Origin of the sequence: Marivita sp., assembly GCF_051859345.1 — a bacterium.
Lineage (GTDB): Bacteria > Pseudomonadota > Alphaproteobacteria > Rhodobacterales > Rhodobacteraceae > Marivita.
Window position 1 is genome coordinate 1 of record NZ_JBHYFV010000023.1, and the last position, 56,417, is coordinate 56,417.

Annotated in this window: 58 protein-coding genes and 2 riboswitches (1 of these 60 running past the window's edge); of the genes, 41 read left to right on the forward strand and 17 right to left on the reverse strand. The window is 60.0% G+C overall.

All coding sequences use genetic code 11. From position 1 onward, the window contains the following. The 7 genes from ACTIEN_RS14475 to ACTIEN_RS14505 form a co-directional block, all read right to left on the reverse strand. A partial coding sequence (locus ACTIEN_RS14475; protein ID WP_439523856.1) for an acyl-CoA dehydrogenase family protein occupies positions 1-292 on the reverse strand: 292 nt, incomplete at its 3' end. Continuing rightward, complete coding sequence (locus ACTIEN_RS14480; protein ID WP_439523857.1) at positions 285-1,676, reverse strand: FAD-dependent oxidoreductase; 1,392 nt, start codon at positions 1,674-1,676, stop codon at positions 285-287. The genes ACTIEN_RS14475 and ACTIEN_RS14480, both read right to left, overlap by 8 nt. 3 nt (positions 1,677-1,679) lie before the next feature. Beyond that, the gene (locus ACTIEN_RS14485) at positions 1,680-2,549 is read right to left on the reverse strand and encodes an isocitrate lyase/PEP mutase family protein (protein WP_439523858.1); all 870 of its coding nucleotides are present in this window, start codon (positions 2,547-2,549) and stop codon (positions 1,680-1,682) included. Next, positions 2,546-3,151 carry a cysteine hydrolase family protein gene (locus tag ACTIEN_RS14490; protein WP_439523859.1) on the reverse strand — a complete coding sequence of 202 codons (606 nt, stop codon included), beginning with the start codon at positions 3,149-3,151 and terminating at the stop codon, positions 2,546-2,548. Before ACTIEN_RS14490 ends, ACTIEN_RS14485 begins: the two co-directional genes overlap by 4 nt. 3 nt (positions 3,152-3,154) lie before the next feature. Continuing rightward, positions 3,155-5,212 carry a hydantoinase/oxoprolinase family protein gene (locus ACTIEN_RS14495; protein WP_439523860.1) on the reverse strand — a complete coding sequence of 686 codons (2,058 nt, stop codon included), beginning with the start codon at positions 5,210-5,212 and terminating at the stop codon, positions 3,155-3,157. Next, the gene (locus ACTIEN_RS14500; protein WP_439523861.1) at positions 5,209-6,903 is read right to left on the reverse strand and encodes a hydantoinase B/oxoprolinase family protein; all 1,695 of its coding nucleotides are present in this window, start codon (positions 6,901-6,903) and stop codon (positions 5,209-5,211) included. The genes ACTIEN_RS14495 and ACTIEN_RS14500 overlap by 4 nt, the downstream gene beginning before the upstream one ends. Then, entirely contained in the window at positions 6,900-7,460 is a 561-nt protein-coding gene (locus tag ACTIEN_RS14505; protein WP_439523862.1) for a tautomerase family protein, read from the reverse strand. Before ACTIEN_RS14505 ends, ACTIEN_RS14500 begins: the two co-directional genes overlap by 4 nt. Before the next feature lie 130 nt (positions 7,461-7,590). Between ACTIEN_RS14505 and ACTIEN_RS14510 the strand changes: the two genes are divergently transcribed. The 12 genes from ACTIEN_RS14510 (at position 7,591) to ACTIEN_RS14565 (ending at position 18,641) form a co-directional block, all read left to right on the forward strand. Continuing rightward, positions 7,591-8,385, forward strand: a complete 795-nt coding sequence (locus ACTIEN_RS14510) for a GntR family transcriptional regulator (protein WP_439523863.1) — start codon at positions 7,591-7,593, stop codon at positions 8,383-8,385. Continuing rightward, positions 8,382-9,782, forward strand: coding sequence for a 3-isopropylmalate dehydratase large subunit (gene leuC, locus ACTIEN_RS14515; RefSeq protein ID WP_439523864.1), 1,401 nt, complete (start codon positions 8,382-8,384; stop codon positions 9,780-9,782). The genes ACTIEN_RS14510 and leuC overlap by 4 nt, the downstream gene beginning before the upstream one ends. Then, the gene (gene leuD / locus ACTIEN_RS14520; RefSeq protein WP_439523865.1) at positions 9,779-10,426 is read left to right on the forward strand and encodes a 3-isopropylmalate dehydratase small subunit; all 648 of its coding nucleotides are present in this window, start codon (positions 9,779-9,781) and stop codon (positions 10,424-10,426) included. The genes leuC and leuD overlap by 4 nt, the downstream gene beginning before the upstream one ends. Before the next feature lie 43 nt (positions 10,427-10,469). Continuing rightward, positions 10,470-11,483 (forward strand): TRAP transporter substrate-binding protein DctP, encoded by a 1,014-nt coding sequence (dctP, locus tag ACTIEN_RS14525; protein ID WP_439523866.1) that lies wholly within the window; start codon positions 10,470-10,472, stop codon positions 11,481-11,483. A 55-nt stretch (positions 11,484-11,538) separates the two neighbouring features. Beyond that, on the forward strand, positions 11,539-12,045 hold the full coding sequence (locus tag ACTIEN_RS14530; protein WP_439523918.1) for a TRAP transporter small permease: 507 nt from the start codon (positions 11,539-11,541) through the stop codon (positions 12,043-12,045). Beyond that, entirely contained in the window at positions 12,045-13,355 is a 1,311-nt protein-coding gene (locus ACTIEN_RS14535; RefSeq protein WP_439523867.1) for a TRAP transporter large permease, read from the forward strand. Before ACTIEN_RS14530 ends, ACTIEN_RS14535 begins: the two co-directional genes overlap by 1 nt. Before the next feature lie 228 nt (positions 13,356-13,583). Further along, on the forward strand, positions 13,584-15,008 hold the full coding sequence (locus ACTIEN_RS14540; protein WP_439523868.1) for a circularly permuted type 2 ATP-grasp protein: 1,425 nt from the start codon (positions 13,584-13,586) through the stop codon (positions 15,006-15,008). Between the two features lie 4 nt (positions 15,009-15,012). Then, entirely contained in the window at positions 15,013-15,954 is a 942-nt protein-coding gene (locus tag ACTIEN_RS14545) for an alpha-E domain-containing protein (protein WP_439523869.1), read from the forward strand. Between the two features lie 21 nt (positions 15,955-15,975). Next, entirely contained in the window at positions 15,976-16,773 is a 798-nt protein-coding gene (locus tag ACTIEN_RS14550; RefSeq protein ID WP_439523870.1) for a transglutaminase family protein, read from the forward strand. Between the two features lie 51 nt (positions 16,774-16,824). Then, positions 16,825-17,004, forward strand: coding sequence for a hypothetical protein (locus ACTIEN_RS14555; RefSeq protein ID WP_439523871.1), 180 nt, complete (start codon positions 16,825-16,827; stop codon positions 17,002-17,004). A 16-nt stretch (positions 17,005-17,020) separates the two neighbouring features. Further along, entirely contained in the window at positions 17,021-17,974 is a 954-nt protein-coding gene (locus ACTIEN_RS14560) for a carbohydrate kinase family protein (RefSeq protein WP_439523872.1), read from the forward strand. A gap of 4 nt (positions 17,975-17,978) precedes the next feature. Next, the gene (locus ACTIEN_RS14565) at positions 17,979-18,641 is read left to right on the forward strand and encodes a transaldolase family protein (RefSeq protein WP_439523873.1); all 663 of its coding nucleotides are present in this window, start codon (positions 17,979-17,981) and stop codon (positions 18,639-18,641) included. Here the strand turns inward: ACTIEN_RS14565 and ACTIEN_RS14570 are convergent. The 4 genes from ACTIEN_RS14570 to ACTIEN_RS14585 all read right to left on the reverse strand — a co-directional run bounded on the left by ACTIEN_RS14570 (position 18,633) and on the right by ACTIEN_RS14585 (position 25,175). Beyond that, positions 18,633-18,935, reverse strand: coding sequence for a hypothetical protein (locus ACTIEN_RS14570; RefSeq protein WP_439523874.1), 303 nt, complete (start codon positions 18,933-18,935; stop codon positions 18,633-18,635). The two genes, ACTIEN_RS14565 and ACTIEN_RS14570, sit on opposite strands and share 9 nt — an antisense overlap. A gap of 99 nt (positions 18,936-19,034) precedes the next feature. Further along, positions 19,035-19,228: riboswitch (cobalamin riboswitch) on the reverse strand. Positions 19,229-19,472: 244 nt separating this feature from the next. Further along, positions 19,473-23,087 (reverse strand): DUF4214 domain-containing protein, encoded by a 3,615-nt coding sequence (locus ACTIEN_RS14575; protein ID WP_439523875.1) that lies wholly within the window; start codon positions 23,085-23,087, stop codon positions 19,473-19,475. Between the two features lie 241 nt (positions 23,088-23,328). After that, positions 23,329-23,697: a DMT family transporter gene (locus tag ACTIEN_RS14580; protein ID WP_439523876.1), complete on the reverse strand. Its 369-nt coding sequence runs from the start codon at positions 23,695-23,697 to the stop codon at positions 23,329-23,331. Further along, entirely contained in the window at positions 23,694-25,175 is a 1,482-nt protein-coding gene (locus ACTIEN_RS14585) for a UbiA family prenyltransferase (RefSeq protein WP_439523877.1), read from the reverse strand. Before ACTIEN_RS14585 ends, ACTIEN_RS14580 begins: the two co-directional genes overlap by 4 nt. Before the next feature lie 202 nt (positions 25,176-25,377). Between ACTIEN_RS14585 and ACTIEN_RS14590 the strand changes: the two genes are divergently transcribed. Further along, positions 25,378-27,039 (forward strand): hypothetical protein, encoded by a 1,662-nt coding sequence (locus ACTIEN_RS14590; RefSeq protein ID WP_439523878.1) that lies wholly within the window; start codon positions 25,378-25,380, stop codon positions 27,037-27,039. 12 nt (positions 27,040-27,051) lie between these two features. Here the strand turns inward: ACTIEN_RS14590 and irrA are convergent, their stop codons facing one another. Next, a complete protein-coding gene (irrA, locus tag ACTIEN_RS14595) occupies positions 27,052-27,468 on the reverse strand; it encodes an iron response transcriptional regulator IrrA (protein WP_439523879.1) in 417 nt (138 codons plus the stop codon). Between the two features lie 172 nt (positions 27,469-27,640). On the opposite strand from irrA, the gene fabA reads away from it, so the two are divergent. From fabA to ACTIEN_RS14620, 5 genes are all read left to right on the forward strand, one after another. Further along, positions 27,641-28,150, forward strand: coding sequence for a bifunctional 3-hydroxydecanoyl-ACP dehydratase/trans-2-decenoyl-ACP isomerase (gene fabA / locus ACTIEN_RS14600; RefSeq protein ID WP_439523880.1), 510 nt, complete (start codon positions 27,641-27,643; stop codon positions 28,148-28,150). Between the two features lie 171 nt (positions 28,151-28,321). Continuing rightward, the gene (locus ACTIEN_RS14605) at positions 28,322-29,551 is read left to right on the forward strand and encodes a beta-ketoacyl synthase N-terminal-like domain-containing protein (RefSeq protein ID WP_439523881.1); all 1,230 of its coding nucleotides are present in this window, start codon (positions 28,322-28,324) and stop codon (positions 29,549-29,551) included. A 2-nt stretch (positions 29,552-29,553) separates the two neighbouring features. Beyond that, positions 29,554-30,345: an enoyl-ACP reductase FabI gene (locus tag ACTIEN_RS14610; protein WP_439523882.1), complete on the forward strand. Its 792-nt coding sequence runs from the start codon at positions 29,554-29,556 to the stop codon at positions 30,343-30,345. A gap of 58 nt (positions 30,346-30,403) precedes the next feature. Then, the gene (locus tag ACTIEN_RS14615; protein ID WP_439523883.1) at positions 30,404-31,078 is read left to right on the forward strand and encodes an FAD-binding oxidoreductase; all 675 of its coding nucleotides are present in this window, start codon (positions 30,404-30,406) and stop codon (positions 31,076-31,078) included. 129 nt (positions 31,079-31,207) lie between these two features. Next, positions 31,208-32,230 carry a PAS domain-containing protein gene (locus ACTIEN_RS14620; RefSeq protein ID WP_439523884.1) on the forward strand — a complete coding sequence of 341 codons (1,023 nt, stop codon included), beginning with the start codon at positions 31,208-31,210 and terminating at the stop codon, positions 32,228-32,230. Positions 32,231-32,243: 13 nt separating this feature from the next. Here the strand turns inward: ACTIEN_RS14620 and ACTIEN_RS14625 are convergent, their stop codons facing one another. Next, entirely contained in the window at positions 32,244-33,110 is an 867-nt protein-coding gene (locus tag ACTIEN_RS14625; RefSeq protein ID WP_439523885.1) for a hypothetical protein, read from the reverse strand. A 112-nt stretch (positions 33,111-33,222) separates the two neighbouring features. On the opposite strand from ACTIEN_RS14625, the gene miaB reads away from it, so the two are divergent. From miaB to rpsA, 14 genes are all read left to right on the forward strand, one after another. Next, complete coding sequence (gene miaB, locus ACTIEN_RS14630; protein ID WP_439523886.1) at positions 33,223-34,545, forward strand: tRNA (N6-isopentenyl adenosine(37)-C2)-methylthiotransferase MiaB; 1,323 nt, start codon at positions 33,223-33,225, stop codon at positions 34,543-34,545. 132 nt (positions 34,546-34,677) lie between these two features. Continuing rightward, complete coding sequence (locus ACTIEN_RS14635) at positions 34,678-35,208, forward strand: OmpA family protein (RefSeq protein WP_439523887.1); 531 nt, start codon at positions 34,678-34,680, stop codon at positions 35,206-35,208. An 11-nt stretch (positions 35,209-35,219) separates the two neighbouring features. Further along, positions 35,220-35,522 (forward strand): hypothetical protein, encoded by a 303-nt coding sequence (locus tag ACTIEN_RS14640; protein ID WP_439523888.1) that lies wholly within the window; start codon positions 35,220-35,222, stop codon positions 35,520-35,522. 75 nt (positions 35,523-35,597) lie between these two features. Further along, positions 35,598-36,575, forward strand: a complete 978-nt coding sequence (locus tag ACTIEN_RS14645) for a PhoH family protein (protein ID WP_439523889.1) — start codon at positions 35,598-35,600, stop codon at positions 36,573-36,575. 59 nt (positions 36,576-36,634) lie between these two features. After that, the gene (gene ybeY, locus ACTIEN_RS14650) at positions 36,635-37,144 is read left to right on the forward strand and encodes an rRNA maturation RNase YbeY (RefSeq protein WP_439523890.1); all 510 of its coding nucleotides are present in this window, start codon (positions 36,635-36,637) and stop codon (positions 37,142-37,144) included. 191 nt (positions 37,145-37,335) lie between these two features. Then, on the forward strand, positions 37,336-38,115 hold the full coding sequence (locus tag ACTIEN_RS14655; RefSeq protein ID WP_439523891.1) for a hemolysin family protein: 780 nt from the start codon (positions 37,336-37,338) through the stop codon (positions 38,113-38,115). Between the two features lie 4 nt (positions 38,116-38,119). Then, entirely contained in the window at positions 38,120-39,604 is a 1,485-nt protein-coding gene (lnt, locus tag ACTIEN_RS14660; RefSeq protein WP_439523892.1) for an apolipoprotein N-acyltransferase, read from the forward strand. Between the two features lie 12 nt (positions 39,605-39,616). Further along, a riboswitch (SAM-SAH riboswitch) is annotated at positions 39,617-39,664 on the forward strand. A gap of 3 nt (positions 39,665-39,667) precedes the next feature. Beyond that, positions 39,668-40,849: a methionine adenosyltransferase gene (metK, locus tag ACTIEN_RS14665; RefSeq protein WP_439523893.1), complete on the forward strand. Its 1,182-nt coding sequence runs from the start codon at positions 39,668-39,670 to the stop codon at positions 40,847-40,849. 184 nt (positions 40,850-41,033) lie between these two features. Next, positions 41,034-41,624 (forward strand): rhodanese-like domain-containing protein, encoded by a 591-nt coding sequence (locus ACTIEN_RS14670; protein ID WP_439523894.1) that lies wholly within the window; start codon positions 41,034-41,036, stop codon positions 41,622-41,624. Between the two features lie 119 nt (positions 41,625-41,743). Further along, positions 41,744-42,286, forward strand: a complete 543-nt coding sequence (locus tag ACTIEN_RS14675; RefSeq protein ID WP_439523895.1) for a histidine phosphatase family protein — start codon at positions 41,744-41,746, stop codon at positions 42,284-42,286. A gap of 70 nt (positions 42,287-42,356) precedes the next feature. Beyond that, positions 42,357-43,073 carry a tRNA (guanine(46)-N(7))-methyltransferase TrmB gene (gene trmB / locus ACTIEN_RS14680; protein ID WP_439523896.1) on the forward strand — a complete coding sequence of 239 codons (717 nt, stop codon included), beginning with the start codon at positions 42,357-42,359 and terminating at the stop codon, positions 43,071-43,073. Beyond that, entirely contained in the window at positions 43,070-43,684 is a 615-nt protein-coding gene (gene cmk / locus ACTIEN_RS14685) for a (d)CMP kinase (RefSeq protein WP_439523897.1), read from the forward strand. The genes trmB and cmk overlap by 4 nt, the downstream gene beginning before the upstream one ends. 117 nt (positions 43,685-43,801) lie before the next feature. After that, positions 43,802-44,863: a Hint domain-containing protein gene (locus tag ACTIEN_RS14690; RefSeq protein ID WP_439523898.1), complete on the forward strand. Its 1,062-nt coding sequence runs from the start codon at positions 43,802-43,804 to the stop codon at positions 44,861-44,863. Between the two features lie 221 nt (positions 44,864-45,084). Further along, positions 45,085-46,797: a 30S ribosomal protein S1 gene (rpsA, locus tag ACTIEN_RS14695; RefSeq protein ID WP_439523899.1), complete on the forward strand. Its 1,713-nt coding sequence runs from the start codon at positions 45,085-45,087 to the stop codon at positions 46,795-46,797. A gap of 187 nt (positions 46,798-46,984) precedes the next feature. On the opposite strand, the gene ACTIEN_RS14700 is transcribed toward rpsA, so the two are convergent. From ACTIEN_RS14700 to ACTIEN_RS14710, 3 genes are all read right to left on the reverse strand, one after another. After that, on the reverse strand, positions 46,985-47,827 hold the full coding sequence (locus tag ACTIEN_RS14700; RefSeq protein WP_439523900.1) for a 3-keto-5-aminohexanoate cleavage protein: 843 nt from the start codon (positions 47,825-47,827) through the stop codon (positions 46,985-46,987). A 68-nt stretch (positions 47,828-47,895) separates the two neighbouring features. Continuing rightward, the gene (locus ACTIEN_RS14705) at positions 47,896-48,738 is read right to left on the reverse strand and encodes a sugar phosphate isomerase/epimerase family protein (RefSeq protein ID WP_439523901.1); all 843 of its coding nucleotides are present in this window, start codon (positions 48,736-48,738) and stop codon (positions 47,896-47,898) included. Beyond that, positions 48,735-49,718 (reverse strand): fatty acid desaturase, encoded by a 984-nt coding sequence (locus ACTIEN_RS14710; RefSeq protein WP_439523902.1) that lies wholly within the window; start codon positions 49,716-49,718, stop codon positions 48,735-48,737. Before ACTIEN_RS14710 ends, ACTIEN_RS14705 begins: the two co-directional genes overlap by 4 nt. 216 nt (positions 49,719-49,934) lie before the next feature. Between ACTIEN_RS14710 and ACTIEN_RS14715 the strand changes: the two genes are divergently transcribed. From ACTIEN_RS14715 to ureC, 7 genes are all read left to right on the forward strand, one after another. Continuing rightward, positions 49,935-51,065: a lytic murein transglycosylase gene (locus ACTIEN_RS14715; RefSeq protein WP_439523903.1), complete on the forward strand. Its 1,131-nt coding sequence runs from the start codon at positions 49,935-49,937 to the stop codon at positions 51,063-51,065. 4 nt (positions 51,066-51,069) lie between these two features. Beyond that, complete coding sequence (locus ACTIEN_RS14720) at positions 51,070-51,546, forward strand: hypothetical protein (RefSeq protein WP_439523904.1); 477 nt, start codon at positions 51,070-51,072, stop codon at positions 51,544-51,546. Positions 51,547-51,691: 145 nt separating this feature from the next. Beyond that, positions 51,692-52,516, forward strand: a complete 825-nt coding sequence (locus ACTIEN_RS14725) for an urease accessory protein UreD (protein WP_439523905.1) — start codon at positions 51,692-51,694, stop codon at positions 52,514-52,516. A 3-nt stretch (positions 52,517-52,519) separates the two neighbouring features. Next, positions 52,520-52,822: an urease subunit gamma gene (locus tag ACTIEN_RS14730; RefSeq protein WP_439523906.1), complete on the forward strand. Its 303-nt coding sequence runs from the start codon at positions 52,520-52,522 to the stop codon at positions 52,820-52,822. Positions 52,823-52,863: 41 nt separating this feature from the next. Then, positions 52,864-53,043 (forward strand): hypothetical protein, encoded by a 180-nt coding sequence (locus ACTIEN_RS14735; RefSeq protein ID WP_439523907.1) that lies wholly within the window; start codon positions 52,864-52,866, stop codon positions 53,041-53,043. After that, entirely contained in the window at positions 53,040-53,345 is a 306-nt protein-coding gene (locus ACTIEN_RS14740; RefSeq protein WP_439523908.1) for an urease subunit beta, read from the forward strand. The genes ACTIEN_RS14735 and ACTIEN_RS14740 overlap by 4 nt, the downstream gene beginning before the upstream one ends. Positions 53,346-53,399: 54 nt before the next feature. Beyond that, positions 53,400-55,160: an urease subunit alpha gene (ureC, locus tag ACTIEN_RS14745; protein ID WP_439523909.1), complete on the forward strand. Its 1,761-nt coding sequence runs from the start codon at positions 53,400-53,402 to the stop codon at positions 55,158-55,160. A 9-nt stretch (positions 55,161-55,169) separates the two neighbouring features. On the opposite strand, the gene ACTIEN_RS14750 is transcribed toward ureC, so the two are convergent. Then, a complete protein-coding gene (locus ACTIEN_RS14750; protein WP_439523910.1) occupies positions 55,170-55,532 on the reverse strand; it encodes a hypothetical protein in 363 nt (120 codons plus the stop codon). A gap of 33 nt (positions 55,533-55,565) precedes the next feature. Here ACTIEN_RS14750 and ACTIEN_RS14755 point away from each other — a divergent pair, with 33 nt between their 5' ends. Beyond that, entirely contained in the window at positions 55,566-56,006 is a 441-nt protein-coding gene (locus ACTIEN_RS14755) for an urease accessory protein UreE (RefSeq protein WP_439523911.1), read from the forward strand. After that, positions 55,990-56,417, forward strand: partial view of an urease accessory protein UreF gene (locus ACTIEN_RS14760; protein ID WP_439523912.1) — the 5' portion only. It continues 211 nt past the right edge of the window; only the first 428 of its 639 coding nucleotides appear in the window; its start codon is at positions 55,990-55,992; its stop codon lies off the right edge, out of view. The genes ACTIEN_RS14755 and ACTIEN_RS14760 overlap by 17 nt, the downstream gene beginning before the upstream one ends.

Below are 56,417 nucleotides of genomic sequence, written 5' to 3' on the forward strand. Positions count from 1 at the left end.
CGCGGGCGACAAGGCCGTAGCTGACATAGCCCGCGCCCAGACCGCCGAACTCTTCGGGGATGGTCACACCCAACAGGCCCATCTCGCCCATCTCGGCGAAAATCTCGGGCGCGACACCTTCGTTCAGATACATGTCCGACACGCGCGGCAGCAGTTTGTCCGACGCATAGGCGGCGGCGCTGTCAGCGATCATGCGCTCTTCTTCGGATAAAGCCGCACTCAGGCCAAGGGGATCTTGCCAATCGAACTTGGCGAGTGAGGGTCCGTGACCCGCGTGTGACGCATCAAGCATGTCCATGCTCCTTTTTCATGTCATTGGCCGCAGCCGATCCGGCGATATGCCCCAGAACTGTCGCCGCCATCAGCCCGTTACCGGATAGATAACCACTATCGCCGGAACCTGAAACACCCACCGCAGCACCACCTGCCGCAAAAAGGTTGGGAAAGACATTCCCACCTTTGCCGACAACACGCGCGTTTTGATCGATCTTCAGCCCGCCTTGCGTATGGAACAAGGCTCCGGTGACTTTTACCGCACAGTAAGGCGGTTTGAGCGGTTCGCCAAGGAAGCTGCGTCCAAAGGCGTCAGGCTTGTCGGTCGGAATGTTGGTCGTCGTGCGGGTCAGCGCGTCTTTCGGCAACCCTGTGACTTCGGCCAACTCGGCCAAACTGTCGGCGGTACGGATCGCGCCAATGGCTTCGGCATCTTTGAAGTCCTGGAACTGTCGCGCGATGCCCGCGATGCGACTGTCAAAGATTGTCCACGCCACGCCCCCGGCTTGGGAAAGCACAGCACGCGCTGCCTCGGAATAGCCCTGGCTTTCGTCCCAGAACCGTTCTCCGTTCAGGTTCACCTGCACGCCACCTTGGGTGATCACCGCCCAAGTGATCAGGATACCCTGCGGGTGCGCGACATTGCCGTGGCCTTGATATGCGCCCAGATGCAAAGTGTCCGCGCCCAAGGCTTCGCCCCAAGTCACTGCGTCGCCCTGATTGTAGTCATGCCCGAACCAGACCGCGTTTTCGATCTCGGGCATGAATTGGCGCACCATGTCGCGGTTGCCGCCATAGCCGTTGCAGGCCAGGATCAGCGCGCCACAGCCGACGTCCTCCGTACCGTTCGGACCTTCCAAGCGTACGCCCCGCACATGATCGCCCTCCACAAAAAGAGATGTCGCCCGGCGGTTGCAGATGATGTCGATGCCCTGCGTTTCGCAAGCTGACCGCAGTCGGTCGATCAATTCCCGCCCCGCGCGGGTCGGCAACCCGTGCATCCGGCGGCGGGAATGGCCGGGGTAATCGAAATCGGTGACGACCGAGAAGGGCAGATCGAACCGGTCCGCCAGCCATTCGATCACCTTGCCCGAATGCTCTGCCAGCCGATCAACAAGCTCCTGCGGGTTCTCGCCCTTGGCCTTTTTCTGAATGTCCCGCGCGAACAGATCAGCGGTGTCTTCGATCCCCGCATCCCGCTGAAAGCGCGTTCCCGCCGCGGGGATCAGACCCGCTGACAAAGCGGTGGACCCGGAAGGCGCAGCGTCGGCTTCGACCACCAAAACCTCGGCCCCGGCATCGGTTGCGGCCAAGGCAGCCACCAAGCCACAGGCCCCGGCACCGACAATCAGGATCGGCACGTCCAGATCAAAGCCAGTGGCGGGGAGCGGCAGGATCGACATGGCTCAATCCTGTCCGCCTGCTTCGTACCGCTTGCCCCGTGCGAGCATCTCATCTGTGCCCAGCCGGTCATTCAAGCCGTTGAAATCGAACATCCTCTCGGCAAAGGCGCGGTTGCTGCCCGTACCCATCAGACTGGCATAGTAATCCTCGGCGGTGCGGGCGAGGGCGCGCACGATTCCGCCGGGGAAGATCACGATGGAAAAGCCCATCGCTTCGAGGTCAGAGGCGTTCTGGATCGGCGTCGCTCCGCCTTCGACCATGTTGGCCAAGAGCGGCACGCGACCTTTGAAGCGTGCCGCCACGGTTTTCAATTCCTCAACCGATCGCAATGCCTCGATAAACAGAGCATCGGCTCCCGCTTCGACATAGGCCTCGGCCCGGTCGATGGCGGCGTCGAACCCATCGACTGCCACTGCGTCGGTGCGGGCGATGATCAGCGTGTCGGCGCTGGCCCGCGCATCGGCCATTGCAGTAATCTTGCCCACCATTTCGGGCGTGGCGATAATGGATTTCTCGGCCAGATGTCCGCACCTCTTGGGGTAGGTCTGATCCTCGATCTGCAAGGCATTGGCCCCCGCGCGTTCGTAAAGCCGCATCGTGCGCTGTGCGTTCAGCGCGTTGCCAAAGCCGGTATCGGCGTCGATGATCACCGGCAGGTCCACGCGGTCGCGGATCAGCGCCATCGTATCGGCCATTTCGCTGACCGAGGTCAGGCCGATATCCGGCCGGCCCAATCGCGTATAGGCCACAGCCGCCCCGCTGAGATACAGCGCCTCGAACCCGGCTTGTGCGGCAAGGGTGGCCGTCAGGGCATCATACACACCCGGAGCGACAAGAATGTCATCGGCGGCAAGGCGGGTTTTGAGGGTCATGTCAGTCTGTCCACCATCTCTGCGCAGGTCACGTTCGGGCAAACCGACGCAAGCGACAGCAATGTTGCGTCATGCACCTCTTGCTTGAACGCGGCGCAGCCATCGGAGAGCAGGATCGTGTGCAGGTTGCGCAGATGCGCGTCGCGCACGGTGCTGGCCACGCCGCCATTGGTGACGATCCCGCCGATGATCAGCGTGTCGATATCCAGCGCACGAAGGATGTATTCCAACCGCGTCTGGTAGAGCGCGGAATAGGCCACCTTTTCAATGGTGTAATCCGCAGGGGCGAGTACATCGACCAAGCTATGGCCGAATTTGCCGGGGGCGAAATCGCCTTTGCCAAGAAAGGGGCGCAACTCTTTCAGGTGTGGCGCGATCAGCGGTTCATCATTCGGCCCCGGCACCAGTGTGAACTGCGCGCTGATATAGGTGCCACCCTTGGCGCGCAGGGCGTCCACGACGGGTTTGATCCGGGCGGGCAGGGCGGTAATCGCCTCGGCTGTCTGGCCCGCACGGCCATAGGCGCCTTCGGGGTGCAGAAAGTCGTTCTGCAGGTCGATGGTCAGAAGGGCGGTGCGCTTTGGGTCGATGGTGTGGGCCATGTCTCAGTCCTCGTCCCGTGTGATGATGGTGTTGCCGCAGGTGTCGACCTTGGCGGTCAGGCCGGGGTCCACCAGCACGGTTGTGTCCGGTTGGACAAGGATTGCGGGGCCTTTGATCTTGGCTCCGACGGGCAGGGCAAGACGGTTGAAGATCGTGGTCTCGAACCACGCGTCGCCGAAATGCACCTTGCGGCTGCCTGTATGCGCTGCCTCGACCGTGCCGCCTTTGGGGGCCAGGGTGGTGAGGTCGAACTTGGGGCGGCGTCCAATCACAGCGGTGCGCAGGTTCATCACTCGGCGTGTGCCGTTCTTGAGCAAGCGCCCGTAGGTGGCTTGGTAGGCTGCGTCGAAGGCTGCTTCGACTTCTTTGACAGTCGGTGCGGTGACGGTCGTGCCCTGCACCGTGATCGCCAGCGGCACCGCAACAGTGTGGGTCTGGCCGACATAGGCCATGTCCAGCTCGACCACGATATCCCGCGCCTCGAACCGGGATTGCGCGGCATCAAGCAGGCTCATGCCGTCGTCGATATGCCGTTGCATCACGCTCTGCAGTGCGTCGGTGTCCAGAGTCGCCGTCAGCGTGTTGATCGTCTGCACAAAATCCTGCCGCATATCGGCGATCACACAGCCCATCGCGCTGGTCACGCCGGGATAGCGCGGGACAATCGCGCTGCCGATGCCGACCTCCTTGAGGATCGCGCCGGTGTGCAACGCACCGCCACCGCCAAAGGGCATGAAGGCAAAGCGTTTCGGATCGAACCCGCGTTCGATGCTGACCAGGCGGATTGCGCCTGCCATCCGCGAATTGGCGACGCGGAGGATCGCTTCGGCGGCTTCAAGCGTGCTCAGACCAAGCTTTGATCCAACATGATTGTCGATGGCCTTGGCCGCCGCGTCGACATCCAGACGGTCCAGCTTGCCGCCGATGGGGTTGTCGGGGTCGATGCGCCCCAGCGCGACATTGGCATCGGTCACGGTCGGGCGGTCATTCCCCTGACCATAGGCCACCGGGCCGGGGGTCGATCCGGCGCTTTCGGGACCGATATTCAAAAGCCCGCCCTTGTCGACCCACGCGATAGAGCCGCCACCTGCGCCAATCGTCGTGATCTCGATCATCGGGTTGCGCACGACCATCCCAAAGTCGATGGAGGTCTGCGGCGACAGCATGGACTGCCCCTTGGCAATGAGCGCCACGTCAAAACTGGTGCCGCCCATGTCGCCGGTGATGACGTTCTCAAAACCCGCCGTCGTGGCGATATGCCCGGCGGCGATTACGCCAGCAGCGGGGCCGGACAAAGCGGTGCGGACGGGCAAACGGCAGGCGGTGTCGGTGCCCATGACGCCGCCATTGGACTGCACGATCATGAACTCTCCACCGAAGCCGCTTTTGGTCAGCGCTTGGTCCAGACGATTGATATAGCCCGACACTTCGGGTTGCAGATAGGCGTTGAGGGCCGTGGTCGAGAAGCGTTCGAATTCGCGGATCTCTGGCAGGATTTCCGAGGAACAGCTCACATGGTCGTTCGGCCACATGGCGCGGACGGTTTCGACCGCCTTGGCCTCGTTCTCGGCATTGGCATAGGCGTTGGCAAACAGGATTGCGACGGCAAGGCAGCCTTCGTCGATCAACTGCTGTGCTGCCGCCTTGACCGCGTCCAGATCGACAGGCGTGCGGATCGTGCCATCGGCAAGTGTACGTTCCGGCACCTCCAAACGTAGGTTTCGTGGCACAACCGGCTCAAAATCGCCGCGCAGGCCCCAGGTGCGGGGCCTGTCACGGCGGCGCATTTCAAGAACGTCGCGGAGTCCGTGAGTGGTGATCACGCCGATCTTTGCGCCTTTGCGCTCGAGCAGAGCATTGGTTCCGGCGGTCGTGCCATGCACAACAGCCGCGACGGTGGAGAGGTCATCGACCTGCTGGCCGATCCCATCCAGAAATCCGCCCGACTGGTCGGGCCGGGTTGTCGGCACTTTGGCCACCTGCGCGGTGCCGGTGGTCTCGTCCAGCACGAACACATCGGTAAAGGTGCCACCAACATCGACGCCGATCATCTTGGTCATGCTGCGACCTCTTTCCATGCGGGGCCATATAGGTCGGTCGCTTTCTCGGAAGTCAGGTATCCCAGCGCCACGTCGCGGGCGACATCCGCCGCATCGCGGCTGGTCGCAGGGCCGTAGCCACCGCCACCGGGGGTGTCGAGGCGCACAGCCTGTCCCTTGGTCAGCTTGATCCCAAGCATCTTTGAGGCCAGCGGCGGGGTCTTCCAGCCGTCCGCCTGTTCATAGTGAAACACGTTCACCGCAGCTTCGCCGCCGCCCTGCACACCCTGCGGCGCAAAGCGACCGCGCTCGCCAAAAAGAAACGCCTCCGCGTTTTCTTCTAGCACTTCGATCTCGTAGGTCGCACCCAAGCCACCGCGATGCTGGCCTGCGCCCGCGCTATCGGGGCGCAGCGCCCATTGACGGAACATCACCGGGTAGGCCGCCTCCAAGATCTCCATTGGCGGGATTGTCGCGGTCGAAATCGGCGCGTTGCCGTGGTTGAGGCCATCGCTCTCAACGCTGCCGCCATGCCCGCCGCCGTAGAAGCTGAACATCACCCAGCGCTGGCCGTTCGCGCGCTTCCCTGCAATCGAAAGCGCGTTGATCGTGCCGTAGGCATTGGCGACGACCCGTTCGGGCGCGGCTTGCGACGCGGCGCTGAAGATCACGTCGATCATGCGCAGGATGGTTTCGGTGTATCCGCCGACCGGGGCGGGAAATTCGGCTGACAGAAGCGAACCATCCGGCACGCGCACGTCGATGGGACGCATCACACCCGCATTGGCGGGCAGGTCGGGGAAGATGTGCTTGATCGCGACATACGCGGTTGCCACAGCGGTCGGGTAGGCGATGTTCACCGGGCCAGCGGTGACGGGCGCTGTGCCTTCAAAATCCAGCACCATCCGGTCGCCGGTGATTTCCAGCGCGACCTTGATCGGCAGGGCGACATCGGTGATTCCGTCATTATCGAGGTAATCGACGGCCTCCCAGCGCCCGTCCGGCAGGCCGGACAGTTCGGAGCGCATCAAGGTTTCTGCGCGGTTCCCAAGTGCATCGAGCGCGGCTGACACGGTTTCGGCCCCGTATTCGTCCAGCAACTCGTCCAGACGTTTCACGCCCAGATCCAAAGCGCCCAATTGTCCGTTCAGATCCCCCATCGCCGATTGCGGCAGGCGCGTGTTGCGCATCAGGATGTCGATGATGTCCTGCTGGATCACCCCTTCGCGGGCCAGCTTGACGGGCGGCAGGATAAACGCCTCTTGAAACGCCTCGGTGGCGGAGGGGTTGTAATTGCCGGGCACCGCGCCGCCCACGTCATGCCAATGACCGACGCTGGCGAGGTAGCAGAACAGCTCTCCATCGCGGTAATAGGGCCGCACCAGCCGCATGTCGGACAGATGCGTGCCGCCCATATGCGCGTCGTTGAAGATGTAGATATCGCCATCGGCCAGATCACCCGCCTCGGCTGCCTTGTCGATCACGGCTTTGACGGCAAAGGCCATGACACCGACAAAGATCGGCAAGCCGGATTTGCCCTGTACCAGCGTGTCTCCGCTGTCTGCGTGGTAGAAGCCATGGGACGCGTCATGCGCCTCGGCGATGATCGGGTTGAAGGCGGCGCGGAACAGGGTCGCGTCCATTTCGTCGGCAATCTGTTCCATCCGGCCAGCCAGAACTGCCAGGGTGATCGGGTCGATGGCGGCACTCATTGCGTGCGCACCTCGGCCATGTCGTTCCAGACATCCTGTCGCACAATCTTGCCTCCGGTGATTTCGAAACGGTCGATAAAGCGGATACCCTCAAACGGTGTGCTGTCCATCCATTCGCCGTAAAGCGTGCCGCGCGCGTAGACGACTGCAACACCGCCGCTGTGCATTGCGTCGAACCCGTCATAGGTTTTCTTGACGAACCGGTATCGTCCTTTGGACCAGTCGATCAATTCGGAAAGCTGCGTCATTTGTTGGGTGCCGGGAAACACCATCTGGAAGCCGTCGCCCAGCATCTTCTGTGCCGCGTCCAGATCACGCGCTTCCATCGCCGCGAGATAATCGCGCACGATCTGGGCGGGATCGGGCAGGGCCGGGGCAGGTTTGCGGTGCTGTCCGCCGCGGGCATAGGCCTCGGACGGGTATTCGTGCAGCATCACGGTGATCGCTTCATCCGGTGCCGGGACGACAAATCGAATCGCGTCAGTCAGGGCCGAGGTGAGGCGGGATTTCTCGGTGGGGCTGTATCCTTCAAGGATGTGCGCTTCCACGATTGGCATGTGATCCTCCCCAAAATCTGCACTTTTCATATAACAGGTTTTGGTATATTGAAAGACCAACAAATGAAGAATCTTCGCTGGATCATCCAACTGGCCACGAGGATCGCCAACCAACAGGGGCCGCGCTGTCGTGACGATAAACGCGCATTCCGGACTTCCAGAAGGCGGTAAGGCCCGCAGGGTTTACCTGTTGCTGCGCGACGAAATTTCCAACGGTGTTTTCAAGGACGGCGCTCGGCTTCCCGGTGAGCACAAGCTGGCCGAGCAGTTCGATGTGTCGCGCATCACCATCCGCCGCGCGCTGGAGGCGTTGGCCGCAGATGGCTGGATCGAGAAAAAGACAGGCGCCGGGTCGGTTGTGCGCGCGCAGGAGCAGGCGGGACATAGGCTGTCCGCCGATTTCGCCACCCTGATCCCGCATCTGGTGGAAATGGACCGCAAGACAACCGCGCGGCTGTTGTCCTTTTCCTATGACAGTGCGCCTGCGGCGGTGGCCGAAGCGCTGGGCATCCCCGAGGGTGCAGATGTGCAAAAGGCCGTGCGTGTGCGGTCTTCGGGTGGGCAGCCATTCTCGCACCTTACAACTCATGTGCCGAAAGAGATCGCCGTCAGCTATGATGAGGCTGATCTTGCGACGCAGCCTTTGTTTCGCCTGTTGGAGCGTAGCGGCGTGAGCGTTGCCAGCGCTCACCAGACTGTGACCGCAGCCTTGGCTACGCCCGATGTAGCCGAAGCATTGGAGGTGTCTGTCGGATCGCCGCTCTTGTTCGTGCAACGCATCGTGCGTGACGCAAACGGGCAGGGGGTCGAGCATCTGTCGGCGCTCTATAGGCCCGACCTCTTCCGCTTGGAAATGGGCCTTGCGCGGGTCGGTGCAGGCGAAGCGCGGCATTGGGAACCGGTGATCGGGGGCGCATCGTCATGAGTGGTCGCCGTCTTCTCGACAAGCTTTGGGATGCACACGAGATCCTGCGCCGTGAAGACGGGACAAGCCTGTTGTGGGTGGACCGGCATCTGGTTCACGAAGGGTCGCATCATGCCTTTGCCAAGATCGCCGAGCGCGGCGTTGCGGTGGCTGAACCCGGCCTGACCTTCGGCGTGGCGGACCACTACGCGCCGACGCGTGGTGCTCCCGCGACCGACGCGATTGCGCGGATGATCGACACGCTGGCGGCGAACACGGAAAAATACGGTATCACCTGTTTCGGTCTTGATGACCCACGACAAGGCATCGTGCATGTGATCGGGCCGGAGCAGGGGCTGACGCTGCCGGGGCTGCTGATCAATTGCGGTGACAGCCACACTTCGACCCATGGCGCGTTCGGTGCGTTGGCCTTTGGCATTGGCGCGACCGAAGTGGCGCATGTTCTGGCAACACAGACGGTTTGGCAGACAAAACCCAAGGCGATGCGGATCAACGTGACGGGTACGCTTGGGCCGGGCGTCGGGGCCAAGGATTTGGCGCTGGCATGGATCGCCAAGCTTGGGGCCGATGGCGCCCGTGGGCACGCCATCGAATATACCGGCGCTGCAGTGCAGGCACTGTCGATGGAAGGGCGGATGACGCTGTGCAACCTCTCCATCGAAGGCGGTGCCCGGTTCGGGATGATCGCGCCGGATGAGACCACGTTTGACTATGTCAAAGGGCGGCCGTTCGCGCCGAGCGGGGCGGACTGGGAACGTGCAGTCGATCAGTGGTCGTCGCTGCCATCAGACCCCGATGCGGAGTACGAAAGCACAGTCTCGCTGGACGCATCCGAGATCGCGCCCATCGTGACATGGGGCACAACGCCTGAAGATGCTTTGCCTGTGACAGCCACCATTCCCGACCCCAGTCACATGGAGGGTAGCGCGGCGGAGCGCGCACGCAATGCGCTGGACTACATGGGTTTGACCGCCGGTCGCGCGCTGACCGACATCGCGGTGGATCAGGTGTTCATCGGCTCCTGCACCAATGCCCGCATAGAAGACCTGCGCGCGGCGGCTGCCGTTCTGGCCGGTCGGCGCGCCAAGGTTCCGGGGATCGTTTCGCCGGGATCGCAACTGGTGAAGGCGCAGGCCGAAGCGGAGGGGCTGCACCGCATCTTTATCGACGCAGGGCTCGATTGGGTCGGATCGGGCTGTTCGATGTGTGTGGCGATGAACGGCGACCATGTGGAGCCGGGCAAGCGCTGTGCCTCGACCACCAACCGCAACTTCCGGGGCCGTCAGGGACGCGGGGCGCGGACGCATCTGATGTCGCCTGCGATGGTGGCGGCTGCGGCTGTAACCGGGCATCTGACCGATGTGCGCGACCTGCTGCGGGATCGGGAGGTCGCATGAGCGGGTGGAGCACACATACCGGCCTTGCCGTGGCTTTGGACCGCGAGAATGTGGACACGGACCAGTTGATCCCGGCGCGGTTCATGTCGACGCCACGGTCCGAAGGGTATGGCGATTTCCTTCTGCATGATCTGCGGAAAGACAGCGACGGCAATCCCGTGCCTGACTTCCCTTTGTACAAAGTGCCCAATGCCAGCATCCTGATCTCGCGCCGGAATTTCGGCAGCGGATCGTCCCGAGAGGCGGCCGTTTATGCGTTGGTCGATTTTGGCATCCGCGTTGTGATCGCGCCCAGCTTTGGCGATATTTTTGCCAGCAATTCGGTGAACAACGGCCTGTTGCCCGCACGGGTGTCAGAGGCCGATGTTGACGCGGTCATCGCAAAGCTCGCCGATGGCCCTCAAGAGGTGAGTGTTGACCTGACCGACCGGACCATTCGGCTGGGCAACACCACGCTGGACTTCACGCTGGACGATGTCTGGCAGCAGAAACTGATCAATGGTTGGGACGATATCGACCTGACCCAAAACCACAAACAGGCCATCGCGGCATTCCGTGCGCAGCATGTGCAGGGCACGCCGTGGGCCATACCAGTCCAACAGACCAACTTCAGGAGCGCGGGGCGGGAGACCGGTTCGCAGTAGCACAGGCCATGATTGGCCGAAGGGTATAAGGAGGAACTTACCAATGAATATGAACCTGTTCAAAGGCTGCCTTGCGGGCGGTGTCATGCTTGGGTCCGTGGCCCAGGCGCAAGAGACCCTCACGGCGGTCCACGCGTTTCCCGAAACGCTGATCTATACGCAGAGCTTTTTGTCCTTCGTCGATAAGGTCAACGAGGCGGGCGACGGCGTGATTCAGATCGACGTGCGTGGCGGACCCGAAGCCATCGGCATGTTCCAGCAAGCCGATGCGGTGCGCGACGGGATTGTTGACATGGTCTACACGCCGGGGTCGTTCTATGGCGGTGCGATGCCCGAGAAAGACGCGCTTGTCGCATCCAACCTGACGGCGGTCGAAACCCGCGAAAACGGCGGGATCGAGATGATCGACCAGATCCACCAGGAGCGCATGGGCCTCAAGTATCTGGGCTGGTTCGACAGCGGTGTGTGCTACAACCTCTGGACCCGCGATGAGCCGTCCTTTGATGCGGCGGGCAACCTTGAAGTAGACGGTCTGCGCCTGCGTGGTAACGCGGTGTATAACGCGTTCTTCACCAATTATCTTCAGGCCCAGGTGATCGACCTGCCGACCGGTGAGGTCTATTCTGGGCTCCAGAACGGTGTTGTGGATGCAACGGGCTGGACCCAGATCGGTCTGATCGACCTTAAATGGAACGAATTCCTGAACTACCGGATCGAACCCTGCTTCTTCTCGACCGATCTTGGCGTGATCGTGAACATGGACACCTGGAACGGGCTGAGTGACGAGGCCAAGACGATCCTTCAGGACACCGCGATCCAGCACGAGATCGACAGCGTGAACGCCCTGCGCACCAAGCGGGACGAAGACTTTGCCGCACTGGACGCCGCAGGCATGCAGGTGGTCGAACTCGAAGGTGAGGCGAAAGCCAATTACCTTGCCGCTGCCCGTGAAACCACCTGGGCGCGGATGAAAGAGTTGATGGAAGCGACTCCGACATCGGTTGCGGGTTACGACGAACTGATCGCAAAGTTCTACGATCCGGCTGCCGACAATTGAGACATCAGGGCCGGGGCGGATGTCCCGGCCCACCTTCATGAAGACGGAACATCCCATGCGCGCCGTGATCCGGGCCTATGACGCCCTTTTGTATACGATGGCTTTCATCGCAGCTGTGACGCTGGTCTGGCTGATGGTGTCGGTGGTCGTGTCTGTCCTGATGCGCAACCTCGGGCTTCAGCCGTTTGCCTGGCTGTTCACATCTGCCGAATACGGAATTCTTTACATGACCATGCTTGGCGCGCCCTGGCTCGTGCGTGAAAAGGGCCATGTGCATATCGAACTGGTGACGGCAGCCCTGCCATCTGCGCTGCGGCGGTTCGTCAGTCGCTTTGTGGCCCTGCTCTGTGTGTTCGTCTGTTTGATCCTTGCATGGTACGGGCTGCAACTGTTCCTGACCAATATCGAGCGCAACAACTACGATGTGCGCGCCTATTACTACCCCCGTTGGCTGCTGACCGTGACCTTTCCCATCGCGTTTTCGGTGATGGCGGTCGAGTTTTCCCGCTTCGTGTTCGGGCCTGAATTGATGCACTCGGGTGAAGCGGGGATTCACGAATAATGGAATGGTTCGAAGCCCTTGGTCTGCTGGTCGGCAGCATCATGTTGCTCATGGCGATCGGTATGCCCGTCGCCCTCGCGTTTCTTGCCGCCAACATCATCGGCGCGTGGGTGTTCATGGGTGGCGATCGCGGGGTTGTCGCGCTTCTGAACAACGGCTGGGGCGCGCTGACGATCTTTGCGCTGGTTCCGATCCCGCTGTTCCTGCTGATGGGCGAGATTTTCTTCCAGACCGGGCTGGGCAGTCGCATGTTCTCGGCCATAGACAAGCTGCTGGGGCGGCTGCCGGGACGCCTGAGTTATGTGACGGTTCTGGGCGGCACCGGGTTTTCCACGCTGTCGGGATCTTCGATGGGATCAACCGCGCTTTTGGGGTCGCTGATGGTGCCCGAGATGAACCGGCGCGGGTACAAGAGCCATATGTCCATCGGTCCGATCCTTGGCACGGGTGGATTGGCGATCATCATTCCGCCGTCTGCGCTGGCGGTTCTCTTGGCGACCTTGGCCAAGATTGACGTGGGTGCGTTGCTCATCGCGGGTGTGATCCCCGGTCTGATCCTTGCCGCGTTCTACGTTGCTACAATTTACATCCAGACGCGCATCGACCCGGAGGCCGCCCCGGCCTATGATGTCGAACCGATGACCACAGCGGAAAAGCTGGGAATCCTGATGCGCGACGTGGTTCCGATGATCGGTCTGATGGTCGCCATCGTCATCATGATGATCAACGGCATCGTCACCCCGTCCGAAGCCGCCGCATTCGGCGCGCTGGGCGTGCTGATCCTTGCCGCGTTCTACCGCTGCCTGACCTGGGACTCGGTCAAGAAATCAGTGCGTGGCGCGCTGCGCGTGACATTGATGGCCTATCTGATCGTGTTCGGTTCCGCGACCTTCAGCCAGCTTCTGGCCTTTTCCGGTGCCTCCCGTGGCCTGATCAACTGGGCCACCGGGTTCGATCTGGACCCGACACTGATGCTGCTGGTGATGTTCGCGGTGCTGCTTATCCTCGGCATGTTCATGGAGCAGATTTCGATCATGCTATTGACCGTCCCGATCTTCTTTCCCCTTGCCGCAACGCTTGGCTTTGATCCGATCTGGTTTGGATTGATCATGCTCCTGGCGTTGGAGATCAGCTTTACCACACCGCCGTTTGGCCTGCTCTTGTTCGTGATGAAGGGCGTGGCCCCGCCGGATACCACCATGCGCGAGATTTACCGGGCGGCGTTCCCGTTTATCCTGTGTTCGCTTTGCGTGGTCGGATTGTTGATCCTTTTCCCTGTGCTTGCGACGTGGTTGCCAGGGGCAGGGTGACGGGCTGACCGGCGGGAACACCCATATCGGGCGTGACCTCCAGCCAAGTTCCCTGAGTCGCAATCATGTGGATGTTGTCTTTCAAAACAACGGCTTCCGATCAGTCGAAGGCCGTCAATGCAGAGCTATATGCCTAAAAAACGGGCACAGAGCGACATCTTTGGGCGCTAACTTCAGGCCAAGCCACCACCATCTTGCGCAACTTCGCAGATTAGGCGACGCTGAGACATGTCTGAACACTCTGTCTTTGATGAAATGTGGGGCCGTGACGAGCAATTGCGCGCGCCTTACCAGAATTTTCACAACTGGTTTGACCAGGAAGACCCAAAGCGATTGCGGGCCAAGAACCGGGAAGCGGAAGATCTCTTTCGCCTGACGGGGATCACGTTCAATGTCTATGGCCGGTCCGAAGCGGAAGAACGGTTGATCCCGTTCGATATCATTCCCCGGATCATCTCCGGACCCGAATGGACCAAGCTGTCGCGCGGAATCGAACAGCGTGTGCGCGCGATCAATGCGTTTCTGCATGACATCTATCACACGCAGGAAATCGTGAAGGCCGGGCGTATCCCGAAAGAGATGATTTCCCAGAACGAAGCCTTCCTGCCCCAGATGATCGGCGTCGATGTGCCCGGTGGCGTCTATACGCATATCGTTGGCATCGACCTTGTCTGTACCGGGCCGGGCGAGTTTTTCGTGCTGGAAGACAATGCACGGACTCCGTCGGGTGTGAGCTATATGCTCGAAAATCGCGAGACCATGCTTCAGATGTTCCCAGAGCTGTTCTCGAAAAATCGGGTCCAGTCAGTGCAGCAATATCCGCTTGATTTGCGCCGGTCACTTGCGTCCTGTGCGCCAAGGGTCACGGAAGGCAACCCGACCGTCGCGGTTCTGACGCCCGGTATCTACAACTCTGCCTATTTCGAACACGCTTTCCTTGCCGATCAGATGGGTGTCGAACTTGTCGAAGGGCACGACCTGCGGGTTGTTGATGGACGCGTCGCGATGCGGACGACCCATGGGTATAAACCGATCGACGTGCTGTACCGCCGTGTCGATGATGATTTCCTTGATCCATTGAACTTCAATCCCGAAAGCCAACTGGGCGTTCCGGGGATAATGGATGTCTATCGCGCAGGCGGTATCACCATCGCCAATGCGCCGGGGACCGGAATTTCGGATGACAAGGCGGTCTATTCCTACATGCCCGAGATCGTTGAGTTTTATACCGGCGAACGCCCCCTGTTGCAGAACGTGCCGACATGGCGCTGCTCTGATCCAGAGTCGCTGGCCTATGTGCTCGACAATCTTGAAGACCTTGTCGTGAAAGAGGTTCACGGGTCCGGTGGATACGGAATGCTGATTGGTCCGACCGCCACCAAGAAAGACATCGCCGCATTCCGCAAGAAGCTGAAGGCGCGGCCCAAGAATTACATTGCCCAGCCAACGCTGAGCCTCTCCACGGTGCCGATATTCACGAAAGCGGGCCTTACGCCACGCCATGTGGACCTGCGGCCGTATGTGCTTGTCAGCCCGGATGGGATCAAGATCACGCCCGGTGGTCTGACGCGTGTTGCTCTCAAGAAGGGGTCTCTGGTGGTGAACTCGTCGCAAGGTGGCGGGACGAAAGACACCTGGGTTCTGGAGGAGTAGGGGCATGCTGGGAAAAACCGCAAATGGCCTTTACTGGATGTACCGCTACATGGAGCGGGCCGAGAACGCAGCGCGTCTGATCGAAACCGGACAGCGCATCGCCTTGACGCGGCTCAATCAGACGGATGAAGAATGGGTTTCCGTGCTTCAGTCGGCAGATTGTCTGGCTGGCTTCAACAAACACCATGATGAGATCACCCGCGATCTGGCCGTAGACTGGATGCTGCGCAGCAAGGACAATCCGTCCTCTGTTGTCTCGAGCGTCAACTCGGCCCGCCAAAATGCCCGTTTGGTCCGGACCGCCATCACGGGCGAGGTCTGGGAAGCCGTGAATTCGGCTTACATGTCGTTGAAAAAGGTGCTGGCGCGCAAGGTCTCTGAACGGGACTTGCCGACGGTGCTGCGTTTGATCCGGCACCACGCGGCACTGGTCCGGGGCGTGACACATGGCACGATGCTGCGAAACGATATCTACGATTTCGCGCGTCTTGGCACATTTCTCGAACGCGCTGACAACACGGCGCGCATTCTGGATGTCAAATACTACGTCTTGCTTCCGTCAGCCAGGTCGGTCGGGACGTCGCTGGACAACGTGCAGTGGGAATCCATCCTGCGCTCGGTTTCCGCGCGCGGTGGATTTCGGATGGAATACGGCGCCGGCGGGGGACCGCGCGAAATTGCGGATTTCCTCATTCTGGACAAGCGCATGCCACGCTCTCTGGCGTTCTGCGTCAGCAAGATATGCGACAATCTTGGATATCTGGCGGAAGACGAAAATATCGGTGCCGCCTCACGGGAAAAAGTGGGAGCTCTTGAAAATGGTCTCTTGTCCAAAAGCATTGACGATATCTTCGACTATGGTTTGCACGAGTTCCTTCAGAGGACACTGGAAGAAATCACAGGAATTTCGCTCCAGATCGAACAGGATTTTCGGTTCTATGTCTAAGTTTCAAAAGGATCGCCGCCTATGCGTCTGAGCATAGAACACACCACGATCTATCGCTTTGACACACCGGTCGTGTACGGTTTGCAACAATTGCGCAAGACGCCAAAAAGTTCCTACAATCAGTCTATTGTCCACTGGGATACAAAGATTGACGGGGGCCGCAAGGAAGTCACGTTCGAGGATCATCACCACAACACCACAGAACTGATCAGCTTTGACCCCCAAACCACGGAACTGTCGGTTTCAAGCGCAGGCGAGGTCGAGATCACCGACAACGCCGGGATCCTGGGACCGCATTACGGCAGCACGCCCTTGTGGCTGTATGACATGACCACGCCGCGCACAGAACCGGGACCGGGCATTCGTGCATTGGTCAGGGACATGGAACGCACGCCCAGCATTTCTGAATTGCACGACCTGTCAGAGCGCATTCGCACCGCCGTGCCATACACGCTGGATGGGTCGGAATCGGACTGGACCGCAGAAGACGCGCTGACCGCCGCCAAGGGGGTGTGTCAGGACCATGCGCATATTTTCATTGCCTGTGCCCGCGCCATGAAAATACCGGCCCGCTATGTCAGCGGATATCTGATGCTGAATGACACAACCACGCAGGATGCCATGCACGCGTGGGCCGAAGCACATGTCGATGGGTTGGGTTGGGTTGGTTTTGATGTGTCCAACGGTGTGTCTCCGGACACACGGTACGTCCGTGTTGCCACAGGGCTGGACTATTCAGACGCCGCGCCGATTTCCGGAACCCGGATCGGAGGTGCCCGCGAGGAATTGCAGGTCGTCATCAACGTGATACAGCAATAACCGCACCCACGGGACGTTGTGCGTTGGATGGTTCACGGTGGGCAGATCAAAATGTCAGACGCCCGAGCCGTTGCTTGCCTGCTCTGTCTCGACCTGAAAGGCACACCTGTCGGTCGTGGCAAGGCAGGCATCAAGGAAATCCAGACGATCTCGACTCAAAGGGGGAATGCGCTTAAGCAGGCGCTGGCTGCGTTGCCGGACGTGACCTTGATTTCAGACCAACCCAGTTAAGCCGGAAAGACATCCCATGAAAGCAAGCCCCGTTATCTGTGTCGGTGGTGAAAACCTGATTGACCACGTCACCCGTGATGGAGAGGTGTCGGCTCTTCCCGGTGGATCACCCTTCAATGTCGCGATGGCATTGGGGCGGCAGGACGCCGATGTGTATTATGTAACACCAGTTTCGACAGACAGTTGGGGCGACATGCTGGCCGACACGCTGATGGCATCCGGCGTTACGCTGAGTGGCGGTCGCGTGGGTGCGCCCAGTACGATTGCGCGGGTCACCGTCACCGACGGCATTCCGTCCTATGTCTTTGAACGCGACGGGACTGCGGAACGGTGGGTGACCGCCGCGTCGCTGGCGGCAGCAATGCCTGCGGATATGGCTGCCCTGCACACCGGGTCGCTGGCCCTTACCGATGGAGAAGACGCCGCCGCCTGGGAACAGACCTGCACATCCGCGTATGCCGCCGGAACATTGGTGTCGCTGGACCCGAACGTGCGCTTGTCCGTCATCACCGACAGCGAAGGCTATCGCGCCCGGATTTTCCGGATGATGCAAACCGCCCATGTGCTGAAGCTCAGCGATGAAGATCTGCAAGGGCTCTGTCCGGACATGTCGCAAGCAGATGCGCTTGATTTTGTGCGCGCCCAAAGTTCGGCCAGTCTCTTGGTCCTGACCAAGGGGCCGGACGGCGCGTCGGCTTGGGCCGGAGACATCAGCGTCGACATTCCGGCGCCACCGGTTCCCGGACTCGTGGATACCGTGGGTGCAGGTGATACCTTCATGGCAACGCTTCTTGCCGGTCTTGCCCGCATCGACGCACTTGCGCCTGACGCGCTGACCCGGCTTGATCGGGCAGATGTGCAAGGTTTGATCCGTCGCGCGGGCATGGCTGCGGCCATCAATTGCAGCCGTTCCGGATGTAATCCGCCAACCCTGCAAGAGCTTGATACCGCGCTGGTCAACGAGGCCTGAGACCGTGGACCTTTACCTCGACAGTGCGGACGAGCCCGCGTGGGCGGAACTGATGCCGACCGGCCTGTTTCGCGGGATCACCACCAACCCGTTGCTGGCGCAGAGGGCAGGACTGTCGTATCCGGATATTGACTGGACCGCCATAGCGGCGCGCGCGCGGGAACTGGGTGCGCAGGAACTTCATGCCCAGGTCTATGGCCCTGTCGAAAGTTACCTGAATTGGGCGACCGCCCTTTACGAATCCGGGGCCAAGGCGGGTCTTGCAACCGTTGTGAAAATCCCCTTGACCCCAGAAGCCATTCGCGCGGTTCCCGCGATCAAGGCCTTGGGTGGGCCAATCCTGTTGACGGCGGCATATCATCCCAAACAGGTTTTTGTCGCCAAGGCGCTTGGGGTGGACTTCATCGCTCCCTATTTTGGCCGCATGTCAGAAGCCGGGTTACCCGCGCTTGAGATGATTGAGCAAATGCAGACAATCGCTGCGGGGCAGCCGCGTGTGCTTGTCGCGTCATTGCGCAACGCAGATCAGATGGTCGCGCTTGCGGATCGTGGTCTGGATTGCTTTACCCTGTCGCCCGACATCGCGCGCAGTCTTTTGTCCGATCCGTTGACCGATGGGGCCGCTGCCGCGTTCGATGCTGCGGCAGCGGGCCAGCGCCTAAAGTGACAAACGCCGCTCTTTTGCCCCACCGCGTCTGCGGGGTTTGGGCAAGGCCAGATCAAGCGGACTGAGAGGCGCATCAAGCGACGCTTTCAGAAGGCCGCAAAACTCGGCCACAGCCGGATCGGTCTCGCGAAACGGCGCGGCGGACATATAGGCCAACGTCGCTTCGGTCAGATAACACGCCTCGGCAGGAAGCCCGCCAAGCCATTGCATATAGCCCAACTGGCCAATCTCGCGCGCCCGCTCTGGCGTGGATGGATTGACCTGAAGTTGGGTCAGGGTTCGTTCAATAGTCATAAAGCGCCCTCCGCGCTAAGGCGGGTTGCCGGAAGGTCGCGTGCGTGCATTGCGCCAATTTGCGCCAGGCAGATCGACCTCCGGTGCACCCCGCCCGGGTTCAGTTCTCATCTGATGGCAGGTCTCCTGACTCGCGGGTCATCGTGCGTGTCGCACCTTCCCAGGCTGTCTGGCCCAGTGGTTTTGCGCGAAGCACTTGCCGCTTACAGTTGCGGGGGCAGTCACGGAATCACACCGTATTCCCTAATCGATCGACGCAACACACGCCGATCACCATCATGGTAAACTGTCACAGAAGCTGTGAGTCCACGCAATCGGTATTGTGAAGATGCGTCTAATTCGACGCATCTCCTGGTGCGGGAAAAGCTTTGTTAAGACCTCGGTGCCAAAAGTGGGCGGCAGTTGGGCGCACAGCCCAGATCACCTGAAAAGGCACGCCATATCATGCCCGCATTGTTGTCGATCCTTCAGCTTTATCATTTCTTGTGTCGCCTCTGCGGCGCCGCAAATGATCGTTTGGCGACCCCGATCAATTCTTCAAAACGAAAACGGATTGTCCGTGATCCCGACCAGCTGCATCAGGAAACCATCTTCTATGCCGTCAAGAATGTCAGCATAAAGCGCGTCGCTTCGGACCATTCCGACCTGAAGGCTTGTATCCGAGCCGTCAAATCCCTGCATGATCATGTTGGCATCATTCCCGTCGGACATGCCGCGCGTGATTGCGAAATGCCCGCCAAGCAACACCTTGTTGGCCAGGTACGCCGCATCCGCCGGACCCCCGGTTTCGGCTTTCGCCCCGTCAAGAATGGCTTGAATGAACGTCGGGGGCGTGACCGCACCATCGCTTTCCAACAGGTTCAGCCAATAGGTCATGCCATCAGCGTCCGGCGCGCGGCCCAACACATTTTGATACACCGACGTGACGAAGGCCGGCAGATCATCAAGGTTCCCGTACAAGGCGCGGGTCTCTGGTTGGTCGAAGAAGTATTCGGCGATCCGATCAAGTCCAAGTCCACCCGCCATCTGATCCCCCCAATAGAACAATCCAACGGCATCCGGTGCCCGGTTGAAATACGCGATGTAAAGTTCCGTCAAAGCGGCCATCGACGCACCATCCAGAGTGGCCATGCCATCGAACATCTCAACCGACAGACCCTCTTGGCCAAACGGGGCAACTTCGCTGTCGAAATCAACCCATTCGATGTTGCGAAGGGTGATCGGAACCGCATCGCTTGCGCGGTTTTCGACAATGATAGTATCGGCCGAGAACCGAACAGAGTAAGACGCCTGATCGCCACCAAGGACCAAAGTGTCAGACCCGCCTCTGCCATCAATCACTCCATTGGCACCATTGACCAAAAGGCGATCATCCCCATCGGTGCTACCTGCGGCGTCGCGCGCGGTTTGCACAGTGTCGGGGCCCCCTGATGGTGGTGGCGTGTCGGATTGTTCGCTGAACGGATTGACAATCGGGTCAGGCAGGCCGCCGCTTTGCCCATCCGAAAGCCAATTCGCGATCGCGTCGATATTGTTGGCCACGTCCGGATGAATGCTGCCTGGCAGGGACAGATCGCTTGGGGGTGTGTCGCCGAACACCGTGGAGTAGTGAACCATGGCCGCCAAAAAGTAGAGCGTTGCCGTACCATGCGGTCCGTCATCGACAAACAGATCGCTTGGATCCAACGAACCAAGACCCAAGGACGGCGTATCCAGCATGGCGGCGATCTGGGGACCAACGCTGATCAAACGCACGTCAAGGTCGGGACGCGCATTTCTGATGATCTCGGTCAGGGAGACCCACCAATCGTGCCATTCTCCGGTCATGTAGGATCGCCATGCGGCAAACTCTGCCTCCGAAGGGGGGAAAGTCGAAATGAACCCCTCCATTTCCGGCCATGTCTCGTAAAGGTTGATCGCAGCACCGGGCGCACGCGCCTCTGCCCATTCGATGACCCGCAACGCCGATGCCGCAGGTGACGTGTTCGGGTCTATCCAGTAGGCGCTGTCAGGAGATTGATCCTGGACGAAATTGACCGCCGAAATGGTGATCTGGTTGAAACGGGCCTCGGCAAAGCTTTGCCCGCTCTCGGGATCCCACGCCTCATCAACCGTTTCGAGGCTGACATGCGGATTTGGCGGCAGATCATCATGCTGCGTCAGCATCCCTGTCTGCATGCCGACAGAATATGAATTCCCGGCCGCATGTGCCATGGCGTTCATCCAGTGGGCCACAGACAATTCGGGATCACCGATGGCCCAGACGTAAAGACTGTTGCCGAAGACATATTCGCGAACATCGTCAGTTGGTGTTGTCGGAGTTGGGTTTGGCGATGGTGACGGCGTTGGTTCGGGATCGGGCGCCGGAGCCGGATCAGGTCGCGGAACCGGGTCGGGATCCGGATCGCGAGACGGATCCGGCGCAGGTGCCGGGCCGAAATCAGACGGTTCAGACGCCCATGTGCCATCTTTCATATGGTCCGGGGCGGGATGGCTTTGCATGAAATCCACAACCGCATCGTGGCGCGCAGTCGAATCCTCCAAGTGACGCAGAGATCCCCAACTCCCCCATTGCGTCGGCTCTGATACATCGACGAAAGCGTTGAACAATGTTCCGCCCGCCGCCTCCCAGCCGGCCAGAAGTTCGTTGTAGAGCTGGCCCATGCCGTCGGAATAATTGAGGTGGGTGAAGAACTCTGTCAGAAGATCGTTGTTGACCCATTGCCCGATCCCGACGACATGTGTTCCGCCTTCATACATGACAAGGTCAAGCCCATGCGCATCCGCGGCCGCCTTGTGATAGCGAAAAAGCTCGAACAGACCCTGAAGAGAATCCTCGGCATTTCCGGTGATCGACCCGTCGCGCAATTCCCGCACCGCAAGATCTTCGGCCAGATCGAACCGGTGGTTGGCAAAATAGGCATTCGCCGCCGCGCCGGTTAATCCCTGCGAAGCCGCTTCCTGCCGGGCCTGAGCCTCGCTTTGCGCAATCCACCCAAGTACAGCGCCCGCTTTTGCATCTGTTCCCAGGCTGTTTCCGAAATACCCGGTGATCGCGTAGGTGTCGAACGACAGGTAGGGTGCCGCGTTTGCCGCACTTTGCGCCTGCCAGGCCGGGGCATCGAAAATCGCGTCTTCAAGACCGGGCCAATAGGTGTGGGTTGCGATCACCTTGACCAACTGGTCTTCGGACCCCGCGTAGACTTGATCCAGTACGCGCGCCATTTCGGCCGAGCGGGCACCATATTCCTGTACCCATCCATCCCCAAGGTCTTGCCCGAACCGTATCTGCGCAGCCTGGGCGGCATCCTGCGCCTGTTCGAACATCCAGTTCCAGACCTCGTTGGACAGTTCGATATGCGCCCGCAGATCGGGGTTGAGATTGTCCCGCACATAGGTCGCGAATTCGCGGATATACGCAGCGTCGGCATGCCACGGAATGCTGAACCACGGTTCGGTTCCGGTGGCGTTGGCCAGATTGACCATCACTTCCAGCGGGACACCGCCGTGATAGGTGTAGTGGCCGTCCTGCGGTCGCTCTGACCAGGTTCGGATCGTTGAATCGTTGGTTTCCTGCCAATCCATGAACCGCAGGGCATGCGCATCGTCGATGATGTCGAGCCAGAGAGGATTGAACAATTGCCCGGCCTCGTGGGCGGGAATGTGTTCCTGTTTCACCACCTCGATGTTGCGCAGGTAATTCCCGTTGTCTTGCGGATCAGTGGAACTGATCGAGATGGTGACCATCCCGTCGCCGGTCGGGCGGTAGTTGAACCAGATTTCACCATCCCCGCGCGACACGATCTCGGCGCCAAAGACAGTGATTTCGCCTGCGCCGTCAAAACTCAGCCGATACAGCCCTCCGGTATAGCTTGCCTCGGCGGGCATTTCCGTGAGGATGAAAGCCTCGATACGTTCCACCCCTGACGGGAAGTCGGTGATCCAGCCGTTGCTGTCCATTACCCCCATTCGAGCAAGGCCATCCGCGCCATAAGCCCCCCATTGCCCATCGGTATGGGCATGCCAGGGCCGCGCTGTCTTGAATACATCAAGGAAGGGTTGCTGCACGCTCCAGTCCACAACCCCCCGAAGCCCAAATGCCATCGCCGCCGCAGACGTCTGCGTTCCGAACACGTCGGTCAAGGGTTCCATGCCCCACTCCACTCATCAAAACCCCCACGACGAGTGATGGTCGGCAGAGTGTGAACGCGGGTTTAAAGGTGGGCTTTGTCGAAAATTCTACCGGTGCCAAGGTTGGGCAGGGCGGCGGTGATCATCACGCAAGCGCCGCGATTTTCTCTAGCCAGGTGAGTGGGTTGGGTCCGGCGGCCCGAATTTTCGGGAGTATCGACAGGTGGTTCTTGCAGCCCGATTGAAGTGCGTGCGATTTGAATCAACCGCCACGCGCCATGACCAGCAGGCCAACGATGATGAGACCAAGCCCGACAAGGCGCGTCGGTTGAACCGGTTCTCCGAGGAACAGCATGCCCGACCCGGCCACCATGATAAAGCTCATCGCGACAAAAGGGTAAGCAAGCGACAGATCCATCTGCCGCAGCGCAAATAGCCAGAACACCGTGCCGACGCCATAAAGCGCCAGTCCAAGCAGGACCATCGGCGAAAAGACCATGGTCGCCGCTCTGATCCACACGCTCGCATCGGGTGTCGCCGGGGCTTGCCCGACGCCGACCTTGAAGGCGGTTTGCCCAAGCGCAGAAAGGGACACGCTGGTGAATATCAGCGCGAAGGCGCCCCACGTCATATGACACCCCAATGGACATTGATGGCCCGCGCCGTGATGATGATCAACAGGATTGTGACCACGCAAATGCGGCTGATCTGGTCTTTCAGCGCAAACACAACCGGATCATCGCCGATTTTGCCCCGGCTGGCCCAGGTCCAGCTGCGATAGGTCCAGAACATCATGATCGGGACGATCAGCCAAAGCAGGAAAGGCGTTGCATAATTGGCCTTCACGGCGGCCGAGTTGACGTATTGCGCCAATGTCAGGATGGAAAGTGCGCCATTCGAGATTCCGAATGTCAGCACGAGTTGAAGTTCGGACGCGTAATAATTTCGTGATGGCAGCCTCGCGTCCTCTTTCGTGGCACTCATCCCGTCGAGTTCAATGTAGCGCTTCATGTAGGCAAGGCTGAGAAAGAAGAACAGAGAATAGCTCAGAAGCCAAGGACTTGGCGTCAGTCCCGTTGCGGCGGACCCGGCCAAGATGCGCACGGTATAGAGGAGCGACAGCGCGACCACGTCGATGGTGGAAAACCGTTTGAGCCAGAAGGTATAGGCCGTCGTCAGGATTGCGTAGCCCATCAAGACAAACCCGAAAAGCATGTTCACGAGCAGGAATGCGAACAGGAGCGCAGCGCCCAGCAAGAGCGTCGCGGCCAAAATGCCCTGCCTGATGGAAAGGTGACCCGCCGCGAAAGGTCGTTTGTATTTTGTTGGGTGTCTGCGATCGGCCTGAATGTCGGCCATATCGTTGATCAGATACACACCCGAGGCACACAGGCTGAAACAGAAGAAGGCCAAAAGACCGTCCGTCAAGACTTCCAGATAGACATACTCATGCGCAAAAAGGATCGGCACGAACACCAGGATGTTCTTGGCCCATTGATGTGGCCGCATGGCCTTGATCAAGGCGGCGAAGGGCGACATGTCCTGTTCAATATGCAGGGACACCGACCCGGAGGACCGCGCCATTTCACGTTTTGCACCCTGACTTGGGCTGACAAAGCCCGCCTTTTCAGCGGCTTGCCACACAGGAACGTCAGCATCGCTGTCGCCGAGATATTCAAACGGCCCCTGCGCCATTTCGCGGATGGCGTTGAGTTTGGCGTCTGCTTTCAGGTTCAAACCGGGTTCCGTCCCGATCACATCATCGAACAGCCCAAGATGGTCTGACACCTGCCGTGCAATGGTGATGTCCGTCGCTGTCGCAAGCACAACGCGCCGTCCTGCCGCCCGCGCGGCACGGATATAGTTCAGCACCTCTTCGCGGTAAGGCAGGGTGGTGACATCGGGAGCCGCCGTTTGTGCAAGAGACCGCTTCAAACCCGCCAAGCCACCAGAGAAATAGGCTTGGATCGCCGCGATAAGCGGTCGCCAGTGCCTTGCAGCATGTGCCAGCGATTCTTGGGCAATGTCACCGGCGATCAGCGTTCCATCCAGATCGACAAACAGGTCGAGCGCTTCAGTCTGCGAAGATTGGGAAACGATCTTGGACATAGCGCTCATTTTATCTGACTTTCGCAACAAAACGGCAATAAATGTGGGAATTGCAGGGAAGATCCCGTTTTCTGCGGCGGAAATGTTAATTCTCTGTCACTCATTACGATCTGGCTACGACGTTTCATCCGGGAGTGTTTAAGCGCTAATGGTTAATTCCGACCAAAAAGCGGCAAATTTTGCAATTTGCTTGGGCTTGTTCATGGCCGCTGTGTTTTTCCGTGCGTCTGGCGCTGATTTCGGATTCTTCAACGGAGATGAACGCGTCAATGATTCTGCACGCTTTCTGACGGGTCAATTGATCCCGACACAGCACTTTTACCCACCCTTTTTCAATTACCTGAACGGAATCGCATTTGCGGGGCTTTTTGTCTTTGGTTTGCTGAGCGACATGTGGTCGAACACGGGCGAATTCCGGCAAGCCTATTTTGACGACCCGACCCCGTTCTATGTGACAGCGCGGTATGTGACTGCCGTCATAGGGGCTTTGTGCGCGCCGCTTTTCTTCTCATGTGCGCACCGTGTCGGGCTGTCATTGGGTCATGCAACCGCTGTCGGCGCCTTTGCCGCGATCTTGCCCATCGCTGTGTTCATGGCGCATATCGCGAAAGGTGATACCGGGCTGGCGACGGCATGTCTTGCTGTTGTCTGGGCGTTTCTGATGCGGATCGATGCGGTCAGGAAACAACGCTGGGACATCGTGATCGGCATCACTGTCGCGCTGGCCTTTGGATTCAAACAATCCGCAATTTTGGTTCTGGGGCCATTGGCGATCGGGATGATCTTTGTTCTGGCGCGTCGCGAAGGGCTGGGAAATGCGCTGAGATCGTTTGGTTTTTCAGTGTTGTTGCTCGTGCTCCTGTGGCCGGTCATGAATATCGGGATCTTGCTGGACATCGAAGGCTTCCTTGCGTTCCAGCGTATTCAGACCGTCATGTCGGTGCGCGAAGAAGATCCGTTTGGTGTGGGCCTTCCGATCACCCTCGGGATTTTTGGCGATGCGGTGACGGGGCTTAATCCGGTTGTCTTTGCATTTGCCGCAGTTGCGCCGATTTGGCTGTTGGCAAAATCGTGTCGTCTGGCTCTGCGCGATGCGCTGATGGCGGTTTGGCTGGCCAACGCCATCTCGATCATAACGATCTCTCTGACTGTCGGCACGCGCCAGCCCGAACATCTCTTCCTGCCGAACCTCTATATCGCGCTGCTGCTGGCGACGCTGGTTCTTATGGACATGCTGCGGGTCTATGTGCGGTTGCCAAGATACATCATTCTGGTCAGTGCAATTGCCGGGTTTGTCATCATGGCTGCCAGCGCAGCAAACGTGGTCCAGCAGGCGCGCGTGACCCCGAACGCTGTGCATCTGGCCGAATTTCTGGCCGAGACATATCCAAATGCGCAGGTACATTCCGGTCTGGTCCTGCCGGTGCCACAGACATTGGACGCGCAAAAGATGGAACTTGATCGGCTGGATCGCCTGGGGGCCAGGTACAATGTGGAAATGCCCGAGATTGCAGAGGAACGCATCCTGACAACGGACGCTGAGAATGCGATGTTCTGGGTCAATGCGCCGTTTGCAATGTCAGGCCTCGAAGACGACGCCACGCAGGACAAGGATTTCCCGATTCAACCGCATGCCTGGCCGATCCAGCCGGAAGAATGGGTTCTCGACAATTGGCTGGATGCGGGTTTCGACATCTTCGTGGTGAATGATTTCGAACATCTGGTCGCGGAAAGCCGATCCAGCGACATCCGCAGTTTTCATGCTGATTTGCGGGGCCGGTGCGATCGCGTTCGCGACTATACGGCGCGAAAACCGCTTTTTCTGGAATTTGATATCACCGTCTTCGACTGCTCGACACTTTGACGGAGTGCCGATTCAGGTCCGGCGCAGTTTGATCACCACGTTGACGCTTGAAATCTCGGCACCTTCCGGCGGGCCAGGAATACGCGCAATTTCAAGTTCGTCTGCGGGCGCATCGGTCAGGCGGCCTTCGTCTTCCCAGAAGAAATGCGGATGATCATGGGTGTTGGTGTCAAAATAGCTGCGCGCACCGTCAACCGTGACTTCCTGCATCAGACCCGCATCACAAAAGGCACGCAAGGTGTTGTAAACGGTCGCAAGAGAAACCTGTTCGCCGGTATCTTGCACGGCAGCAAAAAGGCTCTCGGCCGTGACATGACGGTTTTTTCCATCACCCACCAATAGGGATGCAAGGGCCACACGTTGCCGCGTCGGGCGCACGCCTCCCTTGGAAAGCCAATCTGTTCCGCGCTCGATAGATAGTGAAGACATGCCAATCCCGCTCCTGTATCTACCTGTATATAGGGTGCGAACGCCTCGCAGTTCAAATAAATTTCTTGCAACATCTTGTCTCACGCGCCTTGGCGGCGTGGGCTTGCGCGGGCGATGGGCGCGATGCTAGAGGGGGCGGGATTTGCCATTCCTTCCGGGAGCCATGCCGAACATGACCGATTTTCCAAGCAGCTTTGATCGCGACGACCTTCTGAGATGCGCGCGCGGAGAGCTGTTTGGCCCCGGCAATGCGCAACTTCCCGAGCCGCCGATGCTGATGATGGACCGGATCACCGATATTTCCGGCGATGGCGGGGAACACGGGAAAGGCCATGTCGTGGCCGAGTTCGATATCAAACCGGACCTGTGGTTTTTCGAATGCCATTTTCCGGGAAACCCTATCATGCCGGGATGTCTCGGGCTTGACGGTCTGTGGCAGTTGACGGGCTTCAACCTTGGCTGGCGTGGCTGGCAGGGGCGCGGCTATGCCTTGGGTGTCGGTGAGGTCAAGTTGACCGGCATGGTGCGGCCTGACCGCAAGATGCTCACCTATTACGTTGACTTCACCAAGGCGATCCAGACTCGCCGCCTGACCATGGGCGTCGCAGATGGCCGCGTCGAGGCGGATGGAGAGACGATCTATCTGGTCAAGGACATGAAGGTCGCACTGTCGGAAAGCTAAGCCTTGAGGCGCGGGTAGGTCCATCAAAGCGGTGCCTGATCTGACGATCTTTTCGGCATCGCGGGTGTGGCGGATCGTCAAAAACGCTGTGAAGAACGAACCCACCCAATCTGCTTGCCCCGTCCCCCCGGCTTGCCCTACACACATTTGCAACAATTGTAAGGAGCCGTGATGCGCCGAGTTGTCGTGACAGGATTGGGAATTGTTTCCTCTATCGGGAACAATATCGACGAGGTGACCGCGAGCCTGAAGGCGGGCCGGTCGGGGATCACCGCAAATGCGGATATGGCCGAACACGGGTTTCGCTCGCAGGTGGCGGGTGCGCTTGATCTGGATGTGGCCGACCATGTGGACAAGCGGACCCTGCGCTTTATGGGGCCGGGATCGGCCTACGCCCATATCGCGATGGGGCAGGCCATTGCAGATGCCGGGCTGACGCCTGACGAGGTGGTGAACCCGATGACCGGTCTGATCGCCGGATCGGGCGGGCCATCCACCAGTGCGATGCTGACGGCGCACCAGACCGTGCTCAAGACCGGCGGAACCAAGCGGATCGGTCCGTTTGCGGTTCCCAAGACCATGTCCTCCACGGTCAGCGCGAATCTTGCCACAGCTTACCAGATCAAAGGCATGAATTTTTCGATCACCAGTGCCTGTTCCACGTCTTTGCATTGCATCGGCATGGCGGCGCAACAGGTGGCGTTGGGTCTTCAGGACGTGATGTTTGCAGGTGGTGGTGAAGAACTTGACTGGACGCTGTCGTGCCTCTTTGACGCGATGGGCGCGATGTCGTCCAAGTACAACGATACACCCGAGAAGGCGTCGCGCGCCTTTGACGAGGGCCGCGACGGGTTCGTGATCTCGGGTGGTGGCGCGATTGTGGTTCTGGAACCGTTGGAACGGGCCTTGGCACGCGGGGCAACGATCTATGCCGAAGTGACCGGCTTTTCGGCCACCTCCGACGGGGCCGACATGGTCGCTCCGTCTGGCGAAGGTGGCGAACGCGCGATGCGCGGCGCGCTGAAAACGCTGCCGGAGGGGCGTAAGGTCAGCTATATCAACGCGCACGGCACCTCGACCCCGGTGGGCGATGTCGGCGAGATCGAAGCGGTTCGCCGCGTGTTCGGCGATGGCAGCACACCGCCGGTGAGTTCCACCAAGTCGATGACCGGGCACAGCCAGGGCGCCACGGGTGCGCAAGAGGCGATTTATTGCCTGCTGGCGCTGCGCGACGATTTCATCATCCCGTCGATCAACGTGGAAACGCTGGACCCGGCGCTGAAACCGGAAGAGATCGCAACCGAACTGGTGGAAAATGCCGGGCTGGACACGGTCATGACCAACTCTTTCGGGTTTGGTGGCACGAACGGGTCGATGTTGATGTCGAAGGTCATGGATTGAGTATGGCAGGACAGTTGCAGGGCAAGCGTGGCCTGATCATGGGCGTTGCCAACGAGCGGTCGATTGCCTGGGGGATCGCCAAGGCGATGGCAAAGGCCGGGGCAGAGCTTGCCTTCACCTATCAGGGTGAAGCGTTTGGCAAGCGTCTTGAACCGCTGGCGACCAGCGTCGGGTCGGATTTCATGGTCGATGTCGATGTGACCGACGATGCCTCGCTGGATGCGGCGTTCGAACAACTGGGCGCGCGCTGGCCGACGATTGACTTTGTGGTCCACGCGATTGCCTTTTCCGACAAGACGGAATTGCAGGGTCGATTCCTCAACACCAGCCGATCGAACTTCAAGAACTCGCTGGATATTTCGGCCTACAGCTTTGTCGACGTGGCCCGCCGTGCCCATCCCCTCATGGTCGAAAACGGCGGCACATTGCTGACACTGACCTATATGGGCTCGACCCGCGTGACACCGAATTACAACGTGATGGGTGTCGCCAAAGCCGCGTTGGAAGCCTCGGTGCGCTATCTGGCGAACGATCTTGGACCCGAAGGCATCCGCGTGAATGCGATCAGCCCCGGACCGATGAAAACCCTTGCCGGGGCGGCCATTGGTGGTGCGCGCAAGACGTACAAGCACACAGACCAGAACGCGCCACTTCGCTCCAACGCCACGCTCGAAGCGGTGGGCGGCACGGCTGTCTATCTGGCGTCGGATGCCGGAGCCTTCACAACTGGCGAAATCCTGCGCGTGGATGGCGGGTTTCATGTGCTTGGCATGCCGCAATACGATCATCTTTGATCAATCTCGGAACTCCGCTTTGAGTTGACCGTTGTCTTCCGTAAAGGAGACACGTCACATGACATTCACGCTGACGCTGCAAAGCATCGAACCTGTCACCCACGACACCCATCATCTGGTGTTCAAGAAACCGGACGGGTACGAATATACCCCCGGTCAGGCCTGCGATTTTGCACTTGCCAAGGACGGCTGGCGGAATGAGCAGCGTCCGTTCACCTTTACCGGTCTGCCAACCGACGCGACGTTGGAGTTTGTGATCAAATCCTATCCCGACCATGATGGCGTGACCGAACAGATCGCCGGAATGCAGATGACCGATCAGGTCGAAATCAGCGAACCCTGGGGGGCCATCGAAGACAAGGGGCCGGGTGTCTTTATCGCCGGCGGTGCGGGTATCACTCCCTTCATCGCCATTCTGAAGCGACGTTTGCAGACCCATGGCACGCTTGAAGGGTGCCATCTGGTGTTTTCGAACAAGACCGAAGCCGACATCATCCTGCGTGAAACGTTTACATCCATGCCAGGACTGGTCTGCCATTTCGTCGTGACCGACGAGGCAGACAGCGACTTTGCAGCGGACCGGATCAATGCGGAATTTCTACAGGGTATCGTGTCAGAGACGAATGGCCCGATTTATGTCTGCGGCCCCGAGCCGATGATTGATGACGTCTTGAAGGCGCTTGGAACACTGGATGTGCCTGACGACAGGATCATCACCGAGGATCTGGATTAATCCCGCTCGACCGTGCGAAAAGGCGACTTCGAAAAATGGACACGAAGATGCGATTGTGGGAAATGACTGGGATTCAACCCAATCATCGACCGACCATCACGGGTTGAAGTAAAGACAGGGCACAGCGCGATGGACAGAAAAGTCTCATTCCAGGCGGGCGATATCAGTGAGGAAGATGCGACCGCGATTTTCAGTTCTTCCACCGTTGCAATGGTGTTGACCAATCCACGCCTGCTGGACAATCCGCTTGTCTACGTCAACCGCGCCTTCGAGACCCTGACAGGATACACATCCGCAATGGCGCTGGGCCGCAACTGCCGGTTTTTGCAGGGTGAACAAACCTCGTCCGCCACGATCCAGGAACTGCGCGCAGCGATCGACAACCGGGAAGAGGTGTCCACCGTCCTGACCAATGTGCGCGCGAATGGTGAACCCTTCCTGAACGCGCTTCTCATTTCACCCGTATTCGACGAAAGCGGCGAACTTGTGTATTTCGTCGGCCTGCAAAGCGAAATTGCCAGCGACAAACAGGCGGAACGCTTGCAGCAGTTCGAAACCGTGATGGCCGAGATCCAGCATCGGGTCAAAAACCATCTGGCCATGATCCTTGGCCTGATCCGCATGAAGGCGCGCAACAGTGACGTTCCCGAAGAATACAAAGACCTGTCGCGGCGCATCGAAAGCCTGCAACTGCTCTACGAAGAAATGTCGGCCGCAACGCTTGAACGCAATGACGGCAAGATCAAACTTGGCGCGTATCTCGGTCGTGTCGCCAATGCGATTGCATATCTCGATGGTCGACCGGGGATACGGATGAATGTGCATGTCGAACCACTGATGGTGGATACGGAAACGGCTGTGCGTATCGGTCTGATCCTGTCCGAGGTTTTGACCAACGCGATGCAACATGCGTTTCGGGATCAGAAGTCCGGACTGGTCGAATTGCGTGTCATGCGCACCGACAATGGCGGTATGCGTGCGATGGTGACAGATGACGGCGTCGGCTTGCCGGAAGACGTGACATGGCCGAACGCCGACGGGCTTGGCGGGCGGATCGTGCAGGGTCTGTGCGACGGGCTTCAGGCCACGTTACAGGTCACGCGCGGCGCTGTGGGGACGATTGTCACGTTGGATGTCCCCGTGGCGGATTGATCTTGCCGTTTACCTAGAACCACTGCCCCGATTCCATCAGGCCCAGATCCAGCAATTGCCGCGAGTGCCATTCGAACGGCACGGAATTGTGCCAGCGAAACGTCTCGATCTCGAACGCTGACCCCGGATTACGCTTGAGCGCTTTTGCCGTGCGGAACGTGGCAATTGCTGCGGTCAGATTGTTGTGCCAGGGACAGGCATAGGTGTTGTATTCTTCGTCATTGAAGGTGTGATCTTCGTTAATCGCCAACCCCGGTTTGGCGCGAAACAGCGCGATGCGGTCAATCTTGCGCCGCTCCGGCGGCACATGTTCTTCGTACCGCCAGCGCAAGCCACCAAAGAAATCAAGCTGCCGTTCCTTGGGATGGTTTGTTACCGGATCGGGCCGACCCAAGGCATAGTAGCCGGATCGGTCGATATAAGCGTCCTCGATGCTGACGGCGATGGGGTGGGTTTCCAGATCCCCCGCGTAAAGGTCGACCGTGTAGCACAGCATTGCATCGCGACGTTCTTCGGTGTGAAAGGCCAGCAATTCGCCGATCGTGCGCGTCTCGCAAAAGGGAAAGAACAGGTATTCGGCGTTGTAACAGACATACATCCAGACACCCGGTGCCCTGGCGATGATCCTGTTGACGATCTCGTCGCGATTGCCGTCGCGCGCGATATTCGCGTCCACGCGCAGCACGCGGCCCTTGATATCGGCGGCCAGATCAAATTCCGGCAACATGAAGACAATGACCGATTTGAACCCAAGGTGCAGGTTGTGCCGCACGGTGGTGTCAATTTCGACGTTGTCCTCGACAAAGACCAATGCGATTGGCCCCTTGGCGATCGCGCCCGGGTTCTGGGAAAGAAGTTCGTTGATGCCTGCGTAACGCATGAGGGGGCCTCTGCGGGGGTTTTACACAGACTCGGTGAAAAAAGCGTGCATTGCAAGACAGGGGTGACATGCGGTATCGGCACGCCTTGAAACCCAGCCGGAGGATTGGCCCGTGTCTCAGCCGAAGAAGCTTTTTATCAAGACCTATGGCTGTCAGATGAACGTCTACGACAGTGAGCGCATGGCAGAAGCTTTGGGCGGGCAGGGATATGTGGAAACGTCAACGCCGGATGACGCGGACATGATCCTGATGAACACCTGCCACATTCGTGAAAAGGCCGCCGAAAAGGTCTATTCCGAATTGGGCCGATTCAAACATCTGAAAGCCGCCAAGCCTGATCTGAAAATCGGCGTTGCCGGTTGTGTCGCACAGGCCGAGGGCCCCGAAATCATGCGCCGTCAGCCGATGGTCGATCTGGTGGTTGGCCCTCAAAGCTATCACCGCCTGCCCGAGCTCGAGGCGAAGACACGCAACGGGGAAAAGGCGCTGGATACGGACTTTCCCGAAGAAGACAAGTTCGAGGTCCTGAAGAACCGCCCAAAAGCCAAGCGCGGACCAACGGCGTTCCTGACCGTGCAGGAAGGCTGCGACAAGTTCTGTGCTTTCTGCGTGGTCCCCTACACACGCGGGGCCGAGGTGTCGCGCCCGGCAGACCGTATCCTGACAGAAGCGCGCGATCTTGTCGAACGCGGTGTGCGCGAGATCACCCTGCTGGGGCAGAACGTGAATGCCTATCACGGCGCTGGAGACGGCGGTGACTGGTCTCTGGCGCGGCTGATCTGGGCGCTGAACGATATCGACGGGCTGCAACGCATCCGCTTCACCACCAGCCATCCCAATGACATGACGGATGAGTTGATCGAGGCCCATGCGACCTGTCCCAAGCTGATGCCGTATCTGCATCTTCCGGTGCAGTCCGGATCGGACCGCATTCTCAAGAGGATGAACAGGCAACATACCGCGGAAAGCTATCTGAAGATCATCGAAAAACTGCGCGCGGCGCGGCCGGATCTTTTGCTGTCGGGTGATTTTATTGTCGGCTTCCCGGAAGAGACCGAAGCGGATTTCCTGGCGACATTGGATATCATCCGTGCTGCCAAATATGGCTATGCCTATAGCTTCAAGTATTCCACACGTCCCGGCACACCTGCAGCGGAACGCGATCAGGTGGCCGAGGATATCAAAGACGAACGGTTGCAACGGTTGCAGGCTCTGATCACCAAACAACAAAAGGCTTTGCAGGACGCCATGATCGGCCAAGAGGTCGGCGTGCTGTTCGAAAAGCCCGGACGTGATCCGGGTCAGATGGTGGGCAAATCGGATCACCTTCACGCGGTGCATGTGCTGGCCGATGACGTGGCGCCGGGCGACCTGCGGCGCGTGCGGATCACCGATAGCGGGCGCAATTCGCTGGGCGGGGTGTTGGTCGATTGACCACAATCCAGCGGTTCGACGCGATATGTTGCGGTTGCCCCTTTCCTGAACCGCAATCTTTGGTAGTATGAAACGGAATCGGGCGCTCTGGCCACACTGTCGGGGCGCCATACCAAATCGGGGGATGCGGTGATGGTAGGGCGGTTGTCCGCATGGAGTCTCAGTCTTGCATTGGCGCTGCCGCAATTCGCGGTTGCACAGCAGGGCGAGCAGTACATTCCCGGTATCTGGATTGATCCCGACGGGTGTGAACATTGGGTCATGGATGACGGTGTCGAAGGCTTCATGAGCCCGCACCTGCGCCGGAACGGAACACCTGTCTGCCATCAGGTCAGCCGTTGCGCAGTCGTGCCGACGGACACGATGTTTGCCACGGGAAGCGACACGCTTGCGCCCGGTGGGGCCAACAGCCTGCAAAGCTTCTTTACCGCCAACCCGGCAAATGGCTTCGTGATCGAAGGCCACACCGACAGCCGCGCGTCGGACGCGTCCAACATGGCGCTGAGCGAACGGCGTGCCCGCGCGGTGGCGCAAGTGGCGCAACAGGCCGGCGCGCGTATCTATTCGGTGCGCGGCTTCGGAGAGAGCCGCCCGGTTGCCAGCAACTCAAGCACCGCCGGAATGGCCAAGAATCGCCGGGTGGAAATTCTGTGCCTGCGCTAAGGAGAACGCCCATGGTCCGCTGCGTTACCGTTATGTGCCTCTGTGCCGCGCTGGCCGGGTGCGAATCCGTCGGTGCTGACAAAAGTTATGATCGTGGGTTTGACAAGAAACCGTTAAGCCAGTTGCAGGCAGGTATCTGGATTGATCCCAACGGCTGTGACCACTGGATCATCGACGATGGTGTCGAAGGTTATCTTTCGCCCCGGCTTGATCGCAACGGCAATCCGGTCTGTTCCGGCAATCACGGTGAAAGCAGCACGGCGATTGGTGACTTCAAGGGCGGTTCGGCATCTTTGGTCGGGGATGCTTTGTGACAAAGTGGCTGACGGCTTGCACTGCATGATGGAACTTGCCAACCTGATCCTGCGACCCTTGCACCGGAGATCCGAGTGACCACAGACATCTTGTCCGAAGCGCTGCTAGAATTCCCCGATAACCGTTTGCTTATAGACCTTTGCGGTGAATATGACCGCAACCTGACCGAGATAGAGACCCGCCTGGGCGTGCAGATTCTGCGCCGGGGGAATCAGTTGGCGATCCATGGCGAACCAGATGCGCAGGAAGATGCGCGCGAGGTTTTGATGGCGCTGTACCAGCGCCTTGAGCAAGGACGCAGCGTCAGCCCCGGCGATATCGACCGCGAATTCCGCATGGCTCCCGAAGAATCCGGACCGGATGCCCAGATCGAGATGTTCGAAGGTGGCCCGGTCGAGATCAAGACCCGCAAGAAACTGGTGGAACCGCGCACCGATGCGCAGAAAGCCTATGTGCGCTCGCTGTTCGAGAACGAACTGGCTTTCGGAATCGGCCCTGCGGGCACCGGCAAGACCTATCTTGCCGTGGCTGTCGGGGTGAACATGTTCATCACCGGACAGGTTGACAAGATCATCCTGTCGCGCCCTGCGGTCGAGGCGGGCGAAAAGCTGGGCTATTTGCCGGGCGACATGAAAGACAAGGTCGATCCTTACATGCAGCCGCTTTACGATGCGCTGAATGATTTCCTGCCGGGCAAACAACTGGCCCGGATGATGGAAGAAAAAACGGTCGAGATTGCGCCTTTGGCCTTCATGCGCGGCCGCACGTTGTCGAATGCGTTTGTGGTTCTCGACGAAGCACAGAACGCCACGTCCATGCAGATGAAGATGTTTTTGACCCGGCTCGGCGAAGGTTCGCGCATGGTGATCACCGGCGACCGCACCCAGATCGACCTGCCACGCGGTGTCGCGTCCGGACTGTCGGATGCCGAACGCCTGTTGAAGACGATCCCGAAAATCAGCTTCAACTACTTCACCTCAAAAGACGTGGTGCGGCATCCTTTGGTGGCAGCGATCATCGAAGCCTACGAAAAGGACGCGGAATCGACCTGATCTTCGTCTTGCTCCAAAGACCTCCGGGGGATTGGGGGCTGGCCCCCAAGGGATGATCCGTGACCACATTGACTGACATCGTGATCGAAGACCTGCGCTGGCAGGACGCCGGGCTAGACTCACTTGCTGAGGTGGCTGCGATCAACACCTTGAAACACCTGGGTTTTCCCCTTGATGGGTACGAGATTTCCGTTCTCGGGTGTGATGATACCCGGATTGCCGAACTGAACTCGGAATTCCGCGAAAAGCCACAGCCGACCAATGTCCTGAGCTGGCCCGCCTGCGACCTCGCACCCGACAAGGAAGGCGCCACCCCGATACCGCCGCCGCCCCCCGATCCGATGATGGGCGAAGGGCTTGGTGATATCGCGATTTCCTATGACACCTGCCTGCGCGAGGCCCAGAGTGCAGGCAAACCCATGCCCGATCATGTGACCCATTTGATTGTTCACGGAGTGCTGCACCTTCTGGGCTACGATCATGTTCGTGACCGTGATGCCACGCTGATGGAAGGGTTGGAGACCGTGATACTTGGCAAAATGGGCATTGCAGACCCATATAGGGGATAGTACGGGCCATTAGGCCTTCACCGGAACAGGAAAAAATGGGCGATAACGACGACTCGTCTAACGCAGCGCACCGCGCGCGTGAGACGAATGAAAACACTCCGAAACGTGGAATGATGACACGTTTGCGTAATTGGTTTGGTGGTGCGGCAGAGAATGCCAATAAGCCCCCTGCGACCGAAGTGAGCCGGGCAATGTCTCCAATAGATGGCATGATGAACCTGCGCCGCATGCGGGTTGAGGACGTGGCTGTGCCGCGGGCCGAAATCGTGTCTGTGCCCGACACGATCACCTTGCCCGAACTGGTCAAGGTATTCCGTGAAAGCGGTCTGACCAGATTACCGGTCTATAGCGGCACGCTGGATACGCCGGTCGGCATGGCCCATCTCAAGGATCTGGCGCTGAAGCACGGCTTCAATGGCAAGAGCAGCGAGTTCGATCTCAAGCAGATGCTGCGACCCTTGCTGTTTGTGCCGCCATCCATGCCCATCGGGGTTCTCTTGGCCAAGATGCAGACCGAGCGACGGCACATGGCGCTGGTGATCGACGAATATGGCGGTGTGGACGGTTTGGTGACCATCGAAGATCTGATCGAACAGGTCATCGGTGAGATCGAAGATGAACACGACCTGGACGAAGGCAACAACTTCTCGCGCGAAAAGCCGGGGGTTTACCTTGCCTTTGCGCGCACACCGCTGGAAGAGTTCGAAGCCGAGATCGGTCTGAACCTGACCGATCACGACGATATTGATGGCGAGGAAATCGACACGCTCGGCGGTCTGGTCTTCATGTTGGCTGGCCATGTCCCGGCGCGCGGCGAAGTTGTGCCGCATCCGGAAGGCCCGGAATTCGAAGTGATTGATGCCGATCCGCGCCGTATCAAGCGGATGCGCGTGCGGCTGAGCACAACCGCCATGGGCGACAATGCCCGTGCGCGCGAGGCTCTTGAAGCGGCCGCTGCGACGTCCGCCTGATCGCATGGCACTGATCCGCCGCCTTGGCGCGCTGTGTCTGGGTGGCCTGTTTGCACTGGGCCAGCCGCCTTTCGACCTCTGGTGGGCTGCTTTTCCGGCACTTTGCGCGGTGTTTGCGCTGGTTCGGTTTGACGCATTTCCGAAATCCGCCGCTTGGACAGGCTGGCTGTTCGGGCTGGGCTATTTCGCGGTATCGATGCATTGGATTCTGGAGCCCTTCCAGGTCGACGCGGTTGCCACTGGCTGGATGGCGCCCTTTGCTCTTGTTGGATTGGCGTCGGGTTTGGCACTTCTTTGGGCCGCCGCATTCTGGACGGGTCGGCGATTGCATCCCGGCCCATTTGGAATTGCCCTCTGCTGGGCCGCGATCGAACTGGCGCGGGCCTATATCCTGACCGGCTTTCCCTGGGGGCTAGTGGGCTATGTCTGGGCACCGACCCCGGTTGCGCAATGGCACGCCGTCTTTGGCCCGCATGGGGTGACGCTGGTGACGCTGGTACTGGCGGCAAGTGCTGCTTGGGCAATCGAGAGGCGTTCCTTTATCGGACTGAGCGTCACAGCGCTGGCGGGCATCAACGGGTTTATCGTAGGAATGTTTCTCTACCCGATGTCCATGGACCCAACGGGGTTCACGGTCCGCCTGATCCAGCCCAACGCGCCGCAGCACCAGAAATGGGACCGCGATTTCATCCCCTTGTTCTTCAACCGGCAGGTGGATTTTACCGCGCAACTGCCCAAGCCCGACCTGATCGTCTGGCCGGAAACGGCGGTGCCGAACCTGCTCGACACTGCCGGACCCGCGCTTGAGGTGATTGCGGACGCCGCTGCTGGCACACCGGTGGTTCTGGGCATCCAGCGCGAAGAGCAGGGACGCTTTTACAATTCGCTCATCACGCTGGACAGTACGGGAAAGGTGGCCGACCTCTACGACAAACACCACCTTGTGCCCTTCGGGGAATACATGCCCGCCGCATCGCTGTTTGCGCGGTTCAACATCCTCGGCCTCGCTGCGCGGGCGGATGCTGGCTATTCGGCGGGGCCGGGGCCTGCGCTGATTGATCTGGGCCCGCTTGGCAAAGCACTGCCGCTGATCTGCTACGAGGCGGTGTTTCCGCAGGATGTGAACGGGACGCCTGAGCGCCCGGATCTGTTGCTTCAGATCACCAATGACGCGTGGTTCGGCATCAATGCAGGTCCGCAGCAGCACCTTGCCCAAGCGCGCCTGCGTGCCATCGAACAGGGGCTGCCGATGATCCGGGTGGCCAATACCGGCATTTCTGCGGTGATCGACCCGGCTGGGCGCATCGTGGACTCGCTGCCACTTGGCCGGGCCGGGTTTCTCGACGTGCCGCTGCCTGCGCCGTTGTCTCCAACGCTCTACAGTCGCACAGGTGATTGGCTGGCCGTGATGGTGCTGATCGTGGCATTTGCGACTCTACTGGTTTGGAAACGGCGCGTACCCATTGACCCCAACGCACCGCCCGAGTAACGCAGATCATCATTCCCGTCACAACGGCTTCCTGACGTGACGGCAGACCCCAATGGAGCACTTATGTCCCGACAGAATTATATCTTCACCTCGGAATCCGTATCCGAGGGCCACCCGGATAAGGTTTGCGACCGGATTTCGGACGCCGTTCTAGACGCATTTCTTGCCGAAGAACCCGAAGCGCGTGTTGCCTGCGAAACATTCGCCACCACCAACCGTGTCGTGATCGGCGGCGAAGTGGGCCTCTCCGACGAGGACAAGCTTGCCACCTATGTGGATCGCATTCCCGAGATAGCCCGCGCCTGCATCAAGGATATCGGCTACGAGCAGGAAAAATTCCACCACGCCACCTGCGAAATCACCAACCTGCTGCATCAGCAATCGGCACATATCGCCCAAGGCGTGAACGCGTCCGGAAACAAGGACGAAGGGGCAGGCGATCAGGGCATCATGTTCGGCTATGCCACCAACGAAACCGACGCGCTCATGCCCGCGCCGATCCAGTTCAGCCATGCGATTCTGAAGCGATTGGCCGAAGTGCGCAAATCCGGCGCGGAACCGTTGTTGCGCCCGGATGCGAAGTCGCAGATTTCCGTACGCTACGAGAATGGCAAGCCGATGGGCGTGACCTCGATCGTGTTGTCGACCCAGCACGCCGATGAAAGCCAAAGCTCTGACGATATCCGCGAGATTGTCGAACCGTATATCCGCGAAGTCCTGCCAGAAGGCTGGATCACCGCCGAGACCGAGTGGTGGGTCAACCCCACGGGCACCTTCGTGATCGGCGGGCCGGATGGCGACGCGGGCCTGACGGGCCGCAAGATCATCGTGGACACCTATGGCGGGGCTGCACCACATGGCGGCGGCGCGTTTTCGGGCAAGGATCCGACCAAGGTGGACCGCTCGGCGGCCTATGCGGCGCGCTATCTGGCCAAGAATGTCGTTGCGGCAGGAATGGCAGAGCGCTGCACCATCCAGCTGTCTTATGCCATTGGCGTGGCCAGACCGTTGTCGATCTATGCCGACACGCATGGAACCGGCGACGTGGACGCGGCTGCAATCGAACAGGCCATTCCCAAGGTGATGGACCTCACCCCGCGGGGCATCCGCACCCATCTGCAACTGAACAGGCCGATCTACGAACGCACCGCAGCCTACGGCCATTTCGGACGTGCGCCCGAAGCGGATGGCGGTTTCAGCTGGGAACGCACCGATCTTGTGGATGCGTTGTTGAATTCCATCTGATCCCGCGCAGGTCTTGCGGATTGGATAAGGCCGTCCCTTGGGGCGGCCTTTTTTGGTGCGCATGCAAGACATCCCCATTCATCAAGCCTAATCTGATCGAAGTCAGTGCAGGACGGTGCGTGGTCTGTCACAGTCACGGGATGGGCCCGGTCCGGGAAATTGACTGAGTATGGAGGAGAACATGATGAAACGCTTTGCTGTGATTGCGGCGCTGGTTGTCGCAGGTGGCACCGTGCAGGCGGAACCCGAGGTGGGCATCACCAAGGATATGCCGTCTGTCACCGTGCAGACGCCAAACGGCGCGGTCGAGATTGCGAGAATTCAGGACACCGAGAACGAAGTCACCGGCGAATGGGCGCGCACCTCGCGTCCCTGTCCCAATTTCTGCATCCAACCGATGATCCCCGCGGATGGGGTCACGACGATCGGTGAACTGGAACTGATTGAGTTCATTCAGGATCCCGAAGCTGTGGTTGTCGACAGCCGGACGCCCGATTGGTTCGAGGGCGGCACCATTCCCGGTGCGATCAATATTCCGTATACATACGTTCTGGACGAACTTGGTCAGTTGGGATGTGAGCCGGATTTCGAGGGATGGGATTGCGCAGATGCCAAACAAGTGGCGTTGTTCTGCAACGGGATCTGGTGCGGCCAATCGCCAACAGCAATTCGCAACATGATAGAAGCCGGTTTTCCTGCGGAGCGTATCTTTTATTACCGGGGCGGCATGCAGGTTTGGCGCCTTCTGGGGCTGACCGTGGCCGGGAATGAATGATCATTCAAAGCCGTTAAATCGCGCAACTCCGAACAACCGCATGGGCCGTCCTTTTGGGCGGCCTTTCATTTTCGGGCCGCGTTCTATGTCCCTTTGGGAACAGCCGAAAGGAGAGTGAAATGGTGACCCGGCTGGTTTTTGTCCTGGCCTTGATGTGGCCGGGATTCGTGTTTGCCAATGACTGGACCGCGCTGGACACCCCCGGCGCGTTTGCGATCATGCGCCACGCCTTGGCCCCCGGCATCGGTGATCCTGCCGATTTTCGGGTGGGCGACTGCGGCACGCAGCGCAATCTGGATGTGCGCGGTCGCGATCAGGCAGCCCGGATCGGTGCGGCCTTTCGCGACAAGGGGCAAACATTCGACATTGTCTTGACAAGCCAGTGGTGCCGCTGTCGTGACACCGCAGGCCTTTTGAACCTTGGCCCGGTCGAAGACGCGCCTGCGTTCAATTCGTTCTTTCAGGATGCCTCAACCCGCGAACGTCAGACCCGCGATGCGCTACAAGCTCTTGCAGATCAGCAGGGCCGCCCCTTTGTCGTGACGCATCAGGTCAACATCCGCGCGCTCACCGGCCAGACCACGCGCTCGGGTGAGGTTCTGGTGGTCCGTCACGCTGGTGATCGTCTTGAGGTGCTTGGGTCGATCCTGGTTGATCCGTGACAGCGTTCGTCCAACAAAAAGTGGCGGCCCCACGTTGCGGGGCTGTGCCTCAATCGCTAAACCGCGCCGCATGACAAGAACCAAACACCCGTCCGGCGCACCGTGGCGCAATTTTTATGGCCGCTTCAAGGGCAAGACCCTGCGCCCGAACCAGAAGGAATATCTGGAAAGCGATCTTGACGCGCTAAGCCCCGGTCCCGTCTCCTGGGAGGACAACCCGGATCGCATTCCGCTTGATCTCGACAAGGTGTTCGGGGGCAAGCCGATCTGGCTCGAAATCGGGTTCGGGGCAGGCGAGCATGTGATCCATCAGGCGCAGCGATATCCCGACAAGGGGATCATCGGGTGCGAGCCGTTCATCAACGGGGTTGCAATGCTCTTGGGAAAGGTCCGCGATTCCGGCGTCGACAATCTCAGGGTGTTTCCGGGGGATGCGCGCAATCTGTTTGACGTGTTGCCAGAGGGATCGGTGGAAAAGGCGTTCCTGCTCTACCCCGATCCATGGCCGAAAAAGCGTCACCACCGGCGGCGTTTCGTGACGCAGGACCACCTTCGGCCCCTACATGACGTACTGGCCCCCGGTGCCGAGTTTCGCGTGGCGACAGACATTCCCGACTATGTACGCCAGACTCTCATCGAAGTGCCGAAAGCCGGGTTCGAATGGCTTGCCGAAGGGCCGGGTGATTGGCGTCATCCGTGGCAAGACTGGTATTCGACCCGTTACGAAATGAAGGCGCTGCGGGAAAAGCGGATGCCGCATTACATGACCTTCCGAAAGCCAGCATGATGTCCCCGTTCACCATCGCAATCGACGGTCCGGCAGCCGCCGGCAAAGGTACGATCAGCAAAGCCGTGGCGGCGTATTTCGATCTGGCGCATCTGGACACGGGGTTGCTGTATCGCGCAGTCGGCGCGCGCATGTTGCAGGGTGAAGACCCGATTGCCGTGGCGCAGACTTTGGCCGCAGATGATCTTGAGAACCCGGCCCTTCGCACTGCCGAGGTGGCACAGGCCGCGTCCAAAGTTGCCGCGATCCCGGATGTGCGTGCGGCTTTGCTGGAGTTTCAACGCGCCTTTGCCCGCCGGTCTGGCGGGGCCGTTCTGGATGGGCGGGATATCGGCACCGTGATTTGTCCGCAGGCCGAAGTGAAACTTTTCGTGACGGCCAGCGCCGAAGTGCGGGCGCAGCGGCGGTTGGCCGAACTGACCGAGAGAGGCTTTGAGACCAACTACGACAGCGTGCTTGAGGATGTCCGGGCACGCGATCATCGTGACACGAACCGCGCGGATGCTCCTTTGAAACCCGCAGAGGACGCCGTTGTTGTGGACACTTCCGAAATGAGTATCGCAGACGCGGTGGCGAAAGCGGTTGCCGCAGTCGAGGCTGTACTGGATTGAAAAGCCAACGTGATTTGACTTGAATCCTAAAGGGTTTCCGGGCCGGGTTTACCGATCCGAAAGACGGCTTTCGTAATGTCCTGACGCAAGACGGCGAACGGACACCGGATACCCACAATGGCAGAGTTGATCTATATCGGTATTCTGGCCCCAATTGATACGATGGAAGGCAACATCACCAACGAAAACCCGACTGCGGTGCAGGGCAGCTATGATGCCACCGTGATGCAGGTCGTCAATGTTTCGATGTCCGACAATGACAACGACGGAATTACCGTTAGCGACGACTACTATTCGACTCCGGACACGTTTACCTACGATCTGGGATTCGGCCCGATTACCAGCGGGCTTGACGGCGAAGGCCGGTTTTCCGCCGAAGTGATCCGCGCCGCGTCAACGACACCGGAATCCGTGGAAATCAGCCTGTATCAGTTGCAGAATGGTGCGACGTTCGTGCGCCTGCCGGATGGGTACAAGATCAACCAACTGACAATCCAGAGCATGGTCAGGGATGGCTACGATTCCGTCTATACGGATAGTTCGAGCTCCTCGACAATTGTCTGTTTCGAAGTCGGAACATGGATAGAAACGCCCGAAGGTTTAAGACGGATCGCGGATATTGGCCCCGATGATCTGGTGATGACAGAGGATCACGGCGCACAAGCGGTGACATGGGCACACCGATGGAAGGTCAGGGCAACTGACAAGACCAGACCGGTACAGATTGCACCCGGCGCATTGGGTCCGGGCCTGCCTTTTGCACCGCTCTCGGTCTCTCGGCAGCACCGGATCTATGTGACATCACCTGTGGCACAGCGCATGTTCGGTGAACCGGGCGGGTTGGTGGCCGCGCATCGACTGGTCGGGTTTCGGGGGGTCTCGCTTGGGCAGGTGGGGCACAAGGTCGAATATGGTCATATCATGTGCCGCCGACATGAACTGATCCGGGCCAATGGGCTTTTGGCAGAAACGTTGCTGAATGCACCGGTGACCCGCAGCGTCATTGACATCACCGGTGTGCCGGCATCCTGCGTAACGTCCAGTGATCCCGTCCGCCCGCTGCTGAGCGCGCAAGAGCAACGGTGCTTTGTCGAACGTATCATCGCGCGCGGTGAGCGGACCCAAAAGCGCGCCGCAGACACGCGACCTGCCTGCAGGCCTCTGGGAACCGGCATGTGATCGCGCAACATGGGCCGCATCTGCGCTAGGCTCTTGCCATGCGGGGTACGCTCTGCTAACCCCCGCGCGTCGCTAAAAGGCAAATAACGCCACAGGACAAAGATCGAGCAGGGGTCGGCAACCACCGGCCCTCTTTGTTTTGCGGATGCCTTGACCAACCTCGTTCGCCAGAAGTGCGGACATCACCCCAGACCGGCGGAGACAACCGCGCGGCCAGAAAAATGATACGTAAAGGAAACAGACGCCACATGGCTCAGAACGCATCTATGGAAGAATTCGAAGCGCTTTTGAATGAAAGCCTCGAAATGGACACACCCGACGAAGGGACTGTTGTCAAAGGCAAGGTCATCGCAGTTGAAGCGGGCCAAGCCATCATCGACGTCGGCTACAAGATGGAAGGCCGCGTTGATCTTAAAGAATTTGCAAACCCCGGCGAAGCGCCAAACATTTCGGTTGGCGACGAAGTCGAGGTGTTCCTGCGGTCCGCAGAAAACGCGCGCGGCGAAGCGGTCATCTCCCGCGAGATGGCGCGCCGTGAAGAAGCATGGGATCGCCTTGAAAAGGCCTATGCAGACGACGCCCGCGTCGAAGGTGCGATCTTTGGTCGTGTCAAAGGCGGCTTCACTGTTGATCTTGGCGGCGCCGTGGCGTTCCTGCCCGGCTCTCAGGTCGATGTGCGCCCGGTGCGTGACGCTGGCCCGCTCATGGGTCTCAAGCAGCCGTTCCAGATCCTCAAGATGGACCGTCGTCGGGGCAACATCGTTGTGTCACGCCGTGCGATCCTCGAAGAATCCCGCGCCGAACAGCGTGCCGAAGTCATTGGCAACCTCACCGAAGGTCAGGCAGTCGATGGTGTGGTCAAGAACATCACCGAATACGGTGCGTTTGTGGACCTTGGCGGCGTAGACGGCCTGCTGCACGTGACCGACATGGCCTGGCGCCGTGTGAACCACCCGTCGGAAATTCTTGCCATCGGCGAGACCGTCAAGGTTCAGGTCATCAAGATCAACAAGGAAACCCATCGTATTTCCCTGGGCATGAAGCAGCTTCAGGAAGATCCGTGGGATCTGGTCGCTGCCAAGTACCCGCTGGAAAGCACTCATATGGGTCGCGTGACCAACATCACCGATTACGGCGCATTTGTTGAGCTGGAAGCCGGCGTCGAAGGCCTGGTCCACGTTTCGGAAATGAGCTGGACCAAGAAGAACGTGCATCCGGGCAAGATCGTATCGACCTCGCAGGAAGTCGAAGTCATGGTCCTCGAAATCGACAGCGCCAAGCGTCGTGTCTCCCTTGGTCTCAAGCAGACCATGCGCAACCCGTGGGAAGTGTTTGCAGAAACCCATCCCGAGGGCACCGAGGTCGAAGGCGAAGTCAAGAACATCACCGAATTCGGTCTGTTCGTCGGCCTCGACGGCGACATCGACGGCATGGTTCACCTCTCGGACCTCAGCTGGGACGAACGTGGCGAAGACGCGATCCAGAACTACCGCAAGGGCGACATGGTTCAGGCCGTTGTCACCGAAGTCGATGTCGAGAAAGAGCGTATCTCGCTCTCCGTCAAGGCGCTCGGTGGTGACAAGTTCGCCGAAGCCGTTGGCGGCACCAAGCGTGGTTCGATCATCACGGTTCAGGTGACTGCGATCGAAGATGGCGGGATCGAAGTGGAATATGAAGGCATGAAATCCTTCATCCGCCGCTCCGACCTCAGCCGTGACCGTGCCGAACAGCGCCCCGAGCGTTTCTCGGTTGGTGACAAGGTTGATGTGCGCGTGACCAACGTGGACAGCAAGACCCGCCGTCTGGGCCTGTCGATCAAGGCGCGTGAGATTGCAGAAGAGAAGGAAGCGGTACAACAGTACGGTTCTTCTGACTCCGGTGCATCGCTCGGCGATATCCTTGGCGCGGCGCTCAAGTCGGGCGACGACAACTGATCGACACGATCAGATCGAGACATGGAAACCCCCGCATCCCGTGATGCGGGGGTTTTCTTTTTCTTCAAGGGCCACGATGCGTTAACGCATCGTAAGTTTCCGTAAACGGAAACAGGGGGCGCTGCCTCCTCCCACCTTCGGCGGACTTCGCCGGGATATTTTCAAACCAGAGAAGCCTTGGGTGGTGTCAGGCGGCAACGCCGCTGCGCAGGCCAAGTATCTCGCGCGCCTGCTGCCATGTCGCAACCGGACGGTCGTGCTTGTCGCACAAGTCGACCGCGCGTTTGACCAGCGCGGCGTTCGAGGGTGCCAGCGTATTGCGATCCAGGCGGATGTTGTCTTCCAGCCCGGTGCGGGCATGACCCCCGGCTCCGATGGCCCAGTCGTTCAGCACGATCTGGTTCGGGCCGATGCCCGCCGCGCACCACGGTGCGTCTTCGCCGAACAGGCGCTTGACCGTGTGGATGTAGAAATCGAACACCTCGCGGTCGACCGGCATGGCGTTTTTCACCCCCATGACGAATTGCACATAAGGCGTGTCGGTGATCTCTCCTGCCTTATGCATCGCCGCGGCGCGGAAGATGTGCGACAGGTCAAACGCCTCGATCTCGGGCTTGATGTCATAGGTGATCATCTCGGAGGCCAGCCACGCAACGAGGTCCGGCGGGTTTTCATAGACACGCGTCGGAAAGTTGTTCGACCCGACCGACAACGATGCCATGTCAGGGGCCAGAGGCAGCATCCCGCCGCGCGTCTTGCCAGCACCGGAACGCCCACCAGTGGACAGTTGAACAATCATGCCGGGGCAGTGTTTTTCCACCCCTTCCTTGAGCAAGGCAAAGCGGTCCGGATCGGAAGTTGGTGTTTCGTCGTCATTGCGCACATGCGCATGCACGATGCTGGCCCCTGTCTCGAATGCGGCATGGGTGCTTTCGATCTGTTCAGAGATGGTGGTCGGGACTGCGGGATTGTCGGCTTTGGTGGGAACCGAGCCGGTGATGGCAACGCAGATGATGCAGGGGGAGGTCATGGGTATTTGGTATCCTGAAGTCACAATTGGGCGCAGTTTGGCATGAAACGCAGGGGTGTCAAACCGGATCAGCCGTCGCCGCCCAGATCCTCCCAGATGTCGCGGACCCATCGTTGGATCACCTGCGCCTCGTCCCAGCGGTTCGACATTTCGCGCCCCTGTGCATCGGTCATCGCGTATTCGGGTGGACCCAGTTCGCAGACGAAAATGCAATCGCCGGACGCATTGCGCGCGCGCCAATCCGCCATGCCCTCGCGCCACCAGCCTTTGAACAGGTCTACCCATTTCTGATGCTGTGGAAAGTCGAGCTGCACCTGGATCTGCTGGCGACTGGCCACCCGCCCCTGAAAGCTGTCCGAGCGGTGCAGGATGCGGCTGATCAGCCTAAGGTCATGATCCGACAGCGGAAACCAGAATTCGCGGTCCACGACGTAATGCGAAAGATCGGCGCAGATGCGCATGTCGGGAATGCGGTCCAACAGTTGCAGTGTGGTGTACAGGTCGTTGGTGATGCAGTTGCGATGGGTCTCGAACTGGATCGGCATACCGATGCGGTCAGACATCGCCATCCAGGTTTCGATCACCGGAATCATGTCGTCCAAGGCAAGCGGCATCACCTGCCCGATCACATCCACAAACGGCGCGCCGAAATCGGCGGCCATGTGAAGCGTGTCTTCAAGGCTTTGTATCGTCTTCGGAAAGGCCACGATCAGCGGCGTCAGGCCATTGGCTTGCATATGTGGGCGCACCGCGTGGGCGACTTCCACATCCGACGCGCCCAGATCAATCGCCATGCCATCAAACCCGGCCCCGGCCACCATCTCGCAGACCTGATCATAGGGCAGTTTTACGCCCGTCGGGTCATGCGGCTGCATCGCCCAAAGGGACGTGTAGACCTGAAGGCGCCTCACTCGGCAGGCACGCGGCGGGTGCGACCGCCGGATATCGGCACGATCCAGACCTCGTTCATCGGGTACTGGCTTTCGTCCTTGGCGCTCAGTTTGCGGATCACTTCGATCTGGAACTCGATCCAGCCCATGCGGTGCACTTCGCCCGCTTTATCCTCGATCTTGTCGTTCAACACGCGCAGCTTCCAGAAAGGCACGGCGGGGAAGGTGTGATGCGCGGTGTGATACGGCATCTGCCAGCAGAGCCAGCGGATCAGCCCATTGGCACGGGTCGAACGGGTGTTTTCCAGAATGTCGCTTTCGTGGCTGAGGCCCAGATGTTCGATGGTGTTCTGCAATTGATGTATCGGCTTGGTCAGCACCATCGGGAGGATCCAGAAGGTCAGCGCGGCCCAGCTTCCCATCGCAACCGAGACCAAAGCGATCAGGATATACAGCACCAGATGAATGCGGCTTTCGCGGATCACCTTTGCTTCTTCCTCGGGCCGAATGAACGGCTCCACAATCACACCCCGTGCGCGGCGCACGAGACCGAACACCCGGTTGCGCCAATAGGTGATGCCCGACAGCCACAGCAGGTAGGTGGTCAGCGTATAAGGCTCGCGCACCAACTCGCCATCGCGTTCCCAGTCCTGCGTGTACTGGTGATGCGCGAAATGCATGATCTGGTCATAGTCGCGCGGGAAAATCTGGAGGAAGCCGATGATACGGCCGAAAACTTCGTTCGCCTTGCGGGTCTTGAACACCGTTGCGTGGCTCAACTCGTGCTGCGCGGCGTATAGGAAGTTGAGCAGCACACCCAGTGCAAACCCCGTCACCCAGACCCAGCCGGTGTCCATCGCAAGCATATGCAGATATCCGACAATCAGGATTGCGCCCACATGGCTGGCCATCTGAACCGCGCCTTGCAGATCAGAACGTTCCGTGAGGCTGCGCAATTCGGCAGGGGTAAGCAGTTTGCGGCGCGAGAAACTGGCGTCCATTGGTCTCTCCTGATGGTGTTGTGCAAGACTGGCGCGGTTTGTCGCAAAAGAAAAGTCTCAAGGGTGGGCGACAACGCTCACATCCGTCAGTTTGCCTGATTTGCACGCATCCGCGCAAAAGGGCTGTTCGCCCGACACCCCATTGTGTGAGGACTGACTTGGCTTCACAATGGCACACAAAACGCATGCAGAACGCAGCAAAAGGTGAGCAGACCGATGCAGATCAATCGACGGATTTTTGGACTTGGATTCCTTGGCCTTGGGCTGGCCGGGTGTTCCGGCGCGTTGCCGCGCAGTGTCACCACCAACGGCCCTGCGGGATTGCCCGCCGATTTGCGCCCCGTCCCGAACAGCGCCTATGACGCTTGGGTTTCGGCATTCCGGGGCCGGGCCGCGGCGCAGGGAATTTCCCAAGGTACGTTGGCGGCGGCTTTTCGCGGTACGGGGTATTTGCCCGGTGTCGTCACACGCGACCGCAACCAGACCGAATTCAGCCGCAGCCTTGAGGATTACCTTGCCATCGCCACCTCGGACGAACGGGTGCAAAAGGGGCGCGCGGCTTTTGCGCGGCATCGCGGCACGCTCACCGCATTGCAGGATCGCTACGGCGTCGATGCGCAGATCATTTGTGCAATCTGGGGGCTGGAAAGCTTTTACGGCGAACGGCGCGGCGATGTGCCGGTGATCTCGGCCACCTCGACCCTTGCCTTTGACGGTCGGCGCGGGCAGTTCTTTGAACAACAGCTGATCGCGGCGCTGCGGATCGTTCAGAACGGCGATATCCCGGCCTCGCAACTGACCGGAAGCTGGGCTGGTGCCATGGGGCACACGCAATTCATCCCGACCTCGTACCAGCAATTCGCCGTGGACTATACCGGCGACGGGCGGCGCGATATCTGGTCGGACGATCCGAGCGATGCGCTGGCCTCGGCCGCTGCCTATCTGCAACGCAACGGTTGGACGCGCGGGCTTGAATGGGGAAGCGAATCTCCGGACGGAACGCTCCAGCCGCAGCCCGGTGGCCCCCGGTTCCGCACCACCAGCAATTTCAGGGTGATCAAGCGTTACAACAACTCGGACGCCTACGCGATCGGGGTAGGGCATCTGGCCGACCGGATCGGCGGCGCGGGGCCGCTGCGCGCAAGTTTTCCGCCAGATGCCAACGGGTTGACCAAGGCAGACAGGATCACCCTGCAACAACGCCTGACCGCACGCGGGTTCGACACCCAGGGCGCGGACGGTGTGATCGGGTCCAACACCGAAACCGCCATTCGCGCCTACCAGGCCAACCGGGGCATGGCAGTGACGGGGACGCCGTCGCAAACCTTGCTGCAAAGCCTGCGCTAGCTCGGTGTTCCGCCTCTTCCGATGGCTGCGCAACACGGTTGTGCTAATGTGGCTGTGCGGCGCGCTGGCGGTCAGCACGGTGGCGCTGGGGATTCAGGCGCTGACCCTGACGGCACAGGTCGCAACGGCCACCGCCAGCGCCTCTGCCGCCGCGCTCAGGCATCGCAAGGACATGGCAAAGGCGGTGAGCAAAGCCAAGGCCAAGGCGCGGTTGCGGCGCGTGCTTGTGGCAATCCCGATTGTCGGCACCGGCGCGGCGGTGGCGTTCGAAACGCGGGACTTCCAGAACTGGCAGACCGTTCATCCGGAGGGAACCTTTTCCGACTATTCCTGCGAAGTCGCCTCCTTGAGCGCAGAGGTGGTGGACGAGGTGTTGCAGGACCTTCCCGAAACTGTGCGCCCGACGCCCGCCATGGTACTAAGCCAACTTCCGGAATGCGAGAACCTGACTGACCCGGCGCGTTTCACGGTTGACCAATAAATAAGCGAGACTTGGATTTCCGCCACTTTTTTAGTCGATCAAACCCAATTCCGTTCGATTTTCACCGTTCAAGACGTCCGTTTTGATGCACCCACCCGAAATGCGTTGGAACTCCGTCCCGACGGATTGTTAGCGTTTCGGCACCATGACCCATTTGACCGCCATTCCCACCTTGCCGCCGCGTTCCCATGGCAAGCTGCACATCGCCGCAAAACTGCGGACGGGTGGCATTTCGGCGCTTGCCGATCTGCACCAGACCGGGTCTGCCAAGATCCTGATGACCCCGGCGCGGGATGCGGTCGAGGGGGTGATCCTCAACACGTCCGGCGGGCTGACAGGTGGGGACACTCTGTCCATCGCGGCCACCGCACATGTTGGCGCGCGGCTGCGCCTCACGACACAGGCCGCCGAACGCGTCTATCGCACCGCCGATGACACCACTGCGCAGGTGCGAAATCTCGTGACGGTCGAGGCAGGCGCGCGTGTCGATTGGCTGCCGCAGGAAACCATCCTGTTCCAGAACGGTGCGCTGCGCCGGTCGCTGAGCGTCAGGATGGCCGCCGATGCGCGTGTGCTTTTGGTGGAACCGGTGCTCTTTGGCCGTCTGGCCATGGGCGAGGTGATCACGCAGGCGCGGTTTGCCGACCGTCTGACGCTCGAACGCGACGGCGCATTGGAGTTCCGCGATGCCAGCACCCTGACAGGCGACATCACCGCGATCCTCGACAAGCCCGCTCTGGGGGGTGGGGCGCGCGCCATGGCGTTGGTGGTCTTTGCCGCGCCCGAGGCCGAGGCGCATCTTGATCCCATCCGCGCCATGTTGCCACCCACCGCAGGCGTGTCGCTGGTGCGGGACGGCGTGCTGGTGCTGCGGGCGCTGGCGCGCGACGGCTTCGAGCTGCGCCGCACCCTTATTCCCGTTCTTGATCGGCTGAGCGGTGACGCCCTGCCGCGCTCCTGGAGATTATGACAGATGAACCTGACCCCCCGTGAGAAAGACAAGCTGCTGGTTGCCATGGCGGCCATCGTGGCGCGCAAGCGGCTCGACCGCGGTGTGAAGCTGAACCATCCCGAAGCGATCGCGCTGATCACCGATGCGGTGGTCGAAGGCGCGCGTGACGGGCGGTCGGTTGCGGACATGATGCAGGCGGGTGCGCAGGTGATCACGCGGGATCAGTGTATGGAAGGTGTGCCAGAGATGATCCACGAGGTGCAGGTCGAAGCGACGTTTCCCGACGGCACCAAACTGGTGACGGTGCACAATCCGATCCGGTGAATTTGCATATTTGGAAAAAGAAGAAGCGAAAAGGTGTGAAGATGAAAAACGGTCTTGCTTTGGCTGCGGTGGCGCTGCTCTGGGCGTCTGCGGCGATGGCCCATCCCGGCGCGCATGTGCATCCGCATGATGGCGCGCACTGGCTGGCGATTGTCAGCGCTCTGGGGCTCATCGCGGTGACAGGCGGGTTGGCTTTCGTGAAGACCAGGTCACGCAAATGATCCCCGGAGAGCTGTTCCCGGCGGAGGGCACGCTGACGCTCAACGCCGACCGCACGGCGATCACGCTGATGGTTGCCAATACCGGTGACCGGCCCGTTCAGGTGGGCAGCCACTATCATTTCGCCGAGACCAACCCCGCTCTGGAGTTCGACCGCGATGCGGCGCGGGGGCATCGGCTTGATATCGCGCCGGGCACCGCCGTGCGTTTCGAGCCGGGTCAGCGCCGCGAGGTGCAGCTGATCCCGCTGTCCGGCGCGCGCCGGGTGATCGGGTTCAACCAGCAGGTCATGGGGGTTCTGTGATGACCCGCGCAAAACACACGCGCCTGACGAAACGCGGACCGAAGAGGGCCTGATATGCCAGTAGAGATCAAACGCGCCGACTATGCCGCCATGTTCGGCCCCACCGTGGGTGACAAGCTGCGGCTGGCCGATACCGACCTGATCATCGAGGTCGAACGCGACCTGACCGCCGAGGCCGTGGGTGCCGCGACAAGTGGAGGCACCGGCGCGAATGCGCTGGTCTACGGGGAAGAGGTCAAGTTCGGCGGCGGCAAGGTGATCCGCGACGGGATGGGGCAATCGCAGGCCACGCGCGCCGAAGGGGCCGTGGACACGGTGATCACCAACGCGCTGATCGTGGATTATACCGGCATCTACAAGGCCGATGTCGGCCTGCGCGACGGGCGCATCTACAGGATCGGCAAGGCAGGCAACCCCGACACGCAACCCGGTGTGAACATCATCGTCGGACCGGGGACCGAGGCGATTGCGGGTGAGGGGCGTATCCTGACTGCGGGTGGGTTCGACAGCCATATCCATTTCATCTGCCCGCAACAGATCGAGGACGCGCTGCATTCGGGACTGACCACGATGCTGGGCGGCGGCACCGGCCCCGCGCATGGCACGCTGGCCACCACCTGTACGCCCGGCCCGTGGCATATCGGGCGGATGTTGCAGGCGGCAGATGCGTTTCCGATGAACCTCGCCTTTGCGGGCAAGGGCAATGCGTCGCTGCCTGCCGCGCTTGAAGAGCAGGTCAAGGCGGGCGCCTGCGCTTTGAAGCTGCACGAGGATTGGGGCACCACGCCCGCTGCCATCGACTGCTGCCTGACAGTGGCCGATGCGATGGATGTGCAGGTGATGATCCATACCGATACGCTCAACGAGTCCGGGTTTGTCGAACACACCGTCAAGGCCATGAAGGGCCGGACCATCCACGCGTTTCACACCGAAGGCGCGGGCGGCGGGCACGCGCCGGACATCATCAAGATCTGTGGCGAAGAGCATGTCCTGCCGTCCTCCACCAACCCGACGCGACCCTTTACCGTGAACACGCTGGAAGAGCATCTGGACATGCTCATGGTCTGTCACCACCTCGACAAATCCATCCCCGAGGATATCGCCTTTGCCGAAAGTCGCATCCGGCGCGAGACGATTGCAGCCGAGGACATCCTGCACGACATGGGCGCGTTTTCGATTATCGCGTCCGACAGTCAGGCGATGGGACGGGTGGGCGAGGTGATCATCCGCACCTGGCAGACCGCCGACAAGATGCGCAAGCAGCGTGGGCGCTTGGCCGAGGAAACCGGCGACAACGACAACATGCGCGTGCGCCGCTATATCGCGAAATACACGATCAATCCGGCCATCGCGCACGGGATCAGCCGCCATATCGGCAGCATCGAGGAAGGCAAGCGCGCCGATCTCGTGCTGTGGAACCCGGCCTTCTTTGGCGTGAAACCCGAAATGGTCCTGCTTGGTGGCACTATCGTCTGCGCCCAGATGGGCGATCCCAACGCGTCGATCCCGACACCGCAGCCTGTGTATTCACGCCCGATGTGGGGTGCTTATGGCCGCAGCGTCGAACAGTCCGCAGTGGTCTTCGTCTCCGAGGCGGCGCAGGCCGAAGGCATCGGCGACAAGCTTGGCATCGCCAAGAAAACGCTGGCTGTTCAGAACACGCGCGGGATCGGCAAATCCGATCTCAAGCTCAACACCGCAACGCCCAAGGTCGAGGTGAACCCTGAAACCTACGAGGTGCGCGCGGATGGTGAATTGTTGGTCTGCGAACCGGCAGAGGTCTTGCCGATGGCGCAGCGGTATTTCCTGTTTTGAGGACGTATTTCAGATGTCTTCGATGACTGTGAAATCCTCTTCCTTTCGTTCTGGTTGGGCGAGGTGTGACACATGCCTCCGGTCCTCTCGCGCGGAGGGAGGGGCGTTGCGGGGGCGGGTGATCACGGTTGTGGTGGATGTTTCCGTCCAGAACCGCCGATCGGTGAGAACGGCATCCGGCAAGGCGGCGCGATTAATCCGGCGGGATGTGCCGGTGCGGATGAAAACCTCGAATTCCCGTCCCGTTTCACAGCTTCGCGATGCCAGAATGGCCGCGCGAAGATGTGCCTCACGCTCCTTCAAGGCGGCAATTTCTGCCCGCACGCTGCCAAGCGCGTCTGCAAGACCAAACTCGAAATATTGTCCATCCATGATGGAAGATCACCACAAGAGGCTGAAGAAAACATGAACGCCGCACAGACGCTTGTCCGACATTTCCACGGGGAAACTGCGGATCAACTCACGTTGAGCTACGAGGCGCGGTTCCTGCGCCGCCGCGTGCTGATGACGGATGCAGGCGAAGACATATTGGTCGATCTGGAACAGACCAGTTCGCTGGATCACGGCGATGCGCTGATGCTGGAGGATGGCCGCCATATCGCCATCGCCGCCGCGCCCGAGCCTCTGCTGGAAATCACCGGCGATAATCTCGTCCGCCTTGCCTGGCATATCGGCAACCGCCATACGCCTTGCCAGGTCGAAGCCACCCGCCTGCTGATCCAGCCCGATCACGTCATCCGCGACATGCTGGGCAAGCTGGGCGCGACCGTCACCGACCGGGTCGAACCCTTTACCCCGGAGGGAGGCGCCTACGGTCATGGACGGACCCATGCGCACGCCCACTGACCCGATCCTGACGCTGGCGCAATGGCTGTCGCCCGGATTTCCCATCGGCGCTTTTGCCTATTCCAGCGGGCTGGAACAAGCCATTGCCGACGGCACCGTGACGCCCTCAACGGTCGAGGACTGGCTGTCCGACATGCTGCGGGACGGCAATGGGGTCAGTGATGCGCTGCTGATCCGCGCTGTTGCCAGCGGCTCCGACGCGCAAGAGGTGGACCAGACCGCGCGCGCCTTCTGCCCCAGCCATGAACGCCTGCGCGAGATCGACGCGCAGGGGGCGGCCTTCTGCAACCAGCTGCGCGCCAATTGGGGCATCGACGTCACGAACCTCACCTACCCGGTGGCGCTGGGCGTCGGAATCAAACATCTGGATCTGCCCCTGACCATGGCGGTGCAGATGTACCTGCACGCCTG

Bases quoted from the DNA above. Each gene is read 5' to 3' on its own strand.
- ACTIEN_RS14480 (WP_439523857.1), bottom strand. From the start codon at position 1,676: ATGTCGATCCTGCCGCTCCCCGCCACTGGCTTTGATCTGGACGTGCCG.
- ACTIEN_RS14485 (WP_439523858.1), bottom strand. From the start codon at position 2,549: ATGACCCTCAAAACCCGCCTTGCCGCCGATGACATTCTTGTCGCTCCG.
- ACTIEN_RS14490 (WP_439523859.1), bottom strand. From the start codon at position 3,151: ATGGCCCACACCATCGACCCAAAGCGCACCGCCCTTCTGACCATCGAC.
- ACTIEN_RS14495 (WP_439523860.1), bottom strand. From the start codon at position 5,212: ATGACCAAGATGATCGGCGTCGATGTTGGTGGCACCTTTACCGATGTG.
- ACTIEN_RS14500 (WP_439523861.1), bottom strand. From the start codon at position 6,903: ATGAGTGCCGCCATCGACCCGATCACCCTGGCAGTTCTGGCTGGCCGG.
- ACTIEN_RS14505 (WP_439523862.1), bottom strand. From the start codon at position 7,460: ATGCCAATCGTGGAAGCGCACATCCTTGAAGGATACAGCCCCACCGAG.
- leuC (WP_439523864.1), top strand. From the start codon at position 8,382: ATGAGTGGTCGCCGTCTTCTCGACAAGCTTTGGGATGCACACGAGATC.
- leuD (WP_439523865.1), top strand. From the start codon at position 9,779: ATGAGCGGGTGGAGCACACATACCGGCCTTGCCGTGGCTTTGGACCGC.
- dctP (WP_439523866.1), top strand. From the start codon at position 10,470: ATGAATATGAACCTGTTCAAAGGCTGCCTTGCGGGCGGTGTCATGCTT.
- ACTIEN_RS14530 (WP_439523918.1), top strand. From the start codon at position 11,539: ATGCGCGCCGTGATCCGGGCCTATGACGCCCTTTTGTATACGATGGCT.
- ACTIEN_RS14535 (WP_439523867.1), top strand. From the start codon at position 12,045: ATGGAATGGTTCGAAGCCCTTGGTCTGCTGGTCGGCAGCATCATGTTG.
- ACTIEN_RS14540 (WP_439523868.1), top strand. From the start codon at position 13,584: ATGTCTGAACACTCTGTCTTTGATGAAATGTGGGGCCGTGACGAGCAA.
- ACTIEN_RS14545 (WP_439523869.1), top strand. From the start codon at position 15,013: ATGCTGGGAAAAACCGCAAATGGCCTTTACTGGATGTACCGCTACATG.
- ACTIEN_RS14550 (WP_439523870.1), top strand. From the start codon at position 15,976: ATGCGTCTGAGCATAGAACACACCACGATCTATCGCTTTGACACACCG.
- ACTIEN_RS14555 (WP_439523871.1), top strand. From the start codon at position 16,825: ATGTCAGACGCCCGAGCCGTTGCTTGCCTGCTCTGTCTCGACCTGAAA.
- ACTIEN_RS14560 (WP_439523872.1), top strand. From the start codon at position 17,021: ATGAAAGCAAGCCCCGTTATCTGTGTCGGTGGTGAAAACCTGATTGAC.
- ACTIEN_RS14570 (WP_439523874.1), bottom strand. From the start codon at position 18,935: ATGACTATTGAACGAACCCTGACCCAACTTCAGGTCAATCCATCCACG.
- ACTIEN_RS14575 (WP_439523875.1), bottom strand. From the start codon at position 23,087: ATGGAACCCTTGACCGACGTGTTCGGAACGCAGACGTCTGCGGCGGCG.
- ACTIEN_RS14580 (WP_439523876.1), bottom strand. From the start codon at position 23,697: ATGACGTGGGGCGCCTTCGCGCTGATATTCACCAGCGTGTCCCTTTCT.
- ACTIEN_RS14585 (WP_439523877.1), bottom strand. From the start codon at position 25,175: ATGTCCAAGATCGTTTCCCAATCTTCGCAGACTGAAGCGCTCGACCTG.
- ACTIEN_RS14590 (WP_439523878.1), top strand. From the start codon at position 25,378: ATGGCCGCTGTGTTTTTCCGTGCGTCTGGCGCTGATTTCGGATTCTTC.
- irrA (WP_439523879.1), bottom strand. From the start codon at position 27,468: ATGTCTTCACTATCTATCGAGCGCGGAACAGATTGGCTTTCCAAGGGA.
- fabA (WP_439523880.1), top strand. From the start codon at position 27,641: ATGACCGATTTTCCAAGCAGCTTTGATCGCGACGACCTTCTGAGATGC.
- ACTIEN_RS14605 (WP_439523881.1), top strand. From the start codon at position 28,322: ATGCGCCGAGTTGTCGTGACAGGATTGGGAATTGTTTCCTCTATCGGG.
- ACTIEN_RS14610 (WP_439523882.1), top strand. From the start codon at position 29,554: ATGGCAGGACAGTTGCAGGGCAAGCGTGGCCTGATCATGGGCGTTGCC.
- ACTIEN_RS14615 (WP_439523883.1), top strand. From the start codon at position 30,404: ATGACATTCACGCTGACGCTGCAAAGCATCGAACCTGTCACCCACGAC.
- ACTIEN_RS14620 (WP_439523884.1), top strand. From the start codon at position 31,208: ATGGACAGAAAAGTCTCATTCCAGGCGGGCGATATCAGTGAGGAAGAT.
- ACTIEN_RS14625 (WP_439523885.1), bottom strand. From the start codon at position 33,110: ATGCGTTACGCAGGCATCAACGAACTTCTTTCCCAGAACCCGGGCGCG.
- ACTIEN_RS14635 (WP_439523887.1), top strand. From the start codon at position 34,678: ATGGTAGGGCGGTTGTCCGCATGGAGTCTCAGTCTTGCATTGGCGCTG.
- ACTIEN_RS14640 (WP_439523888.1), top strand. From the start codon at position 35,220: ATGGTCCGCTGCGTTACCGTTATGTGCCTCTGTGCCGCGCTGGCCGGG.
- ACTIEN_RS14655 (WP_439523891.1), top strand. From the start codon at position 37,336: ATGTCTCCAATAGATGGCATGATGAACCTGCGCCGCATGCGGGTTGAG.
- lnt (WP_439523892.1), top strand. From the start codon at position 38,120: ATGGCACTGATCCGCCGCCTTGGCGCGCTGTGTCTGGGTGGCCTGTTT.
- metK (WP_439523893.1), top strand. From the start codon at position 39,668: ATGTCCCGACAGAATTATATCTTCACCTCGGAATCCGTATCCGAGGGC.
- ACTIEN_RS14670 (WP_439523894.1), top strand. From the start codon at position 41,034: ATGAAACGCTTTGCTGTGATTGCGGCGCTGGTTGTCGCAGGTGGCACC.
- ACTIEN_RS14675 (WP_439523895.1), top strand. From the start codon at position 41,744: ATGGTGACCCGGCTGGTTTTTGTCCTGGCCTTGATGTGGCCGGGATTC.
- trmB (WP_439523896.1), top strand. From the start codon at position 42,357: ATGACAAGAACCAAACACCCGTCCGGCGCACCGTGGCGCAATTTTTAT.
- cmk (WP_439523897.1), top strand. From the start codon at position 43,070: ATGATGTCCCCGTTCACCATCGCAATCGACGGTCCGGCAGCCGCCGGC.
- ACTIEN_RS14690 (WP_439523898.1), top strand. From the start codon at position 43,802: ATGGCAGAGTTGATCTATATCGGTATTCTGGCCCCAATTGATACGATG.
- rpsA (WP_439523899.1), top strand. From the start codon at position 45,085: ATGATACGTAAAGGAAACAGACGCCACATGGCTCAGAACGCATCTATG.
- ACTIEN_RS14700 (WP_439523900.1), bottom strand. From the start codon at position 47,827: ATGACCTCCCCCTGCATCATCTGCGTTGCCATCACCGGCTCGGTTCCC.
- ACTIEN_RS14710 (WP_439523902.1), bottom strand. From the start codon at position 49,718: ATGGACGCCAGTTTCTCGCGCCGCAAACTGCTTACCCCTGCCGAATTG.
- ACTIEN_RS14715 (WP_439523903.1), top strand. From the start codon at position 49,935: ATGCAGATCAATCGACGGATTTTTGGACTTGGATTCCTTGGCCTTGGG.
- ACTIEN_RS14725 (WP_439523905.1), top strand. From the start codon at position 51,692: ATGACCCATTTGACCGCCATTCCCACCTTGCCGCCGCGTTCCCATGGC.
- ACTIEN_RS14730 (WP_439523906.1), top strand. From the start codon at position 52,520: ATGAACCTGACCCCCCGTGAGAAAGACAAGCTGCTGGTTGCCATGGCG.
- ACTIEN_RS14735 (WP_439523907.1), top strand. From the start codon at position 52,864: ATGAAAAACGGTCTTGCTTTGGCTGCGGTGGCGCTGCTCTGGGCGTCT.
- ACTIEN_RS14740 (WP_439523908.1), top strand. From the start codon at position 53,040: ATGATCCCCGGAGAGCTGTTCCCGGCGGAGGGCACGCTGACGCTCAAC.
- ureC (WP_439523909.1), top strand. From the start codon at position 53,400: ATGCCAGTAGAGATCAAACGCGCCGACTATGCCGCCATGTTCGGCCCC.
- ACTIEN_RS14750 (WP_439523910.1), bottom strand. From the start codon at position 55,532: ATGGATGGACAATATTTCGAGTTTGGTCTTGCAGACGCGCTTGGCAGC.
- ACTIEN_RS14755 (WP_439523911.1), top strand. From the start codon at position 55,566: ATGAACGCCGCACAGACGCTTGTCCGACATTTCCACGGGGAAACTGCG.